The organism is Burkholderia ambifaria AMMD (assembly GCF_000203915.1).
Taxonomy (GTDB): Bacteria; Pseudomonadota; Gammaproteobacteria; order Burkholderiales; family Burkholderiaceae; genus Burkholderia; species Burkholderia ambifaria.
On the sequence record NC_008392.1, the window covers coordinates 804592 to 862262 of the forward strand.

40 protein-coding genes and 1 pseudogene (2 of these 41 only partly in view) are annotated in these 57671 nt (G+C 64.1%); 21 read left to right on the forward strand and 20 right to left on the reverse strand.

Translation table 11 applies throughout. The annotated features are described in order from the left end of the window. From BAMB_RS31035 to BAMB_RS31050, 4 genes are all read left to right on the forward strand, one after another. Positions 1–141, forward strand: partial view of a DUF7065 domain-containing protein gene (locus tag BAMB_RS31035; protein ID WP_011661103.1) — the 3' portion only. It extends 822 nt beyond the left edge of the window; 141 of the gene's 963 nt are visible here — the last part of the coding sequence; the start codon falls outside the window, past its left edge; the stop codon is at positions 139–141. 209 nt (positions 142–350) lie between these two features. Next, positions 351–641, forward strand: coding sequence for an acyl carrier protein (locus tag BAMB_RS35705; RefSeq protein WP_041491894.1), 291 nt, complete (start codon positions 351–353; stop codon positions 639–641). A gap of 116 nt (positions 642–757) precedes the next feature. Continuing rightward, on the forward strand, positions 758–1795 hold the full coding sequence (locus tag BAMB_RS31045; RefSeq protein WP_011661105.1) for a beta-ketoacyl-ACP synthase III: 1038 nt from the start codon (positions 758–760) through the stop codon (positions 1793–1795). Between the two features lie 28 nt (positions 1796–1823). Next, positions 1824–5381 carry an indolepyruvate ferredoxin oxidoreductase family protein gene (locus tag BAMB_RS31050; protein ID WP_082089699.1) on the forward strand — a complete coding sequence of 1186 codons (3558 nt, stop codon included), beginning with the start codon at positions 1824–1826 and terminating at the stop codon, positions 5379–5381. A 158-nt stretch (positions 5382–5539) separates the two neighbouring features. Here the strand turns inward: BAMB_RS31050 and BAMB_RS31055 are convergent, their stop codons facing one another. Next, positions 5540–7288 (reverse strand): acyl-CoA dehydrogenase family protein, encoded by a 1749-nt coding sequence (locus tag BAMB_RS31055; RefSeq protein ID WP_011661107.1) that lies wholly within the window; start codon positions 7286–7288, stop codon positions 5540–5542. A 217-nt stretch (positions 7289–7505) separates the two neighbouring features. Here BAMB_RS31055 and BAMB_RS35710 point away from each other — a divergent pair, with 217 nt between their 5' ends. The 3 genes from BAMB_RS35710 to BAMB_RS31070 are packed head-to-tail and all read left to right on the forward strand — an operon-like array spanning position 7506 to position 12896. Next, on the forward strand, positions 7506–7703 hold the full coding sequence (locus tag BAMB_RS35710; protein WP_162487082.1) for a hypothetical protein: 198 nt from the start codon (positions 7506–7508) through the stop codon (positions 7701–7703). Positions 7704–7752: 49 nt separating this feature from the next. After that, a complete protein-coding gene (locus BAMB_RS31065) occupies positions 7753–11664 on the forward strand; it encodes a type I polyketide synthase (RefSeq protein WP_011661108.1) in 3912 nt (1303 codons plus the stop codon). 53 nt (positions 11665–11717) lie between these two features. After that, positions 11718–12896 (forward strand): aromatic ring-hydroxylating oxygenase subunit alpha, encoded by a 1179-nt coding sequence (locus BAMB_RS31070; RefSeq protein ID WP_011661109.1) that lies wholly within the window; start codon positions 11718–11720, stop codon positions 12894–12896. Here BAMB_RS31070 and BAMB_RS31075 read toward each other — a convergent pair. Next, positions 12893–13693 (reverse strand): EAL domain-containing protein, encoded by an 801-nt coding sequence (locus BAMB_RS31075; RefSeq protein WP_011661110.1) that lies wholly within the window; start codon positions 13691–13693, stop codon positions 12893–12895. The genes BAMB_RS31070 and BAMB_RS31075 overlap by 4 nt on opposite strands. A gap of 684 nt (positions 13694–14377) precedes the next feature. On the opposite strand from BAMB_RS31075, the gene BAMB_RS31080 reads away from it, so the two are divergent. Further along, on the forward strand, positions 14378–16489 hold the full coding sequence (locus BAMB_RS31080) for an ATP-binding protein (RefSeq protein WP_127456138.1): 2112 nt from the start codon (positions 14378–14380) through the stop codon (positions 16487–16489). Between the two features lie 91 nt (positions 16490–16580). Here BAMB_RS31080 and BAMB_RS31085 read toward each other — a convergent pair whose 3' ends face one another. Then, on the reverse strand, positions 16581–17876 hold the full coding sequence (locus BAMB_RS31085) for a nucleotide disphospho-sugar-binding domain-containing protein (RefSeq protein WP_041491896.1): 1296 nt from the start codon (positions 17874–17876) through the stop codon (positions 16581–16583). A gap of 337 nt (positions 17877–18213) precedes the next feature. Between BAMB_RS31085 and BAMB_RS35715 the strand changes: the two genes are divergently transcribed. The 3 genes from BAMB_RS35715 to BAMB_RS31095 are packed head-to-tail and all read left to right on the forward strand — an operon-like array spanning position 18214 to position 22039. Continuing rightward, on the forward strand, positions 18214–19503 hold the full coding sequence (locus tag BAMB_RS35715) for a phthiocerol/phthiodiolone dimycocerosyl transferase family protein (protein ID WP_158380551.1): 1290 nt from the start codon (positions 18214–18216) through the stop codon (positions 19501–19503). Next, positions 19503–20834 carry a nucleotide disphospho-sugar-binding domain-containing protein gene (locus tag BAMB_RS31090; RefSeq protein ID WP_011661114.1) on the forward strand — a complete coding sequence of 444 codons (1332 nt, stop codon included), beginning with the start codon at positions 19503–19505 and terminating at the stop codon, positions 20832–20834. Before BAMB_RS35715 ends, BAMB_RS31090 begins: the two co-directional genes overlap by 1 nt. Before the next feature lie 5 nt (positions 20835–20839). Next, entirely contained in the window at positions 20840–22039 is a 1200-nt protein-coding gene (locus BAMB_RS31095) for a hypothetical protein (RefSeq protein ID WP_158380552.1), read from the forward strand. A 112-nt stretch (positions 22040–22151) separates the two neighbouring features. Here the strand turns inward: BAMB_RS31095 and BAMB_RS31100 are convergent, their stop codons facing one another. From BAMB_RS31100 to BAMB_RS31120, 5 genes are all read right to left on the reverse strand, one after another. Then, positions 22152–22970, reverse strand: a complete 819-nt coding sequence (locus BAMB_RS31100) for a LabA-like NYN domain-containing protein (RefSeq protein ID WP_011661116.1) — start codon at positions 22968–22970, stop codon at positions 22152–22154. Positions 22971–23067: 97 nt separating this feature from the next. After that, positions 23068–23862 carry an OmpA family protein gene (locus BAMB_RS31105; RefSeq protein WP_011661117.1) on the reverse strand — a complete coding sequence of 265 codons (795 nt, stop codon included), beginning with the start codon at positions 23860–23862 and terminating at the stop codon, positions 23068–23070. 110 nt (positions 23863–23972) lie between these two features. Next, positions 23973–27326, reverse strand: coding sequence for a YadA-like family protein (locus BAMB_RS31110; protein WP_011661118.1), 3354 nt, complete (start codon positions 27324–27326; stop codon positions 23973–23975). Between the two features lie 79 nt (positions 27327–27405). Then, the gene (locus tag BAMB_RS31115; RefSeq protein ID WP_041491805.1) at positions 27406–27789 is read right to left on the reverse strand and encodes a hypothetical protein; all 384 of its coding nucleotides are present in this window, start codon (positions 27787–27789) and stop codon (positions 27406–27408) included. Positions 27790–28627: 838 nt separating this feature from the next. Continuing rightward, positions 28628–29365, reverse strand: a complete 738-nt coding sequence (locus BAMB_RS31120; RefSeq protein WP_011661120.1) for a response regulator transcription factor — start codon at positions 29363–29365, stop codon at positions 28628–28630. Positions 29366–29835: 470 nt separating this feature from the next. Between BAMB_RS31120 and uvrA the strand changes: the two genes are divergently transcribed. Next, complete coding sequence (gene uvrA, locus BAMB_RS31125; RefSeq protein ID WP_041491806.1) at positions 29836–35739, forward strand: excinuclease ABC subunit UvrA; 5904 nt, start codon at positions 29836–29838, stop codon at positions 35737–35739. An 80-nt stretch (positions 35740–35819) separates the two neighbouring features. Here the strand turns inward: uvrA and BAMB_RS31130 are convergent, their stop codons facing one another. The 3 genes from BAMB_RS31130 to BAMB_RS31140 all read right to left on the reverse strand — a co-directional run bounded on the left by BAMB_RS31130 (position 35820) and on the right by BAMB_RS31140 (position 39314). Next, positions 35820–36761: an amino acid ABC transporter substrate-binding protein gene (locus tag BAMB_RS31130; protein WP_011661122.1), complete on the reverse strand. Its 942-nt coding sequence runs from the start codon at positions 36759–36761 to the stop codon at positions 35820–35822. 14 nt (positions 36762–36775) lie between these two features. Next, positions 36776–38083, reverse strand: a complete 1308-nt coding sequence (locus BAMB_RS31135) for a dicarboxylate/amino acid:cation symporter (protein WP_011661123.1) — start codon at positions 38081–38083, stop codon at positions 36776–36778. Positions 38084–38396: 313 nt separating this feature from the next. Beyond that, positions 38397–39314, reverse strand: coding sequence for a LysR family transcriptional regulator (locus BAMB_RS31140; RefSeq protein WP_041491807.1), 918 nt, complete (start codon positions 39312–39314; stop codon positions 38397–38399). A 175-nt stretch (positions 39315–39489) separates the two neighbouring features. Between BAMB_RS31140 and gltP the strand changes: the two genes are divergently transcribed. The 4 genes and pseudogenes from gltP to BAMB_RS31160 all read left to right on the forward strand — a co-directional run bounded on the left by gltP (position 39490) and on the right by BAMB_RS31160 (position 43477). Further along, positions 39490–40818, forward strand: a complete 1329-nt coding sequence (gene gltP / locus BAMB_RS31145; RefSeq protein WP_011661125.1) for a glutamate/aspartate:proton symporter GltP — start codon at positions 39490–39492, stop codon at positions 40816–40818. A gap of 53 nt (positions 40819–40871) precedes the next feature. Continuing rightward, complete coding sequence (locus BAMB_RS31150) at positions 40872–42149, forward strand: aminotransferase class V-fold PLP-dependent enzyme (protein WP_041491808.1); 1278 nt, start codon at positions 40872–40874, stop codon at positions 42147–42149. 289 nt (positions 42150–42438) lie between these two features. Continuing rightward, positions 42439–42612 (forward strand): annotated as a pseudogene (locus tag BAMB_RS34980) (electron transfer flavoprotein subunit alpha/FixB family protein); the annotation flags it as partial. Continuing rightward, the gene (locus tag BAMB_RS31160; RefSeq protein WP_011661128.1) at positions 42602–43477 is read left to right on the forward strand and encodes an HpcH/HpaI aldolase/citrate lyase family protein; all 876 of its coding nucleotides are present in this window, start codon (positions 42602–42604) and stop codon (positions 43475–43477) included. The pseudogene BAMB_RS34980 and the gene BAMB_RS31160, both read left to right, overlap by 11 nt. Before the next feature lie 67 nt (positions 43478–43544). On the opposite strand, the gene BAMB_RS31165 is transcribed toward BAMB_RS31160, so the two are convergent. After that, positions 43545–44459: a LysR family transcriptional regulator gene (locus BAMB_RS31165; protein WP_011661129.1), complete on the reverse strand. Its 915-nt coding sequence runs from the start codon at positions 44457–44459 to the stop codon at positions 43545–43547. Positions 44460–44585: 126 nt separating this feature from the next. Between BAMB_RS31165 and BAMB_RS31170 the strand changes: the two genes are divergently transcribed. Both BAMB_RS31170 and BAMB_RS31175 read left to right on the forward strand, forming a co-directional pair. After that, the gene (locus BAMB_RS31170) at positions 44586–44984 is read left to right on the forward strand and encodes a RidA family protein (RefSeq protein WP_041491898.1); all 399 of its coding nucleotides are present in this window, start codon (positions 44586–44588) and stop codon (positions 44982–44984) included. Positions 44985–45043: 59 nt separating this feature from the next. Further along, positions 45044–45991, forward strand: a complete 948-nt coding sequence (locus tag BAMB_RS31175; protein ID WP_011661131.1) for a GlxA family transcriptional regulator — start codon at positions 45044–45046, stop codon at positions 45989–45991. A gap of 66 nt (positions 45992–46057) precedes the next feature. Here BAMB_RS31175 and BAMB_RS31180 read toward each other — a convergent pair whose 3' ends face one another. The 3 genes from BAMB_RS31180 to BAMB_RS31190 form a co-directional block, all read right to left on the reverse strand. Further along, on the reverse strand, positions 46058–46540 hold the full coding sequence (locus BAMB_RS31180) for a YybH family protein (protein WP_011661132.1): 483 nt from the start codon (positions 46538–46540) through the stop codon (positions 46058–46060). A gap of 121 nt (positions 46541–46661) precedes the next feature. Continuing rightward, positions 46662–47516, reverse strand: a complete 855-nt coding sequence (locus BAMB_RS31185; protein WP_011661133.1) for a DJ-1/PfpI family protein — start codon at positions 47514–47516, stop codon at positions 46662–46664. A 102-nt stretch (positions 47517–47618) separates the two neighbouring features. Next, complete coding sequence (locus BAMB_RS31190) at positions 47619–48365, reverse strand: SDR family oxidoreductase (protein WP_011661134.1); 747 nt, start codon at positions 48363–48365, stop codon at positions 47619–47621. A 391-nt stretch (positions 48366–48756) separates the two neighbouring features. Between BAMB_RS31190 and BAMB_RS31195 the strand changes: the two genes are divergently transcribed. From BAMB_RS31195 to BAMB_RS31205, 3 genes are all read left to right on the forward strand, one after another. Beyond that, positions 48757–49797, forward strand: a complete 1041-nt coding sequence (locus BAMB_RS31195; RefSeq protein ID WP_011661135.1) for a lipase family protein — start codon at positions 48757–48759, stop codon at positions 49795–49797. Positions 49798–50214: 417 nt separating this feature from the next. Beyond that, on the forward strand, positions 50215–51270 hold the full coding sequence (locus BAMB_RS31200) for an aldo/keto reductase (RefSeq protein ID WP_011661136.1): 1056 nt from the start codon (positions 50215–50217) through the stop codon (positions 51268–51270). Positions 51271–51425: 155 nt separating this feature from the next. Continuing rightward, a complete protein-coding gene (locus tag BAMB_RS31205) occupies positions 51426–52859 on the forward strand; it encodes a DEAD/DEAH box helicase (RefSeq protein ID WP_041491809.1) in 1434 nt (477 codons plus the stop codon). 468 nt (positions 52860–53327) lie between these two features. On the opposite strand, the gene BAMB_RS31210 is transcribed toward BAMB_RS31205, so the two are convergent. The 5 genes from BAMB_RS31210 to BAMB_RS31225 form a co-directional block, all read right to left on the reverse strand. After that, positions 53328–53762, reverse strand: coding sequence for a hypothetical protein (locus tag BAMB_RS31210; RefSeq protein ID WP_011661138.1), 435 nt, complete (start codon positions 53760–53762; stop codon positions 53328–53330). Positions 53763–54149: 387 nt separating this feature from the next. Then, the gene (locus BAMB_RS35725; protein ID WP_127456131.1) at positions 54150–54656 is read right to left on the reverse strand and encodes a hypothetical protein; all 507 of its coding nucleotides are present in this window, start codon (positions 54654–54656) and stop codon (positions 54150–54152) included. A gap of 251 nt (positions 54657–54907) precedes the next feature. Then, a complete protein-coding gene (locus BAMB_RS31215) occupies positions 54908–55840 on the reverse strand; it encodes a hypothetical protein (RefSeq protein ID WP_041491899.1) in 933 nt (310 codons plus the stop codon). Between the two features lie 239 nt (positions 55841–56079). Next, positions 56080–57468, reverse strand: a complete 1389-nt coding sequence (locus tag BAMB_RS31220) for an MFS transporter (protein ID WP_011661141.1) — start codon at positions 57466–57468, stop codon at positions 56080–56082. A gap of 100 nt (positions 57469–57568) precedes the next feature. After that, on the reverse strand, positions 57569–57671 hold the 3' portion of the coding sequence (locus BAMB_RS31225) for a CaiB/BaiF CoA transferase family protein (RefSeq protein WP_011661142.1). It continues 1076 nt past the right edge of the window; 103 of the gene's 1179 nt are visible here — the last part of the coding sequence; the start codon falls outside the window, past its right edge; its stop codon occupies positions 57569–57571.

The window sequence follows — 57671 nt, forward strand, 5'->3', positions numbered from 1 at the left end:
CAGCATCCATGGGCTTGCTACAGCAACACCATGCCCGTGCTGTCGATGATGCGCTGGTTCTACAAAGGCCAGGAGGGATATGGACAGGCTCAGGAGAATTGGCCGCTCGACAAGTTTACGGGGCTGGGAATCCGGTCATGACGGCAAGGCCGTCGACATGCGCGCAGCTCGCGGAAAACGTTCATGCGAGGGAGCGCCATGCTCGCGCTTGCGGTACTTTCAGCAGTGACAATCGTTCACTTTCAACGGGACATGCTGAACCTATGATGTTCTCGAAGCAGTCGGAAAGTAACCTCGACATTTCACCGTGTCTGAACAACATGCTCTTCAACCGTATCGGGAGTAGTGCCATGACGACTCAAACCCTTGCGCCGAATTCGAATGCCGTTCCACAACCGGACCGTGCGTCGATCACGACCGACGATATCCTCGCCGCGATCAAGACGTGGATGCGCGAACAGAATCTCGGCGAGCCGTCCGATCTGAACGCAACCTTCTCCGATTCCGGTTTCGACTCGCTGGATTCCGTCCAGCTGTCTTTTTTTCTCCAGGACGAGTTTGGCGTTCAGATCGACGAGACCGTGCTGTACAACTATCCGACGTTTGCAACACTGATCGACTACGTGAAGGCCCGGCTCTGAGCGCGCTCGCGCACAGGTGAATGAAAGTACGACCGGGAAGGCCTTGATCGTCGTCTGGCCGAACGGTCTGCGGCGGCCAGTCATCTGAACGCAATGCATAGCAGGACCGAATCGACATGATCGAAAGTTCTCCTCAAGATAGTGAGCGCGGTGCGCGTCACACATCTACTCGCCTGAACGCACCGTTTCGCTCTTGCGTAATCGGTTGCGGCTCCGCTCTGCCGGAGCGGCGTGTGACGAACGATGAACTGGCACGGACGGTGGATACGTCCGACGAGTGGATCGTCAGGCGTTCAGGCATCCGCGAACGAAGGATCGCGGCGGCGCACGAGAAAACCTCGGATTTCGCGATTGCCGCAGCCCGCCGTGCGCTGGAGCGGGCCGATCTGACCGGCGCCGATCTCGACCTGCTCATCGTCGCGACGACCACCGCCGATCAGACGGTGCCATCGACCGCCGCGCGCGTGCAGGCCGCGATCGGAATGCATCAAGGCGCCGCTTTCGATGTGAATGCGGCCTGTTCGGGGTTCGTGTACGCCCTTTCGGTGGCAGACAGCATGATGCGGCTCGGGCAAGTCGGTACCGCTCTGGTGATCGGCGCGGAAACGCTGTCGCGCATCGTCGACTGGACCGAACGTGAGAGTTGCGTACTGTTCGGCGACGGTGCCGGCGCCGTGATCCTGCGGGCCGAGCCCAGTGACGGCAGCACGAACCAGCGTGGTGTGCTCTCCACGCACCTGCATTCGGACGGACGGCATCAGGACAAGATTCGCACGGATGGAGGCGTGTCGTCGACCGGGACGGTCGGCAAGGTGCGCCTCGAAGGGCGCGAGGTGTTCCTGCATGCCGTCATGAATCTCACTGCCGTGGCGGACGAGGCACTCGCCGCGACCGGCTTGTCGCGCGATGACGTCGACTGGCTGGTCCCGCATCAGGCCAACCAGCGCATCGTCGAAACCGTGGGACAGCAACTGCACATTCCGGCCGAGAAGACCGTGCTGACCGTCGATCGCCATGCCAATACCTCCGCGGCGTCGATCCCGCTTGCGCTGGATGCGGCGGTGACGGACGGACGTGTGAAGGAGGGCGACCTCGTGCTGCTCGCATCGATGGGTGGCGGCTTTACGTGGGGATCGGCATTGCTGCGCTGGTAATCGAAGGGCGCAGCTGACGGCGCCCCGCATGCAAGCCGCGATAGCCGGCCTCATCCCGACCCCGACGAGCAAGGATTCGACCATGACGCTACGCAACGTCTCGCTGGCCGACAAATACGCGTTGAGCGAGGATCGCATTTTCATCTCGGGTGCACAGGCCGTCGTACGCATGCTGTTGATGCAGCGCGAGCGCGATCGGCAAGCCGGGCTGAATACGGGCGGTTTCGTGTCCGGCTATCGCGGCTCGCCGCTGGGCGGACTCGACCATCAGCTCTGGAAAGCCGGCAACGCGCTGGCCGCGGCCGATATCGTGTTCCAGCCGGGCCTCAACGAGGAATTGGCCGCCGCCGCGGTGTGGGGTTCGCAGCAGGCCGAGATGCTCGGTGAAGGCCGACGCGATGGTGTCTTCGCGCTCTGGTACGGCAAGGGACCGGGCGTCGATCGGGCCGGGGACGTCTTTCGCCACGCCAATCTCGCGGGCTCATCGAAGCATGGCGGTGCGCTGGCGCTGATGGGCGACGACCATCTCGCCGAATCGTCGAGCGCGGCGCATGCCAGCGAATTTGCTTTCGCGGATGCCATGATTCCGATCCTGAATCCGGCCGGCGTGCAGGAGATCATCGAATACGGGCTGCTTGGCTACGCGTTATCGCGCTATGCGGGCACCTGGGTGGCCATCAAGTGCGTGAAGGACAACATCGAATCGACCGCGTCGGTGGACCTGTCGACGAGCCGGATCGATATCGTCGTGCCGGATCTGGTGTTGCCGCCGGGCGGATTGAACATCCGCCGGGAGGTCGATGCGCTCGGGCAGGAGGAGCGCATGCTCGTCCACAAGCGTCGCGCGGCCGCCGCCTTCGTCCACGCCAATCGCCTGAATCGAATCGTGTTCACGGGCGGCCCGCGCGCCCGGCTCGGCATCGTCACGACCGGCAAGAGCCATCTGGATACGCTGCAGGCGTTGCGCGATCTCGGAATCGACGCCGCGCGTGCCAACGCGCTGGGCTTGCGGCTGTTCAAGATCGGCTGCCCGTGGCCGCTGGACCATGCGCACGTCGCCGAGTTCGTGCAGGGGCTCGAATGCGTCGTCGTGGTCGAGGAGAAGCGGGCGCTCATCGAAACCCAGCTGCGCGAGCAGCTGTATGGCACACGTCATTGCATGGCGATCGTCGGCAAGCACGACGAGCAGGGGCGAGTGCTGTTTCCGCCGACCGGTGCGCTGGATTCGAACCTGATCGGCATCGCGTTGGGTGAACGCATTCTGGCGTTGTTCGGGCCGTCGGAAACGATTGCCGCGCGGTTGGCGAGATTGCGCGACGCGTGGGCGGCGCAGCTTGGCGCCAAGACGCTCGCCGCGCGCGTGCCGCACTTCTGCCCCGGCTGCCCGCACAATTCGTCGACCCGGCTTCCCGAGGGCTCGATCGCAGGTGGTGGAATCGGTTGCCATTTCATGGCGATGTGGATGGATCGCGGGACCATCGGCTTCACCGCGATGGGCGTGGAGGGTGCGCAGTGGATCGGGCAGGCCCCGTTCTCGCGGCGCGACCATTTCTTCCAGAATCTCGGGGACGGCACCTACAATCATTCGGGATCGCTGGCGCTGCGATTCGCGCTGGCGGCCGGCGTCAACATCACCTACAAGATCCTGTTCAACGATGCGGTGGCGATGACGGGAGGCCAGCCGGTCGAGGGCCGGCTGACCGTCGATGCGATCGCGCGACAGGTGCATGCGGAAGGCGTCGAGCGCATCGCCGTGGTGAGTGACGAGCCGGACAAATACGCGGGCGTGGCGCGGTTTCCCGACGGCACCACGGTTCACCATCGTGCGGAGCTCGATGCATTGCAACGCGAATTGCGCAACGTACCGGGTGTGTCGGTCCTGATCTACGACCAGACCTGCGCGGCGGAAAAGCGGCGCCGTCGCAAGCGCGGCAAGCTACCCGATCCCGATCGCCGCGTGCTGATCAACGAACTGGTATGCGAGGGCTGCGGCGATTGCGGTGTCGCGTCCAATTGCGTTGCGATACAGCCGGTCGAAACGGAGTTCGGCCGCAAGCGGCGCATCGACCAGTCGAGCTGCAACAAGGATTTCTCCTGTGTCGACGCGTTTTGTCCCGCGTTCGTCACCGTGCATGGAGCGAAGCCGAAGACCGGTCACGGGGCGCTCGACGGGAGCGAGCCGATAGCGGATTTGCCCACACCGGACGAGTACCCCCTCGACCGCGGGTGGTGCGCGATCGTGAACGGTGTCGGTGGAACCGGCGTGATCACGATCGGCGCGGTGCTCGGCATGGCCGCGCATCTGGAGGGCAAGGGCGTCGGCATCATCGACATGGCCGGTCTTGCGCAGAAGGGCGGCGCCGTGCATTCGCATCTGCGGATCGCGAGGACGCCGGCCGACGTCGACTGCGTACATGTCGCAGCCGGCCAGGCAGATTTCGTTCTCGGTGGGGACCTGGTCGTGACGGGGTCCGGCAAGGTGCTCGCGACCCTCCGCCGAGGGCATACGCGTTGCCTGGTGAACACGGCCGAGACCATGCCGGGCGACTTCACTCGGTCCGCGGACTTCAGCTTGCCGGCGCAGTCGCTGAAGCATGCGATCCAGGATGCCGCCGGACCTGACCAGACCCGCTTCTTCGATGCCACGGCCGCGGCGGTTGCGCTGTTCGGCGAATCGATCGCGGCGAATATGCTGTTGCTCGGCATGGCCTGCCAGCTCGGGAGCCTTCCGGTTTCGCCACAGGCAATCGAGAAGGCGATCGAACTGAACGGCGAAGCCGCCGCGATGAATCTCGCCGCGTTTCGCTGGGGCCGGCGCGCCGCGCATGCACCGGCGTCGGTGCTCGACGCGATGTCCAATGTCGAGGCTACCCGCCGCGACAAGCCCGCCACGACGATCCACGAGGTCGTCGAGCGGCGGGCGGCATTCCTGACCGATTACCAGGATGCGGCCTACGCGCGGCGCTATCGCGCGCATGTCGAGCGCATACGGGCGGCCGAGGCGTCGGCCGCGCCGGGTTCGTCCGCCGTGACCGAGGCGGTGGCGCGCAACCTGTTCCGGCTCATGGCAATCAAGGACGAATACGAGGTCGCGCGACTGTATACGGACGGGCGATTCCGCCGGCAACTCGAAACGGAATTCGATGGTTACGACCGGCTCGAATTTCATCTGGCGCCGCCGCTGTTCGCTCGCCGCGATGCGCAAGGCCGGCCCGTGAAGGTGCGCTATCGGGAATGGATCACCGCGGCATTCGGGGTGTTGGCGCGTCTGAAGCGCGTGCGCGGTACGTGGCTGGATGTGTTCGGCCATACCGCCGAGCGCCGCATGGAGCGTGCATTGCTCACGCAGTATGCCGACGATCTCGATCGCGTCGCCGAATTGATCGGAGGCGGCCGTATCGACGCGGCGAGGGAACTCGCATCGATACCCGAGATGATCCGTGGCTTCGGGCACGTGAAGGCCGCGAACGTCGCGCGTGCGACGGACGCCCGGGCGCGACTGCTTGAGCGGATCAATCAACCGGATCAGGCCGCTTCGTCGGAGGCGCCGAAGCGGGTGATCCCGGTTACGGTGGTGGAAGCCTAGCGAATGCTTCCGGCGTCGCGCGACGACGCACATTCTCTGCACACGCGTCGCCGCGGCAAGGTTCGTGAGTTCGAAGGGAGACGCGGTCACGGCGTGCCGCGTCGTCCGTCAGGACAGTGCGCGCCGAGCCGAACGCGCACACCGCCGCAATCGATCGTTCAGAGATCCGGCCACTCGCCGCCGATGTAGGCGTGCACGTAGTCGTCCTGCGCCATCGGTGCTCTGATCAACTCGGTCGACAACCCGAATGCGTCGAGCAGCCGATCCAGATCGCCGAGAACGATGTCGAATGCCCCCGACAATGCGCGATCGCGTTCGACGTAGTCCAGCGACCCGCCGAAATGCTCGAGCGCATAAATCGTCGCGAGGGCCAGCGCCGAGTCGGCATCGTCGGCGGCATGCACGTCCTGCAGGAATCCCTCGAGTGCGATCCGGCGGCCATGCGCTCTGGCCAGGTCGAGCAGCGCGGGAAGGCGCGGGTTCCATGCGGCGAACGCAGCCTCTGGATCGGATGCATCGAGTGCGAGACCGTGCGTCGCCCGAGCGTGCTGGCGGTGCTCTTCGAAGCGGGCCAGCTGGCGGAGTGCCGCCGCATCGTCGATCCGCTCCGGCGTGCCGATGTCCGCCGAAAGGCGGGATGGCGAGGAGGCGAGTTCGCGGCCGATCTCGAGCAGGATCAACTGGTTGTCGCCGCCGGCGGACGAATAAGCGTCCGTCAGGTCCTCGTAGCTGCCGAATCGATTCGCGCCGAGGCATCCGTGCGCGCCACTGGCGCGGCGGCAATTGCGGATCACGTCGGCGGCGCCGGCGACGGTCACCGCCTTCGTCAACGCCCCCATTCGGTGAACGGCGGCCCAAGGCACGGCCGCGATATCGGACGACATGGCTTCACTGCCGTCACTCGCCACCAGCCGGCGTGCGAAATGGCTGATCACGAACGCTTCGGCCAACGCGCCGAACAGCAGGCTCTGCTGATTGCGAAATTCCAGCATGCGCCGGTTGCCGCCAAGCCGCGCACCGGTCGTTCGCCGCTGCGCGTATCGCAGGTTGGTCCAGATGCACGCCCGTGCCGCGGCCGACACGCCAACGGCAGTCGCGGTCGTGGCGTTCGCACTGACGCCCAGCGAGCGGACGAGGCGCTGGTCGGCGCCCAACGGATCGTGGAACTGCCCGTTCGCGTCGATGGTGGCCGTGTCCTGAAGCCAGTGCGTGCGCGGCACGCGTACGCGCGCGAACGATACGAGGCTGTAGTCCAGCCCCATCGACGACACGCCGGCGAGCGCCTTGACGTGTATGCCGTCGAACACGCGCACGCGGTCGCGAATCGGCACCACGAACGGAAACAGGCCGCGATTCTCGCCGCCGCACCAGAGCTGCGCAAATACCACGCCGGTTTTCGCGACGCCGTCCAATGCAACGTTCGCCATCATCTTGCACGCGCGCTCGTTGGGCGTGACCAGCACGAAGCTGTCGGTCGCCGGATCGTATTCGGCGCGCGTCGCGACCGACAGATGGCTGCAGGCCACGCCGACCTCGGTGATCAGGATCGCCGCGACTGACGAAAGACTGTCGAGTTCGTCGATGATGCGGTCCAGTTCGACGGACGGCTTGCCCAGCGTCTTGATCGTCGCGAGGCATACGCCGTAGTGCGCCTGCGCGACGTTGAACAGCGGCGGGCTGACGGTGGCCGCGAAGGCCAGCGTGTCGAAAAGACGATGGCGATCCGCCAGCAACGCCGTGCCACCGCCCGCGTGCCGGTTGAGCAGATGCAGTTGTTCGTAAATGCGTGACTGCATCGTGTAGCGATCGGGTTCGTCGCGCACGGCATCGAAAGACGGATGCGTCAGCAAGCTTGCGAGGGCGCGGGTGTATCTGGCGTCCTGCTCGTATGTCGGTTGATCCAGCATGGCGAGGCTCCCATTGAATGTCCGCAGTCGACCACCGGAGATCATCGATCTTTGCATATCGACGTTGCGCGGAATTTGAATTTTTCTGAAGCACGGATTCGCTTGTGCGCAGCGGCCGATGGTGACAAAAGTTCACTTTGCGCGCTCAGAGCACCGTTTTATGCTGGCCGCACTTCGCACGCAGTGATGTGCAATACAACACCTGATCGAAGCGCATATGGCAGAGCCACTTCCGATAGACGCGACGGAATTCGCGAACGAAACGCCCGTGGTTTTCGACGTCGGCGCCGGGACGCCGCTGCGCGCGGTGCGGCTGAAATCGGACGCGCGGACGATTCGGCGCGAACGACATGGCGAACCGCGGTGGCAGCGGCGCATCACGCCGCGCGTGCCGCGTCCAACGAACCTGCGGTGACCCAGGCGGGGTCGCGGGATTTTCTCCACTGCTACTTGCGGGGATCCACATGCAAGGAACCAGCCTCCCTGTATCGCGCATTGCGATAACGGGTACTGCATATCGTTTCCCTGGCGATGCCGCTTGCCACGAATCCTACTGGGCGTTGCTCGAATCGGGACGCACTGCGGTCCGCGAGACACCGATGGCCCGCTTCGACATCCAGCCGTTCTTCAGCGAAGACGCGAGCGTGCCGGGGACCACTTATGTGCGCAATGGCGGCTATGTGGAAGGCGCATTCGAATTTGACGCCGGCTTCTTCCGGATCTCCGAATCGGAAGCGCTCGCGATGGATCCGCAACAACGGTGGATGCTCGAGCTCTGCTGGGCGGCACTGGAAAATGCCGGCATCGCGCCCGGCACGGTGCGCGGGCAAAGCATCGGCGTGTTTCTCGGCAGCGGCGAAGTCGACTACGGCCGCCGCACCGTGTGGGCCGGCGACATGAGCAAGCTGACGACCTACGCGAGGCTGGGCGCGAGCCGACCGACGCTGGCCGGACGGGTGGCGTATTTCCTCGGCGTGCACGGGCCCGCGGTGTTCGTCGATACGGCCTGTTCCTCCTCGCTGACCGCCGTTCATCTGGCTGCGCAGAGCTTGCGTGCGGGTGACTGCGATATCGCGATTGCGGGCGGGATCAATCTGATCCTGTCGCCGGAAGAGACGATCCTGGGCGCTCGCCTGCAGGCCATGTCGCCCAGCGAGATGTGCCGGCCGTTCGACGCCCGCGCCGATGGATATCTGCGCGGCGAGGGCGGCGGCGTGGTCGTGTTGAAGCGCATCGACGACGCGGTCCGTGACGGTGATCGCATCGACGCGGTACTGGCCGGCTCGGCCATCAATAACGATGGCGCGAGCAACGGTCTCACCGCACCCAATGGCGCGGCGCAGGAAAGCGCGATTCGGGTCGCGCTGCGGCGCGCCGGCGTTGGCCCGGCGTCCGTCGCGTACGTCGAGGCTCACGGCACCGGTACGCAACTGGGCGATCCGATCGAATTGACTGCCTTGCGCAATGCCTATACGGCTGGCGTGGAACGGGCGCGCCCGCTGCTGGTCGGCTCGGTCAAGGCGCAAATCGGCCATCTCGAAGCGGGCGCGGGTATCGCGGGGTTGATCAAGGCGATGCTGATCCTGAGCCGCCGCCGGGTGCCGGTTCAGGCGAATTTCGACGATCCGACGCCGCGCTTTCGCTGGGACGACAGCCAGATTTGCGTGCCGCGCACCGGCGAGGACGCGCTGGACGAGAACGGAATGGTGGGCGTCAACGGGTTCGGGATCAGCGGCACCAACGTGCACCTGGTGCTGGCCGGCGCGGGCGCGCGCGAAGTCGCGATGGACGAGGAGCGGATCCCGCGCGTTCTGCCGCTTTCCGCCAGGTCGCCGGAGGCCGTCGTTCGTTTGGCGCACGCATACCGGAAGATGCTCCACACGGCCGGTCCCGCCGCGGGCGACATTTGCTACACGGCAAGCGTCAGGCGCGATCACTGGCCTCACCGCGCGGCCGTGGTGGGAGACAGCCGGGAACAGCTGCTCGAGTCGCTGGACGATTTCCTGGCCGGCAACGCCGAGGGCAACTGGCACTCGGCCAGTGTCGCGAAATCGCGTCGGCTGGTTTTCCTGTTCCCGGGCCAGGGCGCATGGAAACCCGGTGTCGGCGCGCAACTGTACGACGACAATCCGGTGTTTCATCGCTTCGTCGACGAATGCCTCGCGTATCTGGATCCCGCGCTGGCTGCGGATGTGATGGCCGCAATCCGCGGCCATCATCCCGAGACGGTTCGCCATCGCCAAGGGCAACTTGCCCACTTCGTCATCCTCCATTCGCTGGCAAGGACATGGATCGAATCGGGCAACCGACCCGATGCCGTGGTCGGCCATTCGCTCGGCGAGCACGTCGCGGCGACACTGGCCGGTGTGATGACGCTCGAGGACGGCCTGAAGGCGGTCGAGGCGCGCGGCCGGTTGTTCGATACCGCCACGCCGCGCGGCGCGATGCTCGCGGTCGCGGCCGGCGTGACGGAGTTGCAGCGCCTGTTCGAGTTCGGGGAAGTGCTGTTCGTTGCCGGCATCAATGGTCCGGAGCAGACGGTCGTCAGCGGCACGGCCGCGGCAATCGAGGAAGTGCACGCCACCATGGTCGCGATGGGGCGGCGCGCATCGATGCTCGGCACGTACGACACGCCGGGGCATTCGCCGCTGCTGGCGCCGATGCGCCCGGCTTTCGCGCAGGCGTTGTCGGCGCTTCGATTCATGCCGCCGCGCATCACGCTGATCTCGACACTGACCGGCAAGCCCGCCGGTGCCGAAATAGCGGGCATCGAGCATTGGCTGGACCTGGTCGAGCGGCCGGTGCTGTTTGCCGATGCGCTGGGCCAGTTCGCCGATCAGGATTGCGTATTCCTGGAGGTGGGGCCCGGTGCCGCGCTGTCGAATCTGGCGCGCGCGGCGACGCAGAAGTGGGAAAGCGTCGTATCGTCGCTGGCGGACGCGCCGGGCGACGACGCCACGGAATCCATGAACTTCGCCCATGCATGCGCGCACCTGTACTGCCTCGGGTTCATGCGCGACTGGGCCGCGCTGTATCCGCGCCCGCCGCGGCCGGCTCAGGTGCCCACCTATCCGTTCGAGCGCGTGCATCTGGAATTGCCGATGACGTTACGAGCGGCTGCATCGGTCGACACGGAAGTCGAAGGTACGGCGACCGGTCGCGACGCCGGAATATCACACGACGCGTCGAACACCGGACCGACGAGCGTTGAAGCGACATCGGGCGACCTGTCGCGCGAGCGTGCGCACGTGCTCGACGCGATTCGTCGGATCGCGCGTTCCGTGTCCAGCGGTGCCGCTGCGATCGACGACGACGTACCGCTCGCGGCCAGCGGCTTCGACTCGCTTGCGCTGACCGAGCTTCGGTCACGCATGCAGCACATGTTCGGACACACGGTTCCGATGGCGGTGCTTGCACGGGGCGCTTCGATCTCGAGGCTGGCCGAGCTCATGGCCGCGGCACCGATCGCCAAGGACTCGGCGGCGCGGACTTCACAAACGGTGCCGGCGGACATGCGTGAAGCGCTGCCGGCGCGGGGCGCTCCCGAAGATCGCGGCATGCGTGCACCACCGGCCGAGGAGCCGCTCATCGTGCTGCGTCACGGCGAGGGCGAGATGGTTGCGTTGATCCATCCGATCGGAGGCGACGTGCTGTGCTACCAGGCGCTGGCGGACGCGTGGCCCGGAGATCCCACGATCGTCGGCTTGCGGCATCCCGATGTCGACCGGCCGACGCTGCCGTTCCATCGACCGCTCGCCGAACTCGCCAGCGGGTATCGGGATGTGCTCGAGCGCGAGTTCGGGCGCCTGCCTGATCGCGTCGGCGGCTGGTCGTTCGGTGGCCTGGTGGCGCTCGAAATGGCGGCGCAGTGGGAGTCGGAGGGGAAGGTGGCGCCGCCGCTGATGCTGGTCGACAGCCCGTTTCCCACGGGCGACTTCGCGTTGCGATTGAAGGAAATCGTTGGCTCGACGACCGCGTTGCCGTCACTCGCCGACATCGACGCGCTAGCGAAGGATGCGCGCTTTGTCGCGTTGCTCGATCGCGATCTGGGGCTTCTCGAGATGCGGGCGCGGCTCGATCCCCCTGAGTTTGCGCGTATCTCACGGCTCTATGCGTCGAGCGTGGTCTCGATCGTCTCGCGAAGTTTCACCGCGCTGCGCGCGCCGATCCACTACGCGTTGGCCGCCAACGGCGGCAACGGCCGATGCCGCGACGATGTGTGGCCGCATCTCGCCCGCCTGACCACGGGCGCGATCGAGGTGGACGTGTTCGACGACGACCACAACTCGATCGTCGGTGGTGCATCCGTACGGCGGCTTGCGGCGCGGCTAGGGCGGCGCATCGCCGAAATGCAAGCAGCGGCGAGCGGCGATTGACGGTGTTTTCCGAGTGCTGCCCGTGGGCGGACTACCGATGCGAGGAATGAATCATGCAGCATGAAACCCAGGTGACGCTTGCTAAACGCATCTTCGCGTTGATCGATTCCGGCGGCACGGACATGAGCGACGCGTGCGCGAGCAATCCTGTATCCGCATACAGCTGTCCGGCAATCCTGAAGCAGGAGCGACAGCGCTTGTTCACCGGCCGACCGGTGCTGATCGCGACGAGCTGCCAGCTCAAGGCGCCCGGCGATTATCTGACCGACGATCGATGCGGCGTGCCGATCCTGCTCGTGCGCAATCGCGACGGGAAGCTCAACGCGTTCGCCAACGTCTGCCGTCACCGTGGCGCGCGGCTCGCGAATGGCTGCGGCCGCGACACGACATCGTTCGTTTGCCCGTATCACGGCTGGGGCTACAACCTGGAAGGGAAATTGCGCATCCTGTCGCCGCGCGGCGCGTTCCCCGGCCTCGACTGCGAGCATACCGACCTCGTTCGTTTTCCCGTCGCGGAGCGGCATGGGCTCATTTGGGTGTTGCCGCAGGCCGGCGGCACCATCAACGAAGATGCGCTGCTGCCGGGGCTGGACAGCGAGCTGGCTTCATACGGTCTCGCCAACTTCACGCACTTCGGGACGCGAGCGCTGCGCAAACGGCTCAACTGGAAGCTGGCCATCGATACGTTTCTCGAAAGCTGGCATATCGACAAGCTGCATCGGGAAACCATCAATCCGATCTTCCTGCCGGGCATCGGCCTCGTCGATACATTCGGCGACAACATGCGCCTCACGTTTCCGCGCCGCTCGATCGTCGACATGCGCAATCAGCCGGAGGAGAACTGGGATCTGCTGCGCCATACGCTCATCGTCTACGTATTGTTTCCGAATACGCTGTTGAACTGGCAGGGCCGACACTTCGAGATCTGGCGCATGTTTCCCGCCAACGACGAGGATCCCGATCAGTGCATCGCCGAGGCTTCGCTTTACACGCCCACACCCGTCGGCAATGCCCAGACCGACGCGTACTGGCGGCGCAATTTCGATCTGCTGATGAACGTCGTGGAGAAGGAAGACTTCGATCTCGCGGAACAGATTCAGCGCGGTTTCAACGCACGCACGCAACAGAGCATCACGTTCGGGCGGCATGAACCGGCGTTGGGCTATTACCACGAGCGGCTGCGACGGGCAGTCGCGGCGGATCGGGAGGAGAAGGAGGAGGCCGCGGCCTAGGTGACGACGGCGCGGTAGTGGTCGGCGATGAAGGCCGCGATGGTGGTGCCGCACATCGGCTCGCCGAGATAGAAGCCCTGACCTTCGACGCCCGGCAAGGTGCGCGCCCATTCGAACTGTTGCGCGGTCTCGATACCCGTCATCACGATCTGCTTGCCATGGCTCGTTGCAAGATGCACCAGGGTTTCGACCACACGCGTGGATTCTGCATTCTGCGGGACGTCACGGATCAGCGATCGATCGAACTTGACGATGTCCACCGGCAATTGCTGGAGCAAGGTCAGCGAGTTGAAACCTGCGCCAAAGTCGTCGAGGGCGACGCGCACGCCGACTGCCTGCACCGCATGAATCGTTTCCACCAGCCAATCGAGCTCCGCGGGCGGAACGACGTCGGTCAGTTCGATTTCGAAGCGGTTCGGAGGGAGATCGAGCGACTCGAGCAGCGCGGCGAGCTGAGCCGGAAATTCCGGATGCCCCAATTCGAGCGCGGACAGGTTGATGGAGAGCGACAAGCCCGGATAACCGTCCACCGTCCACTGCGCGAGCGTGCGAGCCGCGTGATGGGTAAGGAGATCGGTGAACCGGCCGGCGAGGAACGAATCCTCGACGACGCTGATGAACGAGTTCGGTTCGAGGACGCCGCGCTGCGGATGTTGCCAGCGCATCAGATATTCGAACCCGGACAGGCGGAATTCCTGCAGGGCGAACCTGGGCTGCAGCAGGAAAAAGAATTCGCCCTGGTGAAGCCCCCGTTCGGCGTCGTTGAGTGGGTGGTTTGTCAAGGAGGTGAGGTTCATGAATATTCCAGCAAGCCGAATCAGGATGTCTGCTTCTTTGGGATGGCTAGATTCTATGGAGCGAGTCTTGAATTTTCAACTTCCAAAAATAAACAAATGTAAATTATTTTAACTGACTGGAAGTTGAGGGATTGATTTGTCATTGTGGGTCTTATTTTCAGAGGGGCATTGATTTTGAGATTGATTTATATTGCATTTCGACGTTATTGCGGAGTGGCATGCGTCGCTAATGCCGGGTTCCTGTGGGGCGTGATGGCGGCGGATCGGTATGTTCCGGGAATGCAGTGCCGCAGGGCATGGAGGGCTGAATGTAAAAATGAAAATATGGGTAATTTATTGGAATAAAATATGCAATTCCAATTGAATAAAATTTATTGTATAATTTGATCAATATGCGCGCGTATTTTTCATCAATGCTCCTATGGATGTTGGTCGATCACCATAGTGATGGTCGTATGTGTGCAATGATTTATTGAGATAATTTAATACTAATAAAAACGATTTTCGGGGGAGTTCTCGGGATTTTGTGTGGTCATTTCGAGTGTCGTTTAGTGAGTTTTTGTGAAACATCATCGAATTGACATGGTTGGAAGAATTTTTGCATCGAGATGGCGTCGCTCGCGTGTCGAGCGCGATCGGTTGGTGCAGGCCCCCCGCTTCGATCTCGCAGGAGAATGGGTGTGCATGACGTTCGTGCTCATGCTTATGTGTCTGGCGTTGACGACGACCCACCTGCTGCATCGCGTCGACCGTGCCTTTTTCGAGCTTGCGGCACAAGCTGCCGATGGCGGCGCGGGCAAACCACTGGCAGTGATCGTCGTCGACGACCGTACGATCGAGCATCTGGGTGGTTGGCCATTCAGTCGCGAAACCCGCGAGCGGATGATGGACCGGCTCGTCGGCAGCGGCGTCGCCGCGATCGGCATCGACCTGACGAGCTTGCGTGACGCAAGCCACGCCCGTGCTGCCGACAAGGCTACCGACAAGGCAGCCGCCGAGACGACTGGCCGAGACAACGGGCGAACGGCTTCCGCGGCCCCCGCGGCCGGCACGCAGGGCCGCAGGAGTGCCTGTGCCGGCGCCGCCTCGCTTCAATGCGATCCGCCCTATGAACTCTATTCGTATATCAATGTGCTGGACGGCCGCGTGCCGTCCGACAGCCTGAGTGGCCGACCCGTCCTGATTCGAGCATCGATCGACGGGGCGGCCGCGTGGCCGGCCGCATCGCCGGACAGCGGGTTGCCGCTGGCGAGTGTCGACATGGCAGGAAGTGCGAACGAAGCACGGCTCAAGACTTCGGTCCCGCGCGAAATCGATTTCGCAATCGAACTGCTGTTCAACGAGTGGGTCGTGTGCATGGCCTGCGCATTGCTCTATCGGCTGACGCCGCGCGCCGGCATGGTTGCCACCTTCGCCCTGACGCTCGCGATCGCCGCAGGCGCGTTCGCGCTGTTTCGGTTTGGCGACCGCATTCTGCCGCCCACCACGGGCATGCTCATCTGCGTGCTCGCCTGTGTGCTGTGGTCGTGGCGACGCCTGGAAGCGCTGTTGCGCTTCATCGTTCGGCTCGCGGATCGACTGACGACCGAGCCTTCGCTGCACGCGGAGCCCGCCGTCGTGCCGCATTGCATGGACCCGGTCTGGCGAGAACTGAGCAGGGCGGGTGCGCTGGACGCGCAGGTGCGAAGGTATCGCGCGCTGATCGACGCGTGGGTCGACAGCCTGCCGGAAGCGACACTGATCGCGTCGGCATCGGGCGTCGTTCTGTTGGCGAACGAGCGGGTGGCGGCGTTGTGCGGGGAGCTCGACGGGAATCCGGGGGCGCGCCATTCGCCGGCCGGGCGCTCGGTCTCCGATGTGCTGTTTCAGATCACGGCGTCACACCGGGCCAATGAATTCGCCGCACAGGCGCTGACATGGCTCAATCACTCGCCGCACGGCGACGATCTGTCGGCGCAGACGAAATCGCAGCTCGATCAGGGCGTCGAGATCGCCAATGCACGCGGCGGCCTCTCGTTGCTGATCAAGTGCGCGCCGATCCGGCCGTCCGCGTTCGGCGAGCGTGCGCTGGTCTTCCATGTGGCCGACGTGTCGTCCGTACGGCTCGCCGAGCGGCAGCGCGACATGGTCCTGCGTTTCCTGTCGCACGACATGCGGTCTCCGCAGGCGTCGATTCTCGCGCTCGCTTCGCAGATAAAGCGCGATCCGTCGCGGTACACGCCGCAGCGGTTCGCAGAACTGATTTCGCAGTATGCGACGCGGGCGCTCAACCTGTCCGATGATTTTCTGTTTCTCGCCAAGGCCGAAAGCCTGCCGCCGAAGCTCGCCGCGGTGGATCCTGCGCTGGTGCTGGGCGATGCGGTCGACGATCTGCTGCCGCAGGCGAGTGCGAAATCCACGATCGTCAACCTGATGGCGGAGCCGGGGCTGAGCACGATCGCCGACGTGCAGCTGCTGCGGCGGGCGTTCGTCAATCTGATCGGCAATGCGATCAAGTTTGGCCGCGAAGCCTCCACCGTCGACGTGGAGCTGTCGGCCACGGAACGGCATGTGAAGATCGCCGTGACCGATTACGGGGCGGGCATATCCGAGCGAGACCAGGAAAAGCTGTTCCGGGAATTCACGCAGCTGGACGGGACCTCGCCATTGTCCGGGCATGGCCTCGGCCTGGCCTTCGTCAAGACGGTCGTGGATTCACTCGGCGGCAAGCTGCAGGTGCGATCGAGGCTCGGAGAAGGGACGACCTTCTTGATGTTCCTGTCGCGGCATGATCACGACGCGGCGCTGGGAAGCTGACCGCGGTGCCGGCCGGATGACGATGTCATTCATCTTCGCGACGCAACCTGTTCGCGTCGACAGATCGAAGTAGCGCGCGCCGCCCCGGAGCCTACGTCGATCGGCTCGTGACGGCCCGGATGATTTCGGCGCGCGTATCGATTGCTGCAAACTCGCGGGCCTTGCGAGCGGCCTCGATCCGGTAGCCTGGATTGGCGAGTACCGTCCGGATCGCGTTGCGCAACGCATCAGGCGTGGGATGTCCGGTTGCAAGATCGATACCGACTCCGGACCACGCGACTCGCGCGTTCACGTCGGCCTTGTCTTCGCTCAGTCCGGCGGTCACGAGCGGAACACCGAAGGTCAATGCCTGGTTGACGCTCCCGTTGCCGCCATTCGTGACAAATACGTCGACCTTGGGCAACAACCATTCATACGGCAGAAAACTGGCCACGCGTGCGTTCGGAGGCATGGTCCCCGGAATGGTGTCGAGCGGCCGGCCGCCGGTGATCGCGACAACCAGAACGCCGGGATCGTCGCCAAGGGCGGCCAACGTGGGTGCGAGCAGCATGCCGAAGTCCTTGTTCGCGACGGTGCCTTGTGTGACGTGTACGACCTTTTTTCGGCCGTCCAGGTCCGCGGCCCACGCAGGCAATGGATGCAGGTTCGGCGTAATGGGCAAGCCCCCGATGAATCGCACGGACGCAGGCAGCGACGCGCGCGGAAATTCGAAGCTCGGCACGGACGGTTGCAAATAGGCGTCCGCGAGTTCAATGGCGGACTCGAAAACGCCTCGATGCAACGGGCGGGCGCCCAGGTCCTTCATGAGTTCATCGGCGCGTGCGATTAGCGGCTGCTCGAACAACCTGTCATGGTCGCGCGAAAGGCCGGCGTACTGCGCACGCTGTGCCTGCGTGGACGCGGGTCGCCACCCGCCAAGATACGGCGCACCGTCATCCCGTTCCCAGGTCAGAAAATACGTACCGCAGATGACCACCCGGGGGCGCCTTTCGCGGGCGCCCAACAGGAGCGGCAGAATGCCGAGGAACCCGCTTTCGGTGAGGATGACGTCGGCGGCGAAGTGGCGTAGCACTGCCTGCAGCATCACATGCTGAAGCGGGATAGGATCGACCAGCGCGCGTTCGACGGCGATCTGAAAACGCATCAATTGCGGTGCATCCTCGGGCAGGTTCCTGAGCGTCGGATCATGGGCAATGACATGGGCAACGTCTGGCGACGCATCGGCCGGAAGAGGATGGAACAACGCGCCGATATCCTCGAACTGCCGGCGAAACTGCTCACCGGTCAGCGCTGCGACTTGATTGCCTTCCGATATCAAGATGGATGCGGCAGACGCCACTGGATTGACATGACCCGCTTCGGACTTGGCGGCAATGAGAATCTTCAACTGGTGTTGTCCCAATATGTGCTGCTTATCGCACTGTTTTTCTTGTCAGGGAAAAGTGCTGTTTCACCATTGTCTGAGGCTGAATGGTGTTCGCCGAGGCATGATGGCACGCTATTCGGTCCCGGCTTATGAACTTTTGTGAACAGACGTGTTTGAAAGCCGGACACGCGATCAGGAAAGCGGACTCCGACACGAATCACGAAGTGACAATTGTTCGCATTCCAGCGCGCTGATCGGGGATACGCTGTCTCCAAGGTTTCAGTCAATGGCTTCGTTTGCCGCGCCGTCAACAGGTGGGCGACCTGCCGACGTACGGTGCTCGACGGATACATTCTCCATGAACAGAAGGCTTGGCAGTACGGAACATGTCTTTTGGTTGATGAACCGGGTAGTCGCAAGTCACGTCGTGATTGCGGCGGAAATCGATGGAATCGCCGGAGCCGAAGCCTGGCGCGACGCGTTCGACGCACTGCAACGTCGGCATCCTTTGCTTCGCGCGCGCATTCCGCCGACAGCGCTGGGCTTTCCGCAATTGGAGTTGGTATCGGAGCGTCCGATACCGGTTCATCATGTCGACGATGCGCGATGGGAAACCGATCGAATTTCCGACGCATGGCTCGACTCTGCGATCGCGAGCATGCTGGACGAAGCGATCGATACCGACATCGGGCCGATGATGCGGGCCGTGGTGGCGTCGGGGCGGAACGGAAAATCGGTGCTGCTTTTGGCGTGTGCTCATGCCATCTGCGATGGAATCTCCCTGACGTACTGTGTTCGCGATCTGTTGCAAGCTTTGAGCGGTCAGTCGCTCGGAATTTTGTCGATGCCTCGGTCGCTCGATCAGCTGTACGGCGAAGCTGACATATCGCCTCCCGTCAACAAGGTAATCGTCGACGAATGTCGGCCGCGGCATTGCGATCGACTTACCGTTAGCCGCCTGAAACTGTCTCGCGAACTAACCACACGAATCGTGCAGCGCGCACGAGACGAGCGCACCACGTTCCACGGCGCACTTTGCTCCGCCATGCTGGGATACGGACGATCGATCAATCCGGCGTGGCGAGGGAAACCAATCCGGATCGTGACGCCGGTCGATCTTCGAAGACAGTTAGACATCGACGACGATGTGGGGCTCTTCGGCTCGGCCACGCGTGCATCGCTTGCGCCGACGATAGATGGATCGTTCTGGGAGGATTCGCGAGCGATCACGCGTGAACTCAAGCCGTCTGCCATTTCGCAACCAACCCGGAATTCAATACGAAGCATGTCCGAGCTGCTTACGAAAGGGCTCGATGTTCAAGGTTTATTGAGGGTCCGCGAGAGCGATGCGGTACAACGAGAAATCACGGTATCGAATCTGGGAAATCTGCGATTCGCCACCCAAATTGGACGCTTCCATATAACCGCGATCTGGGGACCGTGTGTTCCGATGGGGCAGAAGGACGACCCGAACATTCAGACAGTGGGAGTTGCGACCGTCGACGGCCGAGCGAATCTGACGCTTGCCAGCTTCGCGCCGTTGCCGTCGTTTCTAACGGGCGTGGCGGAAACCCTGTCGAGCGAATGCCGGTCATTCGAAGGCGCGTCACTATCTCGCGTTCCAGACATCAAGCCAGGCGGACAATAATGAAGATCGTGCTCGCCGCGACACCGTTGTCCGGTCATGCCAATCCGATGCTCAGCATAGCGCGCATCCTGATCGACGCAGGTCACGACGTGATCGTTCATACGGGGTGTGCATTCCAGGAACGCGCCGACAACATCGGCGCCGCATTTCATCCGCTTCGGCCGGCGGCCGATTTCGCATTCGGAGATCCCCATTCGAAGTTGCCGAGCCTGGAAGAACTGCCTCCAGGGCTGGAGCGGCAGCGTCTGGGCATGGAACTTGTGCTCGTTGATTACGTGATTGAACAGCACCTTGGGCTGCAGCAGCTTTTGCGGGAGGTGCAAGCCGATATCGTGTTCGTCGACCATGTATTCCTGGGGATATTACCGATGCTGCTCGGGCCGCGTTCGAATCGACCACCCGTCGCGATGTTCAACACCACCATTCTGCACTGGTCGCGCGAGGACGGGGCGCCGCACTACGCCGGATTGCCGCCTGCCACAAGCCGGGCGCAGCGCGAACGGTATGCAGCTATCGCCCGGGAGCACGACAGGATCGTCTATGGTCCGCTCGTCGATCGCCTGAACCGATATCTGGCCGAACTCGGCGTGGGACCGATAGCGATCGACCTTTGCGATTTGGTCGTAGCGCTTCCGGACGTTTTCATGCAACTGACCGTGCCGGAATTCGAATTTCCGCGTACCGATTTGCCAGCCTCGGTACGGTTCATCGGGGCTTTGCCGATCGAGGCAAATCAGGTTCCGCTGCCATCCTGGGCTTCTGAACTGACCGGCGATCGCAAGGTCGTTCTTGTCACCCAGGGTACCGTGGCGAATCACGATTTTCGCGTGTTGGTCGCGCCCGCGCTGGAAGCCCTTGCACATGAGCCGGATCTGCTGGTTGTCGTCAGCACGGGCGGACGTCCGGTTGACACCGTTCCCGGCCCCATTCCGGCGAACGCACGCGTCGCCAGCTATCTGCCTTTTGAATGGCTGTTGCCGAGCGTGGATGTGTTCGTCACCAATGGCGGCTATGGCAGCGTCAATCAGGCGATCAGCTACGGTATTCCGCTTGTCACCGCCGGATTGACGGAAGACAAAGCCGACGGGAATGCACGTGTTGCATGGTCGGGCGTCGGCATCGATCTCGCCACTCACTCGCCTACCCCCGACGCATTGCGTGCCGCCGTGAGAACGGTGCTCGACAACCCGCGCTGCCGTCAGCGTGTGACGGAGATCGCCGAGGCGTTCAAGTCGATCGACACGCGCGGCGAGATCCTTCGCATCATGGAATTGCTCACGCAGCCAACAACAGGCTCGGCTCGTGGAGGGAACCTGTGGTCAGACCATTAAGTGCGGTGGAACATGCATTCTGGTTGGCGAACCTGAGTGCGAACAATCATATCGTCTATGCCGCTGAACTGGAGGGCACGGCTACACCGCGGGAGTGGAGGGACGCATTCGATACGTTGCAACGCCGTCATCCCGTGCTGCGGGTTCGTATTCCGGCAACAGCCGGCGGTTGGCCATATTTGGAATTTGTTCATGGCAGACCGATTCCGGTGCGGCATGCGGTCGACGCGATATGGGACTCGGCGGGAATCGCATACGAATGGTTGAACGAAACCCTCGCCCACGAGCTGCAGCAGCCTGTCGATAGCGGTACGGCACCGCTGATGCGCGCCGTGATCGCATCCGATCGAGGCCGTTCGGTCGTCATCGTGGCGGTCAGCCATGTGCTCTACGATGGCATTTCGGTTGCCCGGTGTATCGGCGACCTTGTGCGGGTGCTCAACGGGGAACAGCTCGACGTGCTGCCGTTTCCGCGATCCATGAACCATGTGCTGGGCGTGCCGGATGCCGTCGCACCTCGGGAGGCGGTTTCGCTCGAAGGCGTGTCGTATCCGCAGGAAAGTCCGCCCGCCGTACATTGCATGAAACTGCCGCGCCAACTGAGCGGAGAACTCAGACAACGGGCGCGGGACGAGCAAACAACCGTCCATGGCGCGCTTTGCAGCGCATTTGCGATGGCCGGCCGGTCGTCGATACAGCGTTGGCGCGGCAAGCCGATCGACTTGCGCTGCCCCGTCGACGTGCGGCGACTGTGGGGAGGCGACAGCGAGTTCGGCTTCTTCGCGACAGGCGGCAAAGCCACGCTCCCACCCGTAGCGCATTCTTCGCTGTGGGATCTTGCGCGCGAGACGCTGCGGCTGCTGGATCCGACCGGCGCGCGCGAAGGGGCCAAGGAGCAGGTGCGGCAATTCACCGTCCACTTGACAGAGGGAATGGATGCGCAGGGAGTGATGCGGCTGGCCGACGATAGGGGCATGCCGGATCTCGTGGTAACGAACATCGGTGTCGTGCACGACACGCGTCCAGTCGGGCGATTCGGTTTGCGCGGGCTGTGGGGGCCGCTAGTGAGAGCGCGTCGCCCCAAAGGATTGGCGATTGCAGTGGCGTCTGTCGATGACTGCATTCATCTGGCCATGATGAGCGCCGCACCGTTCCCGTCGTTCCTCGAAAATGCGCGAGCGCTGCTCGTGCAGGCCTGCGAATAGGTGCATGACGGGAGCGCGTCCCGGGGCCATACCCGCAGCGCGCAATGCCCGTCAGGCAGCGCAGGTGCCGGTCGGATGACGATGTGATGCGCCCCGCCGAGCGGGGCCCGCGCTATGCGCCGGAAACGACCTGAATCCGGCGCGCTTCGGGCGCACCGTTCTGCTTCGCCGGCGTTGCGAGTTCGAATTCGAGCACGGTGTTTCTCGACGGCAAGCGATGGAGTATCGACGCATCCTGAACACTGCTGCTACGAAAGTAGGCGGGGCTGGTCTCGGCGGCCGCGAGCAGCGGCGTATCGGGCAGTGAAGGCCAGAACGCGATGAAGCCATACCCGTCGTCCGGCTCGAACCGGTTGCACACGCCCCGCACGCGCGAGCCCACTTGACCCCATGCGGGCAGGCCGGCGGCCGAATCTCGAACCGGCAGCAGGCCGGGCACGAGGTAGCCGCTGATGAACTGATCGGCCGCTTCCCGCAGCTCGAGGGGGACGTTATCGAAACCGAGGACCTCGACCCGACAACCTTTTTTCTGCAGCGCGCGGACGACTTCAACGAAGTCGCCGTCGCTGGTCGCGATCAGGACGGTATCCAGCCGGTCCGATTCCGATAGTGCGTCGATCGCCATCCCGAGATCCGAATTGGATTTGACGGTTTCCGTTCCGTCATCATCCGCGTAGTGCCTGAGCGGCTTGATCGTGACGCGAAATCCCTTGTCTCGCAGCGCCGCCTGGTAGCCCTTGATGCGTGCGTCGTAGTCGGGCGAGCGCGCGGCGCGGCGCTCGTCGAAGCTCAGATACGCATGCAGCCGCTGGATCGTGGCCCCGGCACGCCCGGCGAGCGAGCGCAATACCTCGTACCGCATCAGATGGCCGCCGTTCGCGTCCATGCTGCTTCCATCCACATAAACCCCGACCCTTCTCATCATCGTCATCCGGAGGTGCGCTATCCGTTCCAACCGTCGGCGCGGCCGGTCGCGCCATGCACGCCACGCGGGCGAAGCGTGCGTGGCGCGACCGGCTCGCCGCGTTTCAGTTGCGGCCGCTTACGCTGATCGACACCCGGCGATCGGGCTGCAGGCATGCGATCACGGCGCGGCTTTGACCCGCCGGGCAATGCGTGACCGGCTGACTCGATCCCACGCCTTCCGCTTCGATGATGCTGCCGTTCAGGCCGTGCGAGATCAGATAACCGCGCACGGTTTGCGCACGCGCTCGCGACAACGGCTCGTTCACCGTGCTCGGGCCGATACGATCCGTGTGCCCGACGACGACGATGCGCGTGATTTCCTTATGCCGCTTGATCCGCTCGATGGCGTCGTCGAGCTGCGCCTTGCCGGCCGGCAGCATCGAATCAAGGCTCGATTTTCCGAATGCGAACAGCGCGTCGCTCTGAAGCGTGAATTGCTCGAGCGTCGACACCGGCGGCTCGGCCGCGGCCACCGGCGCGGCCGACGGCGCGCGTACGAAGTCGGCGCATGCGGGTTCGCGCCAGTAGGTATCGGTGACCTTCATGTGCTGGTCGTAGCGCACCTGATACTGGCAGCTGACGACCTCGTTGCCGCGACGGAAGTCGAACAGATAGTTCCACACATGGCTGCCGACGAACCATTCGTTGAAATGCGGCGGCCCGAGCAGGTCGTACATCTGATCCTTGTTCAGCCCTGGCGCGACGTTACGAAGATTGTCCACGTTCACGAACGTGCCGCCCTTCGGGCTGGCCGACTGCGGATCCGGGAATTTGGGCGGACCGCTGACGGCGCAGCCTTCGAGGGTTGCAACGGAAAGCAGGCTGATAGACAGCGCAAGTGCCCATTGGATTTTCATGATCTGTTTCTCTCATCGTATTGGGAGCAGCGCATCCGACAGCCGTGCAACGCGCGATGGAGGCGTTGCACGGCCGCGGACGAGCCCGGTTGGATATCGGGTCCTCGCGATCACCACTGATAGCCCGCACCGATCACGGCACCGTAGTCGTTGCGCGTGTTGGTCGTGATGGCGGCCTTGTAGATCCAGTGGTTGTTTTCCGAGATCGTGGAGATGCCGATGGCCTGCCCGGACTGGCTTCGATAGACGCTGCCGGCGATGGCGACCATGCTCTTGCCCGGCCCGGAAGGCTGGGGCAGCCCCGCGACGGCCATGGCGCTCGCGGCTCCCGCATCCGCGTCGCGCCGCAGCCCTTGAATCTTCGCGTCGGTGTACGCGTTCGCGTTGCCGACCGCGGCATTCAACTGCTGGACGTTGACGCCATCGGTGGGCGCGGTGCCCGCCGCGACGTTCGTGAGCTGCCGCGGCGAGTTGGCCGTACCGATCGACACGACGTTGTTTCGTCCGCCGTCGTTGCTGCCCGCACCGATCGCCACCGAGCTGTTGCCCGACGACGTCGAGCCTGCGCCGATCGTGGTCGAGCCGGTGCCCGACGCGGTCGAGCCGTTGCCGACCGCGGTACTGTTCGAACCGGACGCGACCGCGCCGTTGCCGCCGGCCGACGAATTCGAGCCGGTCGACGCGGGGGGCGTCGACGAGCCCGGCGTCGACGGGAAACCGCCGCCGCCGTTGGTATTGCTGATGTTCTGGATCAGCGTCGTCAGGTTCTGGTTGACGGCATCGAGCTGGCTGACGTTGACCGCATCGGTGCCAGCCGATCCGGCGGCGACACCGGTGATCTTGCGGTTACCGATGTTGACCTCGCCGGCCGACGACTGCGGGCTGCTCAGGCCGTACGCAATGTAGTTCGACTGCGCGCCGACCGTCGTGACCGATCCGGCGCCGATCGCGATGCTGTTCGCGACGTTCGCACTGGCGCCGGAACCGAGCGCGATCGCATCGGCGGCGCTGCTGTTCGCGCCGGAGCCGATCGCGATGCCGCCCGAAGAACTCGCGACGGCGTTGGCGCCTTGCGCGATCGACTGAGGCCCGGTCGCATTCGCGCCGCTGCCGAGTGCGATCGCATCGGCCTGCCCCGAATTCGCCGCCTGACCGATCGCTACGCCGCCAGGCGCGGTCTGCTGGACGATCGCACCATTGCCGATCCCCACGCCGTTGTCGCCGTTGACGACCGTCGTCGGCCCCACGGCGATCGACTCCGCGCCCACGGCGAGCGAATCGGCCGCGGTTGAATTGGCATGGAAGTACATCGTCGGCGAGACGGCGAACGATTGCAGCGCGCCGGTCAACTGCCGGACCGTCACTGCGTCGTGCGCGTTCGTGCCGTCGGCGACGTTGATGAGCTGCCGGTAGGTGTTCCCCGTTGCACTGCCGAACGACACCGCGCCGAGCAGCGTCGCGTCGGACGTGTTGAACGGCACCGTGTGGCTGCCGGCCGGGATGGTACCGCTGCCCGCCGCGATCGCGCGGTCCGACACGGCGCCCGAGCCGATCGCTACACTGCCGACGATCGAAGCGGTCGTCTGCGCGCCGAGCGCCATGCCGCTTGCGGCGGTCGATTGCGCGCCGCTGCCGGCTGCGAAGCTGTCAGCCGCGCTGGCGACTGCCTGAGGGCCGACGGCAATGCTGTCCGTGCCCGTTGCCTGGCTGTCGGCCAGCGTCGAGTTTGCATGGAAGTATTTGATCCCCGCGCCGTTGCTGATGTTCGAGATCGCCGTCGTGTTGGCGGTCACTTGCTGGTTGGTCGCGAACAACTGCGAGCCGTTCACGGCGTCCGTGCTGGCGCCGCTCAGCTGGCCGGCGGCGACGTTCTGGATCTGCCGCTCGGCGCCCGGCGCGCCGACGCTCACCACGCCGACGGGTGCTGCACCCGCGAAGTTGTAGGTCACGCCGCCGATCACCGCGCTGGATGTCGGTGTCGCCGCGGTCGTCGTCGAGCCTGCACCGAGGGCGACGCTGTTGGCAACGCTGGCAATCGCGCCCGAGCCGAGCGCGACGGCCGATACGCCGGACGCGGTGGCTACGTTACCGATGGCGATCGAACTCGTTGCGCTCGCCGTCGCCTGGCTGCCGAATGCCTGCGCACCGGTGTTGCTGGCGAGTGCGTTGAAGCCGATGGAAACCGCCTGGTCGCCCGTCGCCTGGGTGCCGGAACCGGGGACGCCGGCCGTGCCGCCCGGGCCGAGCGCAATTGCGTTGACGCCCGACACACCGCTGTTGACGCCGATCGCGATGCCGGACGCGCCGCTGGCCGATGCGCCCGATCCCAATGCGAGACCGGCGGCGGCGGTGTTGGTGGTGATCGCATCGAAACCCATCGCGATTGAATAGCCGCCGGCTGCCGTCGACATTGTCGCCAATGCGGTCGAATGGTCACCCGATGCGGTGCTGCCGGCGCCGAGCGCCGTCGCGGAATTGTTCGAGGCTATCGATGAATTGCCTAAGGAAATCGATGAAATGCCGCTGGCGGCTGCGTTCAAGCCGCCGGCTAAAGTGTTGTCGGCGCTCGCTCGGGCACCCGCGCCCAACGCGGTGCTGCCGACGCCGGACGCCGTCGAGAAATCGCCCAATGCGCTGGCGTTTTCGCCGGTCGCGGCTGCCGACGCACCGAGCGAGGAAGCATTGGTGCCGGTCGCCAGTGCCTGATGTCCAATCGCGCTCGCACCAATGCCGCTCGCCGTGGTGTTGCCGCCGATGGCGGTCGAACTGCTGTTGGATGCCGTCGCGGCCTGGCCGAAGGCGCTCGCGCCGGTGCTGGCCGCGACGGCGCTGGTGCCGACCGCTGTCGTGGCGGTGTCGGTGGCAGAGGCCAAGCGACCCACCGCGACGGCATCGGCGCCGGTGGACTGTGCGTTGGGGCCGACCGCCGTCGACATAAGGCCCGACGCAAAAGCAGCGGGACCGATTGCGGCGCTGGTCTGCCCGGATGCAGTCGTGTTCACGCCTATCGCCAGCGCATTGCCGCCCGCAGCCACCGCGTTTGCGCCCATCGAGATTGCGCCGGCAGCGGACGAATGGGCATTCGTGCCCAGCGCCATCGCGTTCAGTCCCGACGTCACCGCACCGCCCCCGATGGCGACGCCCAGCCCACCGCTTGCGGTGGCGGCCGCTCCACCGGCGCCCGAGATCGCGACATCCCCGGTCCCCGTGGCGCTACCGTTACCTGCGGCATACTGGGCGTGTGCGATCTGACCGGCGGCACCGAGGCAAACGGGAATCGCAAAGCCGAGAAGAATTCGAATTTTCTGTTGCTGTCCGGCCGCGGCATGTTGTTCCGTACGTCGGTCGTCGCATACGGCACCCGACGTACCGGCGCTTCCCTTGCCGCGCGCCTTGCCAAGCTCCGATGCGGCGACGAACGCCCCGCGCGCCTTGCTCCATATGACCTTGTGCACTCTGTTCATCTTGATGCTCCGTATGAAATGAAAACTCTCTCTCAGAGTAAATTTCGTAGTAGTGCGAAGTTGAGTTGATAAATAAAAATCAAGTCATCATCGATCTGATCGAGACTTGGATGGCGCCGTGTACGTCGGTGATTTGTGCGGCGTTTTTCTTGTGATTGGCTTGGCCGTTCGTCTCGACCGTGATCGCTGCTGAGGGGAATGTCATGTCGCATCGAATCGGCGACACGCATTGCATGTCGATGGAGCCCGCATTCCCGAATCGGTCGCATGACGCGAGTTCCGCGGAAGCGGGCATTACGCCGGTCGTGGCGCGGCCAGGCGGGGTGACATGGAGGGGTATCTGGCGCAGCCGGGAATAGGGCGCGCGTCGGGCGTGGAGCCCGATTGCGATTGCGCGAATGCGGCACGTCGTCGCCACGGGTCGGCAATATGCGATGGGGCCGGATGCAGTGTCGACGACCATGAATCGTCTCGGGAGATTTGACATCTCTTAATCTCGATATAGATACGTCACGATTGGCGATATATCGCCGTTACTTTATTAAATGCACGATGCGCTATATGAATCTTTTTTTTGACTGATCCAAATTGGAAAAACCACTCAATGTCGCGATGCGATAAGCATGGCTACGTCCCGAGATGATCGAGTCGACTCTCGGCGGCGCGGGCCATGTGACGTGTTCGTGAAACGTTCTGTCGGTGGTGTTTCTTTGTTATCGCATCGATGGTTTCGTGCTGTATCGAAAATATAAAAATGGTTAATTTAATGAGCCTTGTGATGGCTAGATGTTAGGAGAGTATCGGGGAATTAAAAAGTGAACATTTGTCACCTGTGGCGTAAGTTTTAAAACTGTGACGACACGGTGATTTTCATCGGCTCGTACACGATTGATGAATGCAATCTTGCGCGGAAATAACGCGTGGAAAAGAATGCGGTCGAGTGGTCGACGAGCCCGGATCAATTGCTGATCGTTCGACAACGAAGGAATCCGAAGAAACCGTGGGAGGAATGCGAGCCGAAGCAGGATGGAGGAATGCCGGACGTATCGATCGACGGGGGAGGGGTCGCTGCCCGACACCGGCGGCGGCAGGCAGCGTGAACTATGTGGAGCACGACGTCATTCGTATCCGGCAGCGGGTTGCCGGATTTGTCGCTGCAGGATCGTACGCGCGATGCGGCTTGGGTCAACCGATTCGCTTGCCGGCGAGATGCGGGCGTCGAGCCGTTCGCTCGACCAGAATCGTCGGCGCGCAGGCGACGCGTGTTGCCTGCGACGCCACCACCGGCATCCAACTGAAACTCACACGCGACTTTCCATCATCACCTCCGGGCTGCAATGCAGCTCGGGTGTCGCCTTGGTCTGATCCAGTCGATAGCCCAACGTATAAATCGCGGACAGGCGCAAGCCATTCTCGATGCCGAGCTTCAGCTTTTGCCGGATTCGGTAGATGTGGGTATCGAGCGAACGCGATTCCGTTCCCAGTTCTCGTCCCCAGGCCGTCGTGGCGAGCTGCTCGCGAGACATGATCTTGCCGATGTTGTTGAACAGGCACGCAACGAGCTGAAATTCCTTCGTCGTCAATTCGATCGTGTTGCCGCGCAGCTTCACGGCCCGATGCACGGGGTCGAGCAGATACTCGCCGGCCCGAATCGGCTCGTCCCGCTTCACGTTGCGTGCGACGCGGCGCAGCAACGCATTGACCCGTGCAGCCAGTTCTTCCGCACGGAACGGTTTGCTCAGGTAGTCGTCGGCGCCGGCTTCCAGCGCTCTGACGACATCGAGCTCCTGTACGCGGCTGGTCAGGAACAGCACGCCGTATTCGACGTCGGCGCGCGTGCGGATCCAGTTCAGCACTTCGATGCCGGTCAGGCACGGCAAGTGCCAGTCGAGGACGACCGCGTCGACCGACTCGGAGCGCAGGTAACGCAGCGCCTGCTCTCCATCGACGACGACCTTGATCGTGTGACAGAACGGAGCGAGTGCGTTCTGCACTTCCTCCGCCTGAACGGGATCGTCCTCCACAACCAAAATGCGCATTCGTGCCCCCGAATATCGTGGTTGGCCTTCTCGATTTACATGGCAAAACATGGCTTTACGAGCACGCAAACGTTTGCCTTTTGATGCGTGCGGAACAACCGGTTAGGGAATATAAATCATGGCCAATGAACGCGATTGTGACATTTTGTGAATTCGTCGTAAGAATGTCGATGGTGGTAAAAAGCGCCGGAACGCGCGCATTTTTCAGGGAATTCTTACTTGCCCGCGCGACGCTTCGCTATGCGTAACAACGGTTTCGGGCCAACGCGACACACGGATGTCGCAATCGTGCGAACGTTTCAGGCACGATGCAGCCGTGGTTGGAAAACTGTATGAATATACAGTATAGTATCCGTCGAACTCGAGCGGCGCGGGCATGACCCGTGCGGCCCGTTCGCCGCGTCTGCGGGCATCCGCCGCAGCGTTCCGGCACCGTGATTCCGGCTAACTCATTCAGACGGGCAGGCAAATTGTCATCCAGCAATCTGATCCGCATTCGCGGAGCACGTCAGCACAACCTCAAGAACCTCGATCTCGATCTGCGCACCGGCGAAATGACGGTCGTCACCGGCCCGTCGGGCTCCGGCAAGTCGAGCCTCGTATTCGACACGCTGTACGCGGAAGGCCAGCGGCGCTACGTCGAGACCTTCAGCGCGTATGCGCGGCAGTTCCTCGACCGGATGGACCGCCCGCAGGTCGAGCGCGTCGACGGCGTGCCGCCCGCGATCGCGATCGACCAGACCAACCCGGTCCGCAGCTCGCGCTCGACGGTCGGCACGATGACCGAGCTCAACGATCACCTGAAGCTGCTGTACGCGCGCGCGGCCGAGCTGTTCGACCGCCAGACCGCGCGGCAGGTGCGGCATGACACGCCCGAGACGATCTACGCGGAACTCGTCGAGCGCACGCGCGCCGACGATCCGCGCGTCGTCGTCACGTTTCCGGTGGAGCTGCCGGAAAGCGCGTCCGAGGACGAAGTCGCGCAGTGGCTGTCCGCGAGCGGCTACACGCGCGTGCAGGCGCAGCGCGAAGTCGCGTCGCCCACCGGCCCGCGCAAGCTGCTCGACGTGGTGGCCGACCGCTTCCGCGTGCAGCAGGCCGACAAGGTGCGCGTGGTCGAGGCGATCGAGGCGTCGCTCAAGCGCGGCGGCGGCCGCGTGAACGTCTACGTGCTGGCGCCGGAATCCGACAACGCGCTCGCCGCGACCGCCGAGCCGCAGGTGTGGCGTTTCTCCACCGGGCTGCACGATCCCGACAGCGACCTGCGCTACGCGGAGCCGCAGGCGGCGCTGTTCTCGTTCAACTCGGCCTACGGCGCATGCGAAACCTGCCGCGGCTTCGGCCGCGTGATCGGCGTCGATCTCGGCCTCGTGATCCCCGACGCGCGCAAGACGCTGCGCGGCGGCGCGATCAAGCCGATGCAGACGCCCGCGTGGAAGGAATGCCAGGACGACCTGATGCGCTACGCGGCGAAAGCCGGCATCCCGCGCGACACGCCGTGGTCCGACCTGACGGACGCCGAGCGCGCATGGGTGATCGACGGCTCGCCGGACTGGAACGGCAAGTGGCAGAGCCAGTGGTACGGCGTCAAACGCTTCTTCGGCTATCTCGAGTCGAAGGCGTACAAGATGCATATCCGCGTGCTGCTGTCGAAGTACCGCAGCTACACGCCGTGCGACGTGTGCGGCGGCGCGCGCCTGAAGACCGAATCGCTGCAGTGGCGGCTCGGCTCGAAGGCGAACGCCGACGCGGTGCTCGCGCCCGCCAATCGGTTCCTGCCGCGCGGCGTCGACTGGACGCGCGCGCAGCTCGAGGCGCTGCCGGGCCTGACGGTGCACGACCTGATGCTTTTGCCGATCGAGCGCATCCGCCGCTTCTTCGGCGACGTGAGCCTGCCGAGCGCGCTGCTCGACGACGCGCTGAAGCTGCTGCTCGCCGAAGTGCGCACGCGCCTGAAATACCTGTGCGACGTCGGCCTCGGCTACCTGACGCTCGACCGGCAGAGCCGCACGCTGTCCGGCGGCGAGGTCCAGCGGATCAACCTGACCACGGCGCTCGGCACGTCGCTCACGAAAACGCTGTTCGTGCTCGACGAGCCGAGCATCGGCCTGCATCCGCGCGACCTCACGCGGATCGTCGAGGCGATGCAGCGGCTGCGCGACGCGGGCAATACGCTGGTCGTCGTCGAGCACGATCCGTCGGTGATGCTCGCGGCCGACCGGCTGATCGACATGGGCCCGGGGCCCGGCGAGCGCGGCGGCACGATCGTCTACGACGGCACGCCGGGCGACATCCGTTCCGCGCACACGCTGACGGGCGAGTATCTCGGCGGCCGCAAGCACGTCGCGCATGCGTCGAACTGGGCGCGCCGTCCGGTGGACGCGAACACGCCGCGCATCGTGCTCGCAGGCGCGACCGAGCACAATCTGCGCGACGTGACGGTCGAGATTCCACTGCAGCGGCTCGTGTGCGTGACGGGCGTATCGGGTTCCGGCAAGTCGACGCTGCTGCAGGACGTGCTCTATCCGGCGATGGCGCGCCACCACGGCAAGGCGACCGAGTCGCCGGGCGCGTTCCGCGAGTTGACGGGCGCCGACCAGGTCGGCGACGTCGTGTTCGTCGATCAGTCGCCGATCGGCAAGACCACGCGGTCGAACCCGGCCAGCTATGTCGGCGCGTTCGACGAGATCCGCAAGCTGTTCGCGAAGGCGCCGCTCGCGCTGCAACGCGGCTACGGCGCCGGCACGTTCAGCTTCAACTCGGGCGACGGCCGTTGCCCGACCTGCGGCGGCTCGGGCTTCGAGCACATCGAGATGCAGTTCCTGAGCGACGTCTACCTGCGTTGTCCGGACTGCGACGGCAGCCGCTACCGCGCCGAGATTCTCGAAGTGCGCATCGAACGCGACGGCCGTGCGCTGAACATCGCCGACGTGCTCGACCTGACCGTCAGCGAGGCAACTGCGTTCTTTGCGACCGACGCCGAGGTGCTGCGCGTGCTGCAGCCGATCGTCGACGTCGGTCTCGAATACGTGAAGCTCGGCCAGCCGGTGCCGACGTTGTCCGGCGGCGAAGCGCAGCGGCTGAAGCTGGCCGGCTTCCTCGCCGAATCGGCGGCGGCCGCTGGCGGGCGCCGCGTCGCCAGCGAGGAGGCGCGCGTCGCGCGGGCGAAGCTGTTCATGTTCGACGAGCCGACCACCGGGCTGCACTTCGACGACATCGCGAAGCTGATGCAGGCGTTCGGCAAGCTGCTCGCGGCCGGCCATTCGCTGATCGTGATCGAGCACAACCTCGACGTGATCCGCGCGGCCGACTGGCTGATCGATCTCGGCCCGGAAGGCGGCGACGGCGGCGGCCGCGTGCTGTGCGCGGGTACGCCCGACGACGTGAAGGCCTGCGCGGAATCGCATACCGGCGTCGCGCTGCTGCAGTACGACCGCGCGATGGACGGCGAAACGGCGCTGGCCGACGAAGGCGTGCCGCTGCAGGCCGTGCTGAACGCCGCACGCGAGCGGCGCGCGATCGAGGGTGAAGACGTCGTGCGGATCGTCAACGCACGCGAGCACAACCTGAAGGCGCTCGACGTCGATATCCCGCACGGCAAGTTCAACGTGATCACCGGCGTGTCGGGTTCCGGCAAGTCGACGCTCGCGTTCGACATCCTGTTCCACGAAGGCCAGCGCCGCTACCTCGAATCGCTGAACGCGTATGCGCGCTCGATCGTGCAGCCGGCCGGGCGGCCGGAAGTCGACGCGGTGTACGGCATTCCGCCGACGGTGGCGATCGAGCAGCGCCTGTCGCGCGGCGGCCGCAAGAGCACGGTCGCGACCACGTCCGAAGTCTGGCACTTCCTGCGGCTGCTGTATGTGAAGCTCGGCCTCCAGCATTGCATCCACGACGGCACGCCGGTCACGTCGCAAACCGTCGAGTCGATCGCCGCGCAGCTGCTGCGCGACCATCGCGGCGAGCACGTCGGGCTGCTCGCGCCGCTCGTCGTCAATCGCAAGGGCGTGTATACCGATCTCGCGAAGTGGGCGAAGGCGCGCGGCAGCACGCATCTGCGCGTGGACGGCGAGTTCGTGCCGGTCGATCCGTGGCCGAAGCTCGATCGCTTCCGCGAGCACACGATCGAGCTGCCGGTGGCCGATATCGTCGTGTCGCCGGACGACGAAGCCGGATTGCGGCGGGTGCTCGACGAGACGCTCGAGCTCGGCAAGGGCGTGATGCACCTGCTCGCGCCGCTCGACGGGCTGCACCACGCGGTGCAGAACGGTCATTCGACCGCGCGCGTCGGCGAGGTCAAGGTGCTGTCGGTCAAGCGTGCGTGCCCGGTGTGCGGCACGAGCTATCCGGAACTCGATCCTCGGATGTTCTCGTACAACAGCAAGCATGGCTGGTGCACGACCTGCGTTGGCACGGGCGTCACGCTCACGCGCGAACAGCGCGCGGCGTACGACGACACCGTGCGCGCCGGGGACGATCGCGGCCGCGAGCAGACGCTGCCGTCGGACGAGCAGGAACCGGAAGGCGTCGGCAACGAGCCGTGCCCGGATTGCGGCGGCACGCGCCTGAACCCGTCCGCACGCGCGGTCACGTTCGACGCGCATCCGATCGTCGAGGTCGCGCAGTGGACGGTGTCCGATACGCGCCGCTGGATCGACGCGCTGGAACTGACCGGCCGCGACGCGCAGATCGCGCGCGACATCGTCAGCGAGATCGGCAGCCGCCTCGCGTTTCTCGAAGAGGTCGGGCTCGGCTACCTGAGCCTCGATCGCGCGGCGCCGAGCCTGTCGGGCGGCGAAGCGCAGCGCATCCGGCTCGCCGCGCAGCTCGGCAGCAACCTGCAGGGCGTGTGCTACGTGCTCGACGAGCCGACGATCGGCCTGCATCCGCGCGACAACCGAATCCTGCTGGACGCGCTGCGCAAGCTCGGCGACAAGGGCAACACGCTCGTCGTCGTCGAGCATGACGAGGACACGATTCGCCGCGCCGATCACATCATCGACGTCGGCCCGGGCGCCGGCAAGCGCGGCGGCACGTTGGTCGCCGAGGGCGCGGTCGCCGATCTGGCCGCGCAGCCGGATTCGGTGACGGGGCGCCTGCTCGCGCAGCCGATGACGCATCCGCTCCAACCGCGCCGCGCGGTGAGCCTGGCGGGCAAGAAGGGCGCGCCGGCGGTGCCGGAGGCCTGGCTGACCGTGCACGGCGCGACGCTGCACAACTTGCGCGACGTCACCGTCGGCATTCCGCTCGCGCGGCTCGTCGCCGTGACGGGCGTGAGCGGCTCGGGCAAGTCGACGCTCGCGCGCGACGTGCTGATGACGAACCTGCTCGACGCGGTTGGCCGCTCGGTGCTGTCGTCGCCGGCCACGCGGCGCGCGCGCAAGGCCGCGCAGCAGGACGCGCCGGCCGCCAACCGCCGCTCGAGCGTGCTCGCGCGCAGCGCGCCGCGGCCGTCGCTGAACGTCACGCATGCGTGGCAGGGCTGCGCGTCGCTGAGCGGCTGGGAGCGGATCGACCGCGTGCTCGAGGTCGACCAGACGCCGATCGGCAAGACGCCGCGCTCGTGTCCGGCCACCTACATCGGCGTGTGGGACACGATCCGCAAGCTGTTCGCCGATACGCTGGAAGCGCGTGCGCGCGGCTACACGGCGTCGCGTTTCTCGTTCAACACCGGCGACGGGCGCTGTCCGGCCTGCGAAGGGCAGGGCGTGCGCACGATCGGGATGAGCTTCCTGCCCGACGTGAAGGTGCCGTGCGACGTGTGCCACGGGCAGCGCTTCAATCCGGAGACGCTCGCGGTCACGTGGCGCGGCCGGAACATCGGCGACGTGCTGACGATGGAGATCGACGAAGCGGTGGAGTTCTTTGCACCGATTTCGAACATCGCGCATCCGCTGCAGCTGATGAAGGACGTCGGCCTCGGCTATCTGACGCTCGGCCAGCCGTCGCCGACATTGTCGGGCGGCGAGGCGCAGCGCATCAAGCTCGTCACCGAGCTCACGAAGGTGCGCGACGACATCACGCGACGCGGCCAGAAGGCGCCGCACACGCTGTACGTGCTCGACGAGCCGACGGTCGGCCTGCATATGGCCGACGTCGCGAAGCTGATCCGCGTGCTGCACCGGCTGGTCGACGGCGGGCATAGCGTCGTCGTGATCGAGCACGATCTCGACGTGATCGCGGAAGCCGACTGGGTCATCGATCTCGGTCCGGAAGGCGGCGTGGGCGGTGGCACGATCGTCGCGGCGGCGCCGCCGGAAGGGCTCGTGCAGGTGAGCGCGAGCCATACCGGGCAAGCGTTGAAGCCCGTGCTGGCGCGAACGGCCGCGGATGGCGGTGAAGCCGAGCGGCAGGACGAGGCGCGGGTCGGTTAAGCGCGGTGCTTGCGGCGAGCGGCCCCGGTGTCTGGAAAGACACCGGGGCCGTTGTCATTTCGACATTCGAGCCGCCGCACTTATTCGCTTTTGATGCCGATCGCGTCGATGATGGTCTTCAATTGCTGGCTCATCGGCAGGTTCAGACTCACGCCCGACGGAAGCGGCCGCAGGAACCAGCGCTTGTACTGACGCGTGATCTCGCCGTCGACGGCCAGTTCCTCGAACGTGCTCTTCACGACCTGCGCGAGCTGCGGATCGTCCTTGCGGAACATGATGCCGTACGGGTCGTATGACAGGTAATCGCCCACCACGTCGTACTGGCCGCCCTTGCCCGCATTCTCGGCGATCAGGCCGTACAGCAGCACGTCGTCCGTCGCGAACGCATCGGCGCGGCCGCTCGCAACGAGCGCGAAGCCCTGCGCATGATCCGGCACCACCTGCAACTGGATGCCGAGCTTGAACCGCGCGTCCAGGTCGCGCAGCGCCTTCTCGTTGGTCGTGCCGGCCGTCACCGCGACCTTCTTGGCCGCGAGATCGCGGAACGAGCGGATCGGCGAGCCTCGCTTCACCATCACCTTCGTGCCGGCCACGAAGATGATCGGCGAGAACGCCACGCGCTGCTGGCGCTCCAGGTTGCTCGTCGTCGAGCCGCACTCCAGATCGACGTTGCCGCTGACCACCGCATCGATGCGGTTGTCGGACGTGACCGGCACCCAGCGGATCGTCAGGCTCTTGTTGACCGCATCCTCGATCGACGACACGAGCGCCTTGCACAGTTCGATCGAATAGCCGATCGGCTGGTTGCGCGCATTCAGGTACGAGAACGGTATCGACGCGTCGCGATAGCCGAGCGCGATCGTGCCGCTGCTGCGCACCTTCGCGAGCGTGCCGGTCAGTTGGGCCGGCGCGAGCGGCTCGACGCGCGGCGGCGGGGCGGGCGCATCGTCCGCGCGCGCGGTTGCGCCCGCGGCAAGCAGGCCTGCGAGCGCGAGCGCGCGCCAGAATCGCTGCATCTTCATCGCCGGGCCTCCGTTCAGACGTCCGCCGGATGCGCGATCGTGCCTTCCTGCTCCGCCTCGATGCGCGCCAGGTTGGCCTCGGCTTCCGCCTCCGACATGAGCTGGCCTTCCCATTTCGCGACCACGGCGCTCGCGATCGAGTTGCCCACCGCGTTGGTGGCCGAGCGGCCCATGTCGAGGAATGTGTCGACGCCGAGGATCAGCAGCAGCCCGGCCTCCGGCAGCCCGAACTGATGCAGCGTGGCGGCGATCACGACGAGCGATGCGCGCGGCACGCCGGCCATCCCCTTCGACGTCAGCATCAGCACCAGTAGCATCGTGATCTGCGTGCCGAGCGACAGGTGGACGTTGTACGCCTGCGCGATGAACAGCGACGCGAACGTGCAGTACATCATCGAGCCGTCGAGGTTGAACGAATAGCCCATCGGCATCACGAAGCTCGAAATCTTGCGCCGCACGCCGAACCGGTCCAGCGCGTCGAGGATCTTCGGGTACGCGGCTTCGGAGCTGGCGGTCGCGAACGACAGCATGAACGCTTCCTTGATCAGCGCCAGCAGCTTGAACACACGACGGCCGAGGAACACCATCCCCGCACAGACGAGCAACGCCCACAGCAGGAACAGGCTGAGGTAGAAGTCGCCCATGAACACCGCGAACTTCAGCAACACCGACAGCCCGTTGACCGCGACGGTCGCGGCCATCGCGGCCAGCACCGCGAGCGGCGCGAGCTTCATCACATAGCCGGTGATCTTGAGCATCACGTGCGACAGCTGGTCGATCGCGGCCACGAGGATCTTGCCGCGCTCGCCGAGCGCTGCGAGCGCCACGCCGAAGAACATCGAGAACACGACGATCTGCAGGATCTCGTTGTTGCTCATCGCCTCGGCGAACGACTTCGGCACCATGTGGCCGACGAAATCCTTCAGCGTGAACTTGGAGGTCGCGAGGTTCGCCGAGGCGCCGATGTCCGGCAGCGGCAAGCCGAGGTTGTCGCCGGGGCGCAGCAGGTTCGCCATGAACAGGCCGAGCAGCAGCGAGATCAGCGACGCTGTGACGAACCAGCCGAACGCCTTCACGAACACGCGCCCGACCGATGCCGCGTCGCCCATGTGCGCGATGCCGACGACCAGCGTGGAGAACACGAGCGGGCCGATCACCATTTTGATCAGTCGCAGGAACACGTCGGAGACGAGCGAGATGTAACCGGCGATTTCGGTGGTGGCTTTCTTGTCGGGAAAGCTCGTGTAGATCATGTAGCCGATCACGATGCCCGCCACCATCGCGACCAGGATCCAGACGGCTGCAGCATTCTTTTTCTGCATCGTGAGCCTCCCATGCACCGGTTCGGCAACCGGGGATGGAAGGACAATACAGGACACAAAAGGCGATGAACAGTGCAACCGGGGTCGGGGTTTGCGCTAGCGCGGGGTCGCGACGGATTGCCCCGGCGGGGATTGCGCCGGTGGCGCCGTCGATGCGCGGAGGCGGTGCAACCCGATACTTTGGTTGTGCGGTGCAGCGCGGTGGCTGTTTGACCGCGCCGTGGTCGCCCTGGGCGGAGGCCGCAGCTTCCCCATGGGATCGCGGGTAAGGTGGGCACGCATCGCGTGATGGCCCGCGGCGGGACGTCGTGCCTTAGTCATGCGCGCCCGGGTCCAGCAGGCTCGTGCTGAAATCGCACGCCTGCGCGGCGAGCCGAACGATGTCGGCGGTCAGCGAATGCGCGCGCTCGGCCCGGTGCAGCGCGACATAGCGAACCGGGGGCAGCGCCGGCCGCGTGCGCACGATGTCCAGCGCCTCGCACGCGACCAGGTGCGCGACGCACGCCTTCGGCAGATAGCTGACACCGAGCCCCGACAGCGTCAGGCCGATCTGCGCGATCAGGCTATTGCTCGTCAGTACACGCTGCATCGCGACGCAATGTTCCTGCAGAAAGCGCGTGTACAGATGCCCCGTGCCCGAGAGCGTGCCCTGCAGGATCAGCGGAAACCGCGCGACGTCCGTCAACGAAATGGCCGTCTTGCGCTTCGGCATGAACCCGGGCGCGCACATCCACGCATTGTCGACCTCACCGACCACCGTCGCCGCGAACGATTCCGCCGCATGAATCTGCGGGACGACGATCAGGTCGATCGTGTCGGCCGCCAGACGCTCGCGCAACGTGGCGGTGAGGTCCACCTCGGCCTCGACGTGCACCCGCGGATACGCGGCCTGGATTGCCGCGATCAGGCGCGGCAGCCAGGTCAGCGCGGTCAGTTCGGTCACGCCGATCCGGACATGCCGCACCAGCGCTTCCTTCGAACTCATCCGCTCGACGACGCGGTCGCGTTGCTCGAGCAATTCCTTCGCATGGTCGAACAGTTCGGCGCCCTTGTCGGTGAGCCGGGCGCTGCGATGCGCGCGGTCGAACACGGTCAGGTCGAACGCACGTTCGAGCTCCTGGATCCGTTTCGACACGGCCGATTGCGTCGTGTTGAGGCGCGTGGCCGCCGCGTCGAAGGAGCCGAGCTGCACGATCCAGTACAGCGCTTCCATCTGCTTGAACGTGAGCATTGCGTCGCACTCGATAGATGAGAAAAAGCGATATTTTCGCATATCAAAAAATCGCTTTTTTTGCATATATCGGCTGTTTAAGGTTCAGCCATTGCGTTGCTTGCCGAGTGCGTTCGCCAGAAAGCGCGTCGCATCGCCGCCAGCGTTCAATCGAACCCCTTTACTTGGAGACAGCATGGACACCGTCATCGAATCCCCGCCCGTGGGCGACGCGGCGCGCAAGCCGCGCATCGGCCTCGCGTGGCAGATCGTCATCGGGCTCGTCATCGGCATCGTGACCGGGTTCGTGTTGAACCGGTTCCCGTCATTGCGCGACACGGCCGTGTCCGGGTTGCTGCAGCCGGCCGGCGACATCTTCATCAAGCTGGTGCGGATGATCGTCGTGCCGATCGTGTTCACGAGCATGGTGATCGGCATCGCCGGCGTGGGCGACGGCAAGTCGCTCGGCCGCATCGGCATCAAGACGCTCCTCTATTTCGAGGTGATCACGACGATCGCGATCGTCCTCGGGCTCGTGATCGGCAACGTGCTGCAGCCGGGCGTCGGCACCGACATGTCGCAACTCGGGCACACGGACATCTCCCGCTACCAGCAAGCGACGCAACAGGTGCAGCAGGCGCACCACGGGCTGATGGCGCTGGTGCTCGGCATCATCCCGGACAACATCGCTGCATCGATGGCGAAGGGCGACCTGCTGCCGGTGATCTTCTTCTCGCTGCTGTTCGGACTCGGGTTGCAATCGGTGCCGGACGAACATCGCAAGCCGGTGATTGCAATGCTCAAGGGCGTTGCCGACACCATGTTCAAGGTGACGAACATGGTGATGCGCTATGCGCCTGTTGGCGTGTGCGCGCTGATCGCGGTGACGGTCGCGAGCTTCGGCTTCGGGTCGCTGGTGCCGCTGCTGAAGCTGGTCGCGGTGACTTACTTCGCAATCCTTCTGTTTGCGATCGCCGTGCTCGGCGTGACCGCGCGGCTGTTCGGGTTCCGCATCCTGACGCTGCTGCGCGTGATCAAGGACGAGCTGATCATCGCGTTTTCGACCTGCAGTTCGGCGACCGTGCTGCCGCAACTGATGAAGAAGATGGAGGACTACGGCGTGCCGAAGAGCATCACGACGTTCGTGGTGCCGACCGGCTACACGTTCAACCTGGACGGCGCGTCGATCTATCTCGGCATCGGCACGCTGTTCGTCGCGCAGCTCTACGGCGTGCATCTCGACTGGCAGCAGCAGATCCTGCTGACGCTGACCATGGTCGTCACGTCGAAGGGAGCCGCGGGCGTGCCGGGCTTCATGTTCGTGATCATGCTCGCGACGCTCGCGAGCGCCGGGCTGCCGCTCGAAGGGCTGGCCTTCATCGCCGGTGTCGACCGGATCATGGACATGGGCCGCACCGCGCTGAACGTCGTCGGCAACGCGCTCGCGCCGCTCGTCATCGCGAAATGGGAAGGCCAGTACGACGCGGGCAAGGGCCGCGCGTACCTGGAATCGCTGCGCGGGTGAAGGCCGCCATGCCTGGATCGCACAACATTACGAAGCAAACAGGAGCATCGAAGATGAGCAGTACCCGTGGAGCATTTTTCCCCGACGCATTGATGCAGCAGGTCAAGGCGCGCTTTCATCACGTCGATCACGATCTCGACGGTCGCGCGCGGCTGTTCTTCGACAACGCGGGCGGATCGTTCCGGCTCAAGGCCGCGGTCGACGCGTACGCGCGGATCGATGCGCTGCCCGATTGCCCGGAGCGCATCCATGAGCGTGCGCTCGACCTTCAGGCGATCCAGTCGCGCGGCGAGGACGACGTTCGAACGATCCTGAACGCGCAGGGCGGCACGGTATACGCGTCGCTGACGGCATCGGGCGCGATGTTCGACATGGTGCGCGCGATCATGGAGAACGTGCCGGGCACCAACGCGGTGACGACCGTTCTCGAGCATCCGTCGTCCTACGACGCGATGACGTACTACGCGGAACGTACCGGCAAGACGCTGCGCATCGCGCCGAGCAACCCGGAGACTGGCGGCGTGGACGTCGACGCGATCGTGTCGCTGATCGACGCCGATACCGCGCTGCTGAGCGTGATGTTCGCGTCGAATATCTCCGGCGCAAAATTCGACATCGAGGCGATCGTCGCGCGTGCGCGGCAGAAGAAGCCCGGCCTGTTCATCGTCGTCGACGCGGTCCAGCATGCGCCGCACGGCATCATCGACCTGCAGCGTACGCCGGTCGACGGGATCAATTTCGCGCCGTACAAGTTCTTCGGGTGCCGCGGCTCGGGCATTTCGTGGCTGTCGCCGCGTGCGGCCGCGTTGCCGCATCATCGGCTCGCCGCGAAGGAGAGCGGCGTTTGGGAGCTCGGCAGCCCGGCGCCCGCGCAGTTCGCGGTCGTGACGTCGATCGTCGATTACGTCAAGTGGATCGGCAGGTATTTCGTCGATTCGGACGATCGCCGCACGCTGTTCGTCGAGGGCATGCACCGGATCGAACTGCATGAGCGCGCGCTGCTGGCCGCGTTGCTCGATGGGTGCGGCGGCCGCCGCGGGCTGCGCTCGATCGACGGCGTCGAGGTCTACTGGGATCACGACGACCTGACGAAGCGCGACCTGATCGTCGGGATCGGCTTCGCGCACCTCGAACCGACGCAAGCGGTGCGGGAATACGAGAAGCACGGGGTGATCGTCTATGAACGCGTCGCGTCGAGCCTGTATTCGGGCCGGATGTTGAAATCATTCCGGCTCGCCGGCGCGGTGCGGATCTCACCGCTCCATTGTCATGCGCCTGACGATATCGCGCGATTCCTGGCGATTACCGGGACGCTGGCGGCGAACCGCTGATCGACGACACGGCCCGGAGTTTCCGGGCCGTGTCGCATCCGGCGCCGGAAAACGGCCGTGCAATAGGTTCGGGCTATGACCGGCAGAGCGAATCGATAGTTGTCGCGGTGCGGGATTGCGCGTGTAATGGCTCGCGATACCGGATGACGCCAATGACCCGATGGAGGAGCAGCGCGTGAAGATCGTAGTAGCGATGAAACGGGTGGTCGATTGCAACGTGAAGGTCCGCGTGAAGTCGGACAATACAGCCGTCGACATCGCGAACGTGAAGATGTTGATGAACCCGTCCGACGAAATCGCGGTCGGCATCTCGGGTGCGATCCAGCATCTAGCGGGCATCAAGGATTCGAAGATGATCGTTACGATCAACAAGGATTCCGAAGCGTCTATTTTCAGCGTGGCCGATTATGGCCTCGTCGGCGATGCATTCGAGCGGACGCCGGAGGCGATCGATGCCCTCTGATGCCGCGATGCGCGCGAGCGTCGGACGCTCGGCGCCTGCCCAGTCATACCTGTTCGTGCCGGGCAACAAGCCCGAGCGGTTCGACAAGGCGCTCGCAAGCGGCGCCGACGCGGTCATCATCGATCTCGAGGATGCTGTCGAACCGGACGCGAAGGTGGCGGCGCGCGATGCGATCGCCCAGTGGGTTTCGCCCGAGCATCCGGTGCTCGTGCGGATCAATGCGCGGAACACGCCGTGGTTCGAGGCCGACGCCGCGCTTGGCGCGTTGAAGGGCGTGGCGGGTATCGTGCTGCCGAAGGCCGCGCATGCGGACGATGTGTGCGCGGCCATTGCGCTTGCGCGCCGGCGTGTGCCCATTTATCCGTTGATCGAAAGCGCGCACGGCATGTGGAACGCGCTCGATGTCGCGAAAGCGCCGTACGTCGCGCGGCTGATGTTCGGCACGCTCGATTTCATCGCGGACATGGGCATGTCGGACGATGGCGTTTCGCTCAATCACTTTCGGTCGCAACTGACGTTGATTTCGCGGGTGGCCGGAATCGAGTCGCCGGTCGACGGCGTGACGCCGGATATTCACGACGGGGAACGGATTGCGCGCGACGCGCTCAACGGGAAGCAACTGGGATTCGGCGCGAAGCTCTGCATTCACCCGAAACAGATCGCATTTGTGCACCAGTGCTATCGGCCGAGCGAGGATGAGGTGCGCTGGGCGCGGCAGGTGCTCGATGCGATGCGCGAGTCGAATGGCGGCGTGGTGACGGTCGACGGGAAGATGGTCGATCGGCCCGTGTTGCTGCGTGCGACGCGTATCGATGAGCTGACCGCATCCGCGGGCGTGGCAGCAGAAGGGGCGGCCCGCGCATGATCCGACACGGATGCCGCCTCCACCCGCACGAAGGGCGCGGTCGCGCATGACGCACGGAACGTGCTCATTACGACTCCACGGGAGCATGCGCGTTCATCAACTCGACGACCCAGTCGATGAACGCACGCAGTTTGGCACTGACGTGGCGGTTCGGCGGATACGCGATATATAGCGGCATCGGATCGAGTTGCCAGTCTTCGAACAGCGTGACGAGTTCGCCGCGCTCCAGATGCGCTTTCGCCATATAGTGCGGCAGCCACATGATGCCGAGACCTGCCACGCCGGCCGCGAGATAGGCATTGCCATCATCCACGGCGAGCGCGTAACGGCCTTGCACCGCGACGGTCTCGCCGTGGCGATGCATGACGAGCGGATAGAGTTTGCCCGCGCGTCCCCACGAGAACCCGACGATGCGGTGATGCGAGTTTTCGAGTTCCGCGGGATGCGAAGGCGTGCCCGCGAGCGCGAGATAGCCGGGCGATGCAACGATGCCGAGCGACAGGTCCGCCACGCGCCGGGCGACCATCGACTGATCGTTCGGCTCGCCGCCGCGCACGACGCAATCCACGTTCTCGCCGATGATGTCGACGGTGCGGTCGCTCACGCCCATGTCGAGCTGAATGTCCGGATAGCGGGCGAGGAAGGCCGGCAGCGCGGGGATCAGGATCAGCCGCGCGAACGGACTGGGCACGTCCACACGCAGCCGGCCTCGTGGCGCCGCGGATGCGCTCGACAGGCTCGTTTCGGCGTCGTCCATATCGGCGAGCAGCCGCGTCACGCGCTCGTAGTACGCGATGCCGTCCGGCGTGACGTTGATCTTGCGCGTCGTCCGGTTCAGCAGCCGGACCCGCAAGCGCGCCTCGAGCTGCTGGACCAACTGCGTGACCGTGGTCTTGCTCATATGCAGCGTCTCGGCGGCCTTCGTGAAGCTGCCGGCCTCCACGACCCGGACGAAAGCGCGCATCGCATCGAAGCGATCCATGAGTGTGTGCCTCGCATTTGAATTGTTTGCATTTTACAAACGGTCATGGACAGCGATGGTCGTTTATCGCGCGGGCGTCGGTCGATACAGTGTGCCGATCGAAACCAGTGATCCATGGAGGTGAAGGTGGGCAAGCGCGATGTGGTGTTTGCGCCGGGACGTCGGGCGCTGTACGAGCGCAACCGATACTCGCCGGCCGTACGGGCGGGCGGGTTGCTGTTCGTCTCCGGTCAGGTCGGCAGTCGTGACGACGGCACGCCCGAGCCGGATCTGCAGGAACAGGTGCGGCTCGCGTTTCGAAACCTGAATGCGATCCTGCACGCGGCCGGCTGCACGTTCGACGATGTGGTCGACGTCACGGTGTTCATGGTCGATCCACAATCGACGTTCGAGCGCGTCTGGCAGGTTGTGCCGGAGTTCTGGGGCGACGCGCCGCATCCGGCGCTCACCGCGGTCGGCGTGACCTGGCTTTACGGCTTCGACTTCGAGATCAAGATCGTGGCGAAGCTTCCGGTCACCGAATGACGCGATTCGAGGGATCTCGTTAAAATGGGCCTCTTCTGAGTTTTCGGTAACCGCATGTCATGCATCGAATCGGATTCTTCGTTTGCCGTGGCTACGATGCGCTTGATCTGGGCGGGCCACTGGCGGCCTTCAATCAGGTGGCCACGGCCGCGGGCCATACGCCGTACGATCTTCATGTCATCTCGCAATCCGGCGGCCCGGTGCAAGGCAATACGGGCCTGTCGATCGACACGAAGCCCGCCGCAAGGCGCACGTTCGACACCGTCGTGTTCGTGGGCGGCGATATCGATCCGATGCAGACATCGGAGAATATCGCCGCCGCCAGAAAATTGGCGGCCAGGGCATCGCGGGTCGCGAGCGTGTGTACGGGCGCGTTTCTGCTCGCGGAAACGGGTTTGCTCGACGGCTTGAGAGCCGCGACGCACTGGCGATACGCGGCGCTATTGCAGGCGCGCTTTCCTCGCACCCGGGTCGACGGCGACAGCATCTACGTGGTGGATGGTCGCGTGTGGACATCGGCGGGCATCGCGTCCGGCATAGACCTGGCGCTCGGCATGATTGAAAGAGACATGAGCGCGGAGACGGCGCGCGCGGTCTCGAGGCTGTTGGTCGTTCCGTATCGTCGGCCGGGAGGGCAGTCGCAATTCTCGGCCATGTCGCAGATGGAGCCGGAATCGGATCGCATCCGCATCGCGCTGAATTTTGCCAGGGAGCATCTGGCTGAAGCGTTGCCTGTCGAACGGCTTGCCGATGCCGCGAGACTGAGTGTGCGACAGTTCGGCCGCGCCTTTCGCCGGGAAACCGGAGAAACACCGGCCAAGGCCGTCGAGCGTTTGCGCGTCGAAGCCGCGAGGCTGCGCCTGCAGAGCGGCAGCGAACCGATCGAACAGATCGCGTTGGCGGTTGGGTTCACCGATCCGGAGCGGATGCGCCGCGCCTTCATCAAACTGCATGGGCATCCACCGCAAGCGATTCGACGCGAGAGCAGATCGAACGGCGCGCGCTGATCGACTGTTAGCCGATCAGCGCGCTGCGTGGTCAACGCCCGTCGAACGGGCGATTTCGCCGGCCGCTCAATGGTCGGCGGTTTTGACCGGAGGGTAGTCGTTCCACATGTCGCGATGCAGCTTCCACTCGCCGGCCTGCTTCACAAACACGAGGATCTGCTTGCCGCGGATCTGGAGCTTTCCATCGTGGTCGCGCACGTCCGCATCCGACACCTCCGTCACCATCCGGTCGTCACCGTAGAACTCGTAATGGCTGAACGATACGGTGCCCGGTTTCGTTCCAGCATAGCCCTTGGTTAAGTACTCGGCGATCGCGCGGCCCCCGGTGACTTTGTCGCCTCCGGGCGGCAAGAGTGTGCCGTCGTCGGTGTAGAGGCGGCCTATCGCCTCGTAGTCTCCGCGCGCAAAAGCATTCGCCCATCGGGCGTTTTCGGCCTTGATGGCCGCTTCGGGCGGACGTGGCGCGCCACCGGCCGTGGCGGGCGTCGTGAATGCGAAAAAGGAGACGCAGGCTGCAAGAGCAGCGGTACAAAGACGGATCTGTTGCATCGTGTGATTCCCGAACGGGCTTGAATTGAAAAGGCGGCGCCAAATGGGCCGGTGGAGCGGGCAGGTGGCCGCGGCCTTCATCGAGCACGGCCGTGGCCTGCACCTGTCGCGGACAAGCGTTTCAGCGAACGCCGGGGATTCGTGCGAGCCCCCTCGATGCGCCGGGCAGTTTCTTGTCGACCATCGCGATGATTTCCGGCCGTGCGTCTCTCGGATGACCGGAGTGGAACGGCGGCGCGGGATCGTATTCGATCGCGAGCTGCGTGAATTCCGCGGCCTGTCGACCGCGCAGCTTCGCCGCCACGCGAAGCGCGAAGTCGATGCCCGCCGTCACGCCGCCGCCGCTCATGAACCGGCCGTTGTCGTCTTCGACGAAGCGCTCGGGAACGGGAATCGCGCCATATTCGGACAGCTTGTTGACGAAGGCCCAATGGCAGGCGCTTCGCTTGCCGTTGAGCACGCCGGTTGCGGCGAGCACGAGCGATCCGTTGCATACCGACGTAACGTGCTTGGCGCTCTCCGCCAGACGCCGGATCTGCGCCTGATACGCCGGCCGCATGGGCGCCGACAAGTCGGACCCGCCGGGGACGAGGATCACGTCGGTCTGCTCGATATCGGCCAGTCGTTCTGTATTGCCATACACGACGCCAAATTCGAGCGTCACGTTGCCTCCGTCGAGGCTTGCGTAGCGAACGTTCGTATTAGGTAGCCGGTGGAAAATCTCGCTGGGGCCGGCGAAGTCGAGAAGCGTACCGCCGTCGTAATTGACGATCAGAATGTTGAGCGGGGCATTCGGGGGAAGTAGCCCCTCGCTGTTTACCTGTGCGCCAACCGGTGTGGCGTGCGCGAGCAACGCGCCGCCGCCCAGGACGGCGCCGAGCGTGGCGGCGCTTCCAAGCTTGAGCACATCGCGGCGCGAGCGACCTGCTCGGGTGAGTGGCTTTACGAAAGCATTGTTACCGCTACTGTCGGTCAAGATGATTTCTCCTTGCACTTCGGCCGCTCGGCGAGTGCCACCGGGCTGGGCCGGATTGAATCACCGCCACGACGAACCGCGTGGCGGACGTGAACCGCAGGCTCAGAGCTGCGACGCACCGCCATCGACGACCAGTTCGGTGCCGACGACGTAGGCGGATTCGTCGCTGGCGAGATAGAGCGCCGCGTAGGCAATGTCCTCGGCCTTGCCCAGGTGGCCCACCGGAATCGTCGCGGCGAACTCGACCCGACGGTCGCGAACCCATTCGTCGGACATGCCCCACTTGGTGATCAGGGGCGTGTTCATCACGCCGGGCGCGATCGCGTTGAAGCGGATTTTCCGGTCGAGAAACTCGTAGGACCAGCTGCGGGCGAGCGATCGCACGGCGGCCTTCGCAGCGGCGGTCAACGAGATGCCGTGCTTGCCGGTCTGCGCAACGAATGATGTGTTGAGGATCACTGATGAACCTTCACGCAAGTACGGAAGCGCCGCTTGAAGCGTGAACACCACACCCTTGACGTTGACGTCCATGATCTCGTCGTAGAGTTTGTCGTCGATATCGTCGACCGCGGACGGGAAAGCCCAGCCGGCGTTGGCGAACACGACATCCAGCCCGCCGAATTGCTCATTTACGTTGGCGGCAATCGCGCGCATGTCCTGGATCGAACGCACGTCGCCCTTCAGAACGAGAGCATGCTCGCCAAGCTCGGCCTTTACGCGCTCGAATACTGAATCGTCGCGACCCGTAACGGCTACTCGCGCGCCTTCCGCAATGAACAGCTTCGCGGTTGCAAGACCGATGCCGCTGGTTCCGCCCGTGATCAACGCGGACTTGTTCTTGAGCCTCATCTTCCATTCCTTTCCATGTCGTGAGTGATCCGGGCGAACGCTCGAAACGCGATCGCATTCATGCGCCTTTCCCGGCGTGATCTTTCGATATGAAGTATGGAATGTGACGCGCATGGCGCAAAGGTCGTATAACCCTCAAAAAGCGCCATGCAAGCCGTACGTCGGCCGGCGGCACGCGTCGTCCCGTGAGGCCGTTTCAGGCCGACGGTACCTGCCAATCTCGACAGGTTGTTCCGCCGTACCGCGCGCGCGATGATTTGCGTGCTCATTGCGAGCCTGCCCCGCTTGCGTTCCGTGCAATCAAGCCCCATTCCGATCCGCTGCGGCGCAACAGGGGGTGATCGGCTTGTTCGCAATGACGACCTTCCGCAGCGCGACGACGAGGCGAACCATGACATCCAGCAGACTCGAGCAAATGCAGGCCAATCTCACGTTGGCCTATGTTCTTAACAACGCAGCAGTCGACGGAGTCGGGAGGGAACTCAAGCATCCGACTGCGTCGCAGGTCAAAAAGATCATCGTGGATCGCCTGAACCGATCGAAGATGACGCGGAACGATCGGTTCGAAATTGCGTGGGGGCCGGCGATCGTATCGGATCCTAATGGCGAAGCTGCCAATGTGACCGTCGTCGTGCAATTGGCCGGTTCCGGCGAATATACAGTGGTGACGAGCGGCACCAATTTCACGTCCCCGCTTGATGTTCTGAGCGATTTTTCCTATGACACCCTCGAGCCATTCAGCGCGTATGTGCCGAACTGTCCGTCGGACGCACGCATATCGGCGGGTACGAACGGAGCGCTGTACCACGTACTGAAGACGCCCGATGAAAGTCATCAGACGCTCGTCCAATTCCTGAGCACCGTGCCACCGTCATCGATAGTCAACGTTGTCGGGCACAGCCTCGGAGGCGCGCTGGCGTCCGCGATCGTGTTGTACCTGAAGAATCAGACCGGCTTGCAGTCTCTGACGTACCACTGCCAGACGTTTGCCGCGCCGACAGCAGGCAACGATGTGTTCGCCAGCTATTTCGACGAGCAGATGCGAGGCAATGCGGTACGCATATTCACGACGCGGGATATCGTGCCGATGGCATGGAATGCGGACAGCCTCCAGAAGGTGAAACACGTCTACAGCGACGTTCCCCCCCATGACACCCCTGACAACGTGAAGGTGGCTGTCGATATGGTCAGCATTGCGACAAAGTCGCTGAAGTACACCCAATGGGGAACGTCCGAACCATCAGGGCCCGTGGCGGCGGCGATGGAGTACCCGCTGAAGGCGGACGTCAATAAAGCCATTCTGGATTTCCAGGCGCAGGTTGGCTATCAGCATATCGACGGATACATTGCCTGCCTGGGTATGGCCCGCAGCGACATTGATCTCCCCCCGCTGCCACAGGTCAACCCCAAGGTCGGTAAGACGCCCGTGTGAAGCAGTACGAAGCAAAACCCATAAGAACACCGGCACGCAGTGTGAAAACCCGCTTCGGCGGGTTTTTTCATGGCCGGTTTCTGCCGGGCCGTAATGGCCTGGGTTGCCGCCGTCGATACGTCGTGGGATCGACGCTTGGCAAAGATCAAGCGCACGTTGCGTTTTGCATTGTTCACTCTGGAAGTAACAGAACGTTCAATCGCCCGTCATTTATCACCCGGTTGCGACTCAGTAGAGTGCTTTCCCATGTCGTCGGCCGGGGCTCCACAAACGGCACGCCGTTATGGCGCAGGCGTCGCAACGATGGCCGCACGGTTCGGCGCCGGGCGCGCTCGAATCAACTGAAATCCGGGTGTGCGCGGCGCGCCGGACCGGACGCCGCCGCATTCTTTCCAGCCGATCCACAAGGAAACGCTCATGCAATACAAACAACTGGGCCGCACCGGCCTGTATGTCTCCGAGCTGTGTCTCGGCACGATGACGCTGGGCGGCAATGCCGATGCCGGCATGTGGGCGGCGATTGGCGCGGTCGGTCAGGACGACGCGACCCGATTGATCGCCCGCGCACTGGCCGCCGGCATCAACTTCATCGATACCGCCGATATTTACTCCTTTGGCCACGCCGAACGCCTCGTCGGACAAGCGCTCCGGGACCTCGGCGTCCCGCGCGGCGAGATCGTGCTGGCGACCAAGACGGCCGGCGTGATGGGACCGAAGCCCAACGATCAGGGCGCGTCGCGCGGCCACATCATGGATTCGGTGCAGCGAAGCCTGGAACGGCTGCAGGTCGATCATATCGACCTTTACCAGATCCACGCGAACGATTCCGTCACGCCGATCGAAGAGACGCTGCGGGCGCTCGACGATCTGACGCGCCAGGGGCTGGTGCGCTATGTCGGTGTCTCGAACTGGCGCGCAGGCAAGATCGGCAAGGCGCTCGGACTCAGCGAAGCGCTGCGCGCGACGCGCTTCGAGACGCTCCAGGCCTACTATTCGATCGCCGGACGCGACGTGGAGCGCGAACTGGTGCCGCTCGCGATCGAGGAGCGGATGGGGCTGCTCGTCTGGTCGCCGCTCGCCGGCGGTTTGCTGTCGGGGAAGTTTGGTCCGGGGGCGCCAACAGAAGAAGGTGCGCGGCGCAGCCATTTCGATTTTCCGCCGGTCGATCTTGACCGGGCGTGGCCGTGCGTCGCGGCGATGCGCGCCATCGCCGACGCGCGAGATGTGTCGGTCGCCCGGATCGCGCTCGCGTGGTTACTCGCCAAGCCGCATGTCACGAGCGTCATCATCGGTGCCAAGCGGGTCGAACAGCTCGAAGACAATCTCGGCGCGGTCGATGTCGTCCTGACCGACGACGAGCTGGCGCGTCTCGACGCCGTGAGTGCTTTGCCTCCGTGTTACCCGGGCTGGATGATCGATCGTCAGGAGTCGGGCAGGCGGCCCAAGCCGTTCGCGCGCGTCGTGTCGAACTAGGATCGGCGACGCCCCGGTCCATCCGCTCGCGTTAAAGCGACGCACCGCCACACATGACGATCTGCTGCCCCGTAATCGCGCTCGCGTTCGCGCTCAACAGGAAGCCGGTCAGCGCGCCAACCGCTAGAATTGCGGTTTTAGCCCGGAACACGTCCATGTCTTTTGCCTCGCTCGGCCTGATCGATCCCTTGCTGCGTAATCTGCAGGACCTCAATTACCAGACCCCTACGCCGGTGCAGGTCAAGGCGATTCCCGCTGTGCTCGGCGGCAAGGACGTGATGGCCGGCGCGCAGACCGGCACGGGCAAGACTGCGGGTTTCGCGCTGCCGCTGTTGCAGCGGCTCGTGCAGCAGGGCCCGGCGGTGTCCAGCAATCGCGCGCGGGTTCTGGTGCTGGTGCCGACGCGTGAGCTGGCCGAGCAGGTGCTGCAAAGCTTCGTCGCGTACGGCAAGGGCCTCGACTTGCGATTCCTGGCCGCCTATGGCGGCGTCAGCATCAACCCGCAGATGATGAAGTTGCGCAAAGGCGTCGACGTGCTCGTTGCGACGCCGGGCCGTCTGCTGGATCTCAACCGCCAGAATGCGGTGCAGTTCGATCAGGTCGAAACGCTGGTGCTGGACGAGGCCGACCGCATGCTCGATCTGGGCTTCGCGCGCGAGCTCAATGCCGTCTTTGCCGCGCTGCCGGTTCAGCGCCAGACCCTGCTGTTCTCCGCGACGTTTACCGACGATATCCGTACGATGGCGGCGAGCATTCTGCGCAGCCCGGTCAATATCAGCGTCAGCCCGCCCAATGTCACGGGGAGCAAGATCAAGCAATGGGTGGTGACGGTCGACAAGCGCAACAAGCCGGACCTCTTCATGCACCTGGTGGCCGAGAACAACTGGGATCACGCGCTGGTGTTCGTCAAGACCCGCAATGGCGTGGAGTATCTGGCGGCCATGCTGGACGAGGCCGGCTATGCGGTCGACACGATCCACGGCGACAAACCGCAACCGGCGCGGCTGCGTGCGCTCGAGCGCTTCAAGACGGGCGAAGTGCAGATGCTGGTCGCCACCGATGTGGCGGCGCGCGGGCTGGATATCGATGACTTGCCGCTGGTGATCAACGTCGATCTGCCGATCGTCGCGCAGGATTACGTGCACCGGATCGGGCGTACCGGGCGCGCGGGCGCGAGCGGCGTGGCGGTGTCTCTCGTGTGTGCGGATGAAGCCCCGCAACTGGCCGCGATCGAGGCGCTGATCGGGCAGACGCTGCGCCGGGAAGAAGAGCCGGGGTTTGAAGCGGAACACCGCGTGCCGGAAACCAGTTCGACCGGGCAGATCATCAAGAAGCCTAAAAAGCCGAAGAAGCCCAAAGTGCCGCAAGGTGGGGCGGCGGCCACGCCGGTGGCCGGGAAAAAGCCGCAGCCGCAAGGCGGTGACGGCAAGCGCAAGGGTGGCGGAGCCGCGGGCAAGGGCGCAAGCGTGTTGAACGGTAGCCCGTTCAGCGTGCAAAAGCCGCGCGGCAAAGGCAAACCCGCTGGCAAGGCGGTTGCGGGCGCGCGCAAGCCGGCCGGGAAGCCTGCGGGTGGTCGCGGTAAACACTAACCACTAACGCTGATTCGTTAGGCGGCTTACGCAGGCCATAGAAAGGACGGGTGATTTGAGGTCCGCGGGCGGGTGGCGCGGCTTCGCCGCACCTCGGGTTGGCCGGCAAGGGCGCACTGAATCCGGGATCGCTTACAACTTGGCGGCCGAACGGACGTTTAAACCGTGCAAGTCAAGACCTAATCTCTCAGTCAGCGTCAGATCAGGTCTGAGATTGCTCGGCCGTCACTTCATCAAGGGCCGTGATCGACCCGAAGCGGTCAGTGGGAATTCTCAAAAGCGGACGCTGGTCAACCAGACACATCGTTTAACGCCGGACTGAGCCACGCCCCCCAACCTCGGCTCAGATGAGATGTTGGGCTTGCAAGGAGATCATTGCGGCGAATCCAAGCTGACCTGCGCGACTATTTGCTTCCGGGACGTCTGCGGTCGCCGATGGTTCATAGCAGCGCCGCTTGCCGATTGACGTCATGTAGTCAGCCTCCGTATTTGCTGGCTGTTGCCGGCGGGCGAACCGCTTGCGTCGTCAGCCAGCTTGCCAACCTGGATGAATTGCACCATGAGGCACAGCACAAAGCAGAGAATCATGAGGCAACGTGTTGGCGAAAAAAACGCGCTGTTTCCTGGCACGACGAAGTTCACGGTGCCAATTCTAGTATCGGCAACAACGCCTTGCGCAACAGTGGAGCGAGTGGTGGGCCCCTTCAATGACGCGGGAGTGCCCTGAATGAAGCGAGTGATCGCAAACGCGCCGACGAACGCACACGCCGCATGCAATTCGATCAACCAAGCGGGCTGCGGCTGTTCCGGTGTTGCGAGCACCAGATTCAACGTTGTCACAATGCCGGCAGAGACGGCGCTCGTTACGAACGCCAGCAACCATGATTTGAATCGGCGGTTCATGAGTTTCCGCTTCGATGAGAAAAACGCTCGGCTCTTGTATCAGCAAGCAATGAAAATCGTAGAGCAATTCGCTGGATGCACAAAGAGTCCCTCGACCCCGCCCACTGTCCCGACGACGGACGTGAAAACCGCAATCATACCGGGCTAGATGGATCAACAGTATTCCGAGACGGAGTGTGGTGTTGTCAATAATCGACAAAAGCATTCAGCGCTGCGCTACAAGTCCGTCGATCACGATTGGAAAGTCGATGTCGAACGACCGCGTGTGGCCGAACTCGGCGGGCCGCCGCCCAGCGCACGCGACCGACGCAGATCGACCCACTGCGGTCAGTGGTATCGACCGATAGCCGTCGTTCATTCGCTTCTAAACATCTGTGCAGTCACCATTTAGCTGCTTGTAATGCGTATCCCTTCGCTTCTTAAGCGCTGCAGAAACTGATTCCGTGCCACAGATGCGCTAGCCCAAACATCGACAAGATCCCCCTCCCAAAGAAGAAATGTGGCTCTTAGCGGTATGTAGATGTATGCGCTCATGCCGCAACGAAGCACTGTGGCGCAACACGCAAGCACGTCATCTGCTTCGCTGGCCTCGAAGAGTTGGCCAAAGCCGTCCCACGGGTTTAGCTTGCCGGAGCATGTCGATTCCATTTCCTCCAATAGTGAATTCTCAAGCTCCCCATACCTCGACCAATCCGTGACCTGGAGCAAACAGGTTCTCGGCGGTTCAAGATAGCTGCGAATGCCGTCGGCAATCACGGAAGCGGCCCCATCGTTTTTCGGCACTGCGAATTGCAAATACGATGTTTGGCCTAGTCCGGCCTTCCCGTACGGCGCTTCAATACATTCTTCGTTTTTCAGCCACGTCGAACAATCGGAAGGGGACAGCGATTTCATGTCGGTACCCGAGCATGTTGCGCAAGTAGGAGGTAGATCCAATTGTCGACCAATTAAGTGGTCGCGTCTAACGTCTGAAATTGGCCGAACCGAGTCAGACGACCTGACGCTGCCTGTTCGGTTAGTCCACCCTTATACATTTAAACCATGCGTCACGAGCGTCGGATCGCGGGCGTCACGGCGATGCGTCCGCTTTTCATGGCGGCTCGGCGCGAACATTCCGGTGCTGTCCGCCGGCGCTTCGCCGCCCGCTACTCCGTCTGCTGGCGCCGGTATTCGTCCTGTTTCATCCGCAAGTACTGCTGTCGGTCGATTTCGTGCAGCTGCCGCGCATATTGCTCGCTGGAATTGAACCACGTGCTCAGGCGTTGCTCGAGCTGCTTGTCGGGCGGGCTCGATAGGGTGGCAAGATAGGCGTCGATGGCGAGGTAGTAGCGCATGGTGTTGCGCTCCACGAGGCCTCGTATGCCGTCGACGTATTCCGCTTGTGCCGCGGACGGACCTGCGACGTTTGTGAAGCCGATCTTGCCGCGGTCAAACGTTGCCAGAAAGCTTTTCATCGCAAGGCGCCCGACCAGGCCATAGCTGAATGCATAGGTCAGATGCAGGAACGTGCGGTTGCTACCGAGCTGCACCGCTTCCAGGACAATCTGATAATCCCGGGTGTTCAACGGTCCGCTGTCGGCGTGGAGTTTGACCTTGAAGTATCCCGGGGCCCGAGCCGCCGCGTCGTAACGGAAATACAGGCGGTAGGTGGCCGGGAGCTCCGCGGCGGCTTCCCGTTTGCTGATATTCAGGGCCAGCATGTTGTCGCTATTCGTGCCGGGCGCACGGCAGTACTTGATGTTCGGATGCAGGATCAACAGCTCGCACCAGTTGGCCAGGCCCTGCGACTGGTAATCCAGAACGTTGCTGACGGTCGCGAACGGGTAGTCCACTTCTGCGTACACTTCGCCCGTGACCGTGGAGAACGACTCCTGTGAATCCAGATACATTCGCCGATGAAACGCGTTGTTATCGAGCTGCGGTTTCAGATTCTGGTAGAGCGCGCGCAAACGGGTGGCGTCGTCGGAGGTTCCAGCCCACAACCCCACGCACGGCAGCCAACAGGCCGCCAGAACGATCAACATCCACGCCTTCCTGCGTAGCGCGGCGCTCGCTGGGTTTCGGTCACGCTTGCTCATCAACGTGCTCCGGCTGACGACTCCGATGGGCGGGCCCATCGCACCTGTACACCTCGATCGCGGCCGCGGCTTGCGCGAGCGGCGCGCATGCGGCTATCCCGACGCCGATCGATTCCTGCTAATACTATGGCGCGCGTCGCGGAGATGACATTAGGATTTCAGCCGATCGTTCAGCGGCCGGTCACGCGTGGGTAGTCGGGTGACGCGCGTCGGCCGGTACGCCGATACATCTTCGCCGATCAAACTTGGGTCACCCGCGGCGCGACCGCCGCGCCATCCGCGTCGCTCGTCCCCGGTGCGACTTCCTCCAGCGCTTGCCGCCCCGTTTCGACCCGCAGCAACCCGATCGCGACGCACAGCACGCCGAGTGTCGCGCTGACCATCGCGATCACGCCCGACACGCCGAACGCCTGATAGAGCGCGAGTGCCAGCGCGGGCGTCCCGATCGACGACATCCGCCCGCACATCCCCGCGACGCCCGTGCCACGCAGCCGCACCTCGGTCGGAAACAGCTCCGGGATATACCCAAACAGCCCGAGCGTCGTGATCGTATAGATCGCACTGACGAGACAGAACCCGACCAGAATGATCGCCGTGGTATCGCGCAGCGACACATACAGCCAGCCGAGCGCGATGCTGAGAATCGAAGCGATCACGATTCCCCGCGCACGGCCGATCCGGTCCGCGATCAGATACCCGATCAACCCGCCGACCGGCGACCCGATCGACATCAGGAACACGAACCCGAGCGACTTGACGACCGACAACCCCTGCGTGACGAAAAACGTTGGCAGCCATGCAATGAAGCCATAGAGCCCGACGTTCACGCCGATCGCGGTCAACGCGGCAACCGCCATCCGCCCACGCATCCCCTTCGAAAACAGCACGCCGAGCGGCACCTTCCCGACATGCAGATCAATGGTGCGCCGCACCGGCGGCAGCGCGCCGACCTGCTGGCTCACCTCCTGCTCGATCGCAGCAAGCGTCGCCTCCGCCTCGTCGAGCCGCCCGACGGATTCGAGCCAGCGCGGCGATTCCGGCATCCGCTTGCGCATGAACCACACGACCAGCGCACCGATACCGGCCAGCGCGAACATATAGCGCCAGCCGAGATGCGGAATGATCCAGTACCCCGCGGCCAGCGCGGCGAAGAGCCCACTGTTGGTAATGATCGCCAGCAGCGACACCCACTTCCCGCGCGTGTCGGGCGGCACGAACTCGGCGAGCGTCCCGGCTGCAACGACCAGTTCCGCGCCGAGCCCGATCCCCATGATGAACCGCAGCACGATCAACCATTCGATGTCGGGCGCAAAACACGCGGCGATCGACGCGAGCCCGAACACCGCGAGATTGAGCTGATACGAATACCGCCGCCCGAGCCGGTCACCGACATACCCCGCGACGAACGCGCCGATCATCATCCCGACGAACGTCGACGACACGAACATCGCGCCATGGCGCAGATCGGTGAAGCCGTCCTTGACCATCGACGCGACCGAGCCGTTGGCGAGATAGATGTCGAATGCGTCGAGGAACGCGCCGCCGGCGATCAATCCAAGTATCTTCCAGTGGAACCTTGAAACGGGCAGCCGGTCGAGCCGGCCGGCGGCATTGACGGTGTTCGCCATGATGTCTCCAGATGTGGCGCTCTCGCGTCTGCTGACCAGACGCGGAGACGCTTCGATAGTGTGATGAGGGGCGCGCTTCGCTCAGCGCGGAAAGGCCCGGTCAGACAGCGCCGGACGCATGCAACGCGTGAATCTGTTCATCGGCATAGCCGAGCTCGCGTAGCACGGCGTCGGTATGCTGTCCGAGCGCCGGCACGGGATCC

Coding starts and splice junctions, on each gene's coding strand:
- BAMB_RS35715 (WP_158380551.1), top strand. CDS start 18,214: ATGAACAGAAGGCTTGGCAGTACGGAACATGTCTTTTGGTTGATGAAC.
- BAMB_RS31200 (WP_011661136.1), top strand. CDS start 50,215: ATGCAATACAAACAACTGGGCCGCACCGGCCTGTATGTCTCCGAGCTG.
- BAMB_RS31075 (WP_011661110.1), bottom strand. CDS start 13,693: ATGAACCTCACCTCCTTGACAAACCACCCACTCAACGACGCCGAACGG.
- BAMB_RS31190 (WP_011661134.1), bottom strand. CDS start 48,365: ATGAGGCTCAAGAACAAGTCCGCGTTGATCACGGGCGGAACCAGCGGC.
- BAMB_RS31140 (WP_041491807.1), bottom strand. CDS start 39,314: ATGCTCACGTTCAAGCAGATGGAAGCGCTGTACTGGATCGTGCAGCTC.
- BAMB_RS31100 (WP_011661116.1), bottom strand. CDS start 22,970: ATGACGATGATGAGAAGGGTCGGGGTTTATGTGGATGGAAGCAGCATG.
- BAMB_RS31130 (WP_011661122.1), bottom strand. CDS start 36,761: ATGAAGATGCAGCGATTCTGGCGCGCGCTCGCGCTCGCAGGCCTGCTT.
- BAMB_RS31090 (WP_011661114.1), top strand. CDS start 19,503: ATGAAGATCGTGCTCGCCGCGACACCGTTGTCCGGTCATGCCAATCCG.
- BAMB_RS31195 (WP_011661135.1), top strand. CDS start 48,757: ATGACATCCAGCAGACTCGAGCAAATGCAGGCCAATCTCACGTTGGCC.
- BAMB_RS35705 (WP_041491894.1), top strand. CDS start 351: ATGACGACTCAAACCCTTGCGCCGAATTCGAATGCCGTTCCACAACCG.
- BAMB_RS31210 (WP_011661138.1), bottom strand. CDS start 53,762: ATGAACCGCCGATTCAAATCATGGTTGCTGGCGTTCGTAACGAGCGCC.
- BAMB_RS31165 (WP_011661129.1), bottom strand. CDS start 44,459: ATGGATCGCTTCGATGCGATGCGCGCTTTCGTCCGGGTCGTGGAGGCC.
- BAMB_RS31215 (WP_041491899.1), bottom strand. CDS start 55,840: ATGAGCAAGCGTGACCGAAACCCAGCGAGCGCCGCGCTACGCAGGAAG.
- BAMB_RS31070 (WP_011661109.1), top strand. CDS start 11,718: ATGCAGCATGAAACCCAGGTGACGCTTGCTAAACGCATCTTCGCGTTG.
- BAMB_RS31135 (WP_011661123.1), bottom strand. CDS start 38,083: ATGCAGAAAAAGAATGCTGCAGCCGTCTGGATCCTGGTCGCGATGGTG.
- BAMB_RS31045 (WP_011661105.1), top strand. CDS start 758: ATGATCGAAAGTTCTCCTCAAGATAGTGAGCGCGGTGCGCGTCACACA.
- BAMB_RS31205 (WP_041491809.1), top strand. CDS start 51,426: ATGTCTTTTGCCTCGCTCGGCCTGATCGATCCCTTGCTGCGTAATCTG.
- BAMB_RS31050 (WP_082089699.1), top strand. CDS start 1,824: ATGCAAGCCGCGATAGCCGGCCTCATCCCGACCCCGACGAGCAAGGAT.
- BAMB_RS31080 (WP_127456138.1), top strand. CDS start 14,378: ATGACGTTCGTGCTCATGCTTATGTGTCTGGCGTTGACGACGACCCAC.
- BAMB_RS31220 (WP_011661141.1), bottom strand. CDS start 57,468: ATGGCGAACACCGTCAATGCCGCCGGCCGGCTCGACCGGCTGCCCGTT.
- BAMB_RS31105 (WP_011661117.1), bottom strand. CDS start 23,862: ATGAAAATCCAATGGGCACTTGCGCTGTCTATCAGCCTGCTTTCCGTT.
- BAMB_RS31110 (WP_011661118.1), bottom strand. CDS start 27,326: ATGAACAGAGTGCACAAGGTCATATGGAGCAAGGCGCGCGGGGCGTTC.
- BAMB_RS31175 (WP_011661131.1), top strand. CDS start 45,044: ATGCATCGAATCGGATTCTTCGTTTGCCGTGGCTACGATGCGCTTGAT.
- BAMB_RS31160 (WP_011661128.1), top strand. CDS start 42,602: ATGCCCTCTGATGCCGCGATGCGCGCGAGCGTCGGACGCTCGGCGCCT.
- gltP (WP_011661125.1), top strand. CDS start 39,490: ATGGACACCGTCATCGAATCCCCGCCCGTGGGCGACGCGGCGCGCAAG.
- BAMB_RS31180 (WP_011661132.1), bottom strand. CDS start 46,540: ATGCAACAGATCCGTCTTTGTACCGCTGCTCTTGCAGCCTGCGTCTCC.
- BAMB_RS31150 (WP_041491808.1), top strand. CDS start 40,872: ATGAGCAGTACCCGTGGAGCATTTTTCCCCGACGCATTGATGCAGCAG.
- BAMB_RS31115 (WP_041491805.1), bottom strand. CDS start 27,789: ATGGTCGTCGACACTGCATCCGGCCCCATCGCATATTGCCGACCCGTG.
- BAMB_RS31055 (WP_011661107.1), bottom strand. CDS start 7,288: ATGCTGGATCAACCGACATACGAGCAGGACGCCAGATACACCCGCGCC.
- BAMB_RS35710 (WP_162487082.1), top strand. CDS start 7,506: ATGGCAGAGCCACTTCCGATAGACGCGACGGAATTCGCGAACGAAACG.
- BAMB_RS31120 (WP_011661120.1), bottom strand. CDS start 29,365: ATGCGCATTTTGGTTGTGGAGGACGATCCCGTTCAGGCGGAGGAAGTG.
- BAMB_RS35725 (WP_127456131.1), bottom strand. CDS start 54,656: ATGAAATCGCTGTCCCCTTCCGATTGTTCGACGTGGCTGAAAAACGAA.
- BAMB_RS31065 (WP_011661108.1), top strand. CDS start 7,753: ATGCAAGGAACCAGCCTCCCTGTATCGCGCATTGCGATAACGGGTACT.